Genomic DNA, 48,272 nt, shown 5'->3' on the forward strand with positions numbered 1-48,272 from the left:
TCGTATGCCGTCTTCATTCCACTGCAGCGGGAATACCGGGAACCCGAATTTATCGCCATCACGTTTGCTTAGCTTACCGTTACCCACAGGTTTTAGTATTAGTGGCAGGTGGGCAAACGCTGGGGCATCCCAGCCAAATGCGTGGTATAATAATACGTGGAGTGGGAGGGAGGGTAGCCATTCTTCACCACGTATCACGTGGCTGGTTTCCATAAGGTGGTCATCTACAATGTTAGCCAGGTGATAAGTGGGCATACCATCACTTTTATAAAGCACTTTATCATCAAGCAGGCTGGTATCAAACTCAATATCCCCACGAATCATATCGTTAAGGAATAATTTTTCGCCCACAGGTATTTTAAAGCGCACTACATATGGGTCGCCATTTGCAATACGTTTTTTGGTTTCTTCTTCCGGCAGGTTCAGGCTGTTGTCCAGGGTCTGGCGGGTTGTGTGGTTATATATAAAAGTTTTGCCTTCGGTTTCCTCTTTTTTACGTGCCTCATCAAGTGCTTCAGGCGTATCAAAGGCATAATAGGCATTTCCACTGTCAATAAGAGTTTGTGCGTATTGTTTATAAATACCTTTGCGTTCGCTCTGGCGGTAGGGGCCAAACTTTTCATTTTTATTAATGCCTTCATCAAACGGAATACCGCACCAGTTAAGGGCTTCTACAATATACTCTTCGGCTCCGGGTACAAAACGGTTTTGGTCGGTATCTTCTATACGCAGATAAAACGTACCGTTATGTTTTTTGGCAAATAAGTAATTAAATAATGCCGTACGCACACCACCAATGTGCAACGGGCCAGTTGGGCTGGGTGCAAAACGCACGCGTACCGGTTTAGACATGGTATTTTATCTTTTTGCCGCAAATATACAATTCCCTTTACGTAACCCGAAGTACTTTGAGTAGCTTATTAACAACATTAGGCTAAATAATTATAAATCAGTCTGCGTTATTAACATAATGCAGGCTCTTGGCACGATTTTTTCCGTTTGAGCTATGGTTATAATTTGTACTTTTATCAGTTATTAACAACTAATACCGTTTTATACACATTTTGGACGCTAAAAACCTTATATATAACAAGCTCGAAGCCTTCATCCGCAAGTATTATACTAACGAAGTTATTCGTGGAACAATTTTATTTATTGCATTGGGGCTGCTGTACTTTATATTCACATTGCTTATTGAATATTTTTTATGGCTTTCACCCACCGGGCGTACTGCCTTGTTCTGGATATTTATTGTAGTAGAGGCTTTCCTGTTATTTCGTTTTATACTATTCCCCATTTTTAAATTGTTCAAATTACAAAAGGGCATAGGCTACAAAGAAGCATCTGCTATAATAGGAAACCATTTTAGCGATGTTAATGATAAGCTTACCAATTTTCTGCAACTCACTAATGAGCCACAACAATCGGAACTGTTACTGGCTTCTATAGACCAAAAAGCCAACAGCCTGCAGCCGGTGCCTTTTTCAGGCGCAGTGAATTTCAGGAAAAATACTAAGTACCTGCCTTATGCAGCCGTACCGTTGTTACTTATTTTATTTTTTATGATAAGCGGCAATAGTGGCATTATTACCCAAAGTTTTGACAGGGTAGTGCATTATGACCGTCAGTACACACCACCAGCGCCGTTTGAATTTGTTATAGTAAACAATCCGCTTACGGCACAGCAGGGTAATGATTTTGTATTAAACGTTAAAACCTTTGGTAACATAGCACCTCAAAATGCCATGATTGTTATTGGAGACGAAACCTATTACCTGGAGAGTGATAAGCCCGGTACATTTACGTACCGGTTTGAAAAACCTGCAAAGGATGTTACCTTTTACCTTACGGCAAATAATGTTACATCTCACGATTATAAACTTAATGTAATAGCGGTACCTGCCATTGCTAATTTTGAGATGGTGCTTAACTTTCCGTCATACCTGGGTAAGAAACAGGAGGTAGTGAAAGGTACAGGTAATGCCATTGTACCTGAGGGAACTAAAGTAAGCTGGCGCGTAAATGCACTGGCAACAACATCGGTAGCTATAAATACTGATGGCACCACGGCAGAATTTAACAAAGCAGAAGATAATTTTACATATGCTAAAACTATACTTCAAAACACAGAATATCAAATAATTACATCTAATAACCATATTAAAGGCTACGAAAAGCTGCATTATCAGATAACAACTGTTAAAGACCAGTACCCAACCATTGCAGTACAATCTGCACCCGATAGCCTTGCCCTCAAGAAAGAAGTTATTTTAGGACAGGTAAGCGATGATTATGGCCTTACTAAATTGCAGGTGGTATATTATCCGCAGGCAAAGCCAGATGCTGCCAAAACAAAAGTACTGCCGATAAAACGCGATGTGGTAGACCGTTTTTACTATAGCTTTCCCGATGGTTTAAATGTACAGGAAGGTGTAAATTATGAGTACTATTTTGAGGTGTTTGATAATGACGCTGTACATGGTTTTAAAAGCAGTAAGTCTTCGGTATTTTCCCATAGGGAATTAACAGAGCAGGAGCAACAGGATAAAACCCTCCAAGAGCAAAACAGCAATATTAACAGCCTTGAAAAAAGTATTAAAAACCAAGATAAACAGCTTAGCGATTTAGATAAGCTGCAAAAAATGAATAAAGAAAAATCGGCACTTGATTTTAAAGACCAGAAAAAAATTCAGGATTTCATCAACCGCCAGCAACAGCAGGATGAAATGATGAAAGAATTTTCTAAAAAATTATCTGAAAACCTTGAGGAATTTAATCCTGAAAAAAAGGATGAGTTTAAAGAAGAACTGCAAAAAAGGCTTGAGAAAACGGAGAAGGAAGCAGCCGATAATAAAAAGCTGTTAGATGAATTAAAAGAACTTACCGATAAACTAAAAGATGAAGAGCTTTTTGAAAAGCTGGATCAGATTAAACAGAAATCTAAAAATCAGACAAAAAATTTAGAACAGTTGGTAGAACTTACCAAACGTTTTTATGTCGAGAAGAAGGCGGAACAGATTGCTGATAAATTAGAAAAACTCGGCGAAAAACAGGATAAACTTTCGGAAAGTAAAGATAACAATGCAAAAAAGCAGGAAGACATAAATAAAGAATTTGATAAACTTCAAAAGGAAATGCGCGACCTCGAAAAACAAAATGAGGAGTTAAAAAAACCTATGGATATACCCTCTGACCAAAAGAAGGAAGAAAGTATAGAACAGGATATGGAGAAAGCTTCGGATGAATTGAAGAAAGAGAACAACGATAGTAAACAAAAAGCCAAGCCCAAACAAAAAAGCGCTGCGGAAAAAATGAAGCAAATGGGTGGAAAAATGATGCAGATGATGAAGAGTGGTGATATGGAAATGCTTAATGAGGATATTAAAATGCTGCGCCAGATTCTGGATAATTTATTAGCGTATTCATTTTCGCAGGAAGATGTAATGAACCAGTTTAAATCGAGTGCAACACGATCAGCAGCCTTCAGTAAATACCTCAAAAAACAACAGGATCTTAAAGTACAGTTTAGTCATGTTGATGATAGTATATTTGCCCTGTCTTTACGCAATCCACGTATTTCTGAAGATATGACTAAAGAGGTTGGTAATGTGCATTACCATATTGATAAAGCTTTGGAAGACCTTGCGGAAAACCATGTGTCTCGTGGAGTAGCCAGCCAGCAGTATGCCGAAACAAGTGCCAATAAACTTGCCGATATGCTGAGTGATATGCTTAACAGTATGCAAATGCAGTTGCAGGGAAGTGGTATGGGACAGTCTTCGCCCGGTCAGGGTAGCAGTGGCGATATGCAGTTGGAGGATATCATCCAAAAGCAACAGGGCTTATCTGATAAAATGCAGGAAGGTATGGGCAAAGGCGGAAAGAAAGGAGAAGCTGAAGGACAGCAAAAGGGCAAGGGCAAGAAAGGCGAGGGCGAAGGAGAAGATGGTGAGGGTAGTGAAGGCAGTGAGGGCGACGCCGGTAAATTATTAGAAATATATAAAGAACAGCAGCAACTTCGAGAAGCGCTTCAAAAAGCATTAGAGAAAGAGGGTATGGGCGGCAAAGGCCAAAGCGCCGTTAAACAGATGAAGGATATAGAAAAGCAATTGCTTAACAAAGGGTTTGATAATAAAACTATGGAAAAAATGCAGAATTTAAAGCATGAGCTATTAAAGCTGGATAAAGCCATGAAACAACAGGGAGAAGAAAATAAAAGACAGAGCCAAACCAATAAAAAAGAGTTTAATACTACTACTGGCCAATTGCCCGAAGCTTTTAAAGAATATTTGAATAGTATTGAAATATTAAACAGGCAGTCACTACCTTTGCGCCCTGTTTACAATAAGAAAGTACAAACGTATTCTAAAAGCAATGATTAGTTTTAATTACGAGACCGATTTTCAACTTCATCAGGAAGATCTTTACGAAAACTGGATTGCCGATGTTATTGATAGCGAAGGCAAAACCCAAGGTGAAATCAATTACATTTTTTGTGATGATGAGTACCTTCTTCAAAAGAATATTGAGTTTTTAAACCACGATACTCTTACCGATATTATAAGTTTTGATTATACGATGGGTAACCTTATTAGTGGCGATATTTTTATATCGGTAGAGCGTGTTCAGGAAAACGCTAAAGAATATAATGTAAATTTTGAAGAAGAATTACGCAGGGTTATGGCACATGGCGTGCTACATTATTGTGGATATAAAGATAAAAATGAAAATGATTCACTTTTAATGAGGAATAAAGAGGATGAAAAAATGTTGTTGTTCCACGTGAAACAATAGAGCTTATAGTAGAGTAAATATGTTCCACGTGAAACATATTCAAATTGTGTTAAATTACCGTTCCACGTGGAACAATATAGATAGGAGATAGAAAATGTTTCAGGAAGTATATGATGTTATAGTAGTAGGGGCAGGGCACGCTGGTAGCGAAGCCGCTGCAGCCGCTGCAAATATGGGTAGTAAAACGCTGCTTGTTACCATGAGCTTGCAAAATATAGCCCAAATGTCTTGCAACCCTGCTATGGGTGGTATTGCAAAAGGCCAGATTGTACGCGAAATAGATGCCTTAGGAGGATACTCTGGTATAGTAACCGATAAAACCGCCATACAATTCAGGATGCTTAACAAGAGCAAAGGGCCTGCTATGTGGAGTCCACGCGCTCAAAGCGACCGTATGCGTTTTGCTGAGGAGTGGAGACTGATGCTTGAGCAAACCCCGAATCTTGATTTTTACCAGGAAATGGTAAAAGGTATAATTATAGAGAATGATGTTGTTAAAGGTATCCGTACATCGCTGGGGCTCGAAATAAAAGCAAAAACTGTAGTGTTAACCAATGGTACTTTTCTTAATGGTTTAATACATATTGGCGAAAAGCAATTTGGCGGTGGCAGGGCAGGGGAGAGTGCTGCTTATGGAATTACAGAAGATTTGGTACGTGCAGGTTTTACTTCGGGAAGAATGAAAACAGGTACCCCCCCGCGTGTTGATGGCCGCTCACTTGATTATAGTAAAATGATTGAACAGCCGGGCGATATTAACCCGGATAAGTTCTCATATTTAGATATTACAAAACCACTAACACAGCAACGCTCGTGTTATATGACCTACACCAGCGAAAAAGTACATAATTTGCTTCGCGAAGGGTTTGACCGTTCGCCTATGTTTAATGGGCGGATAAAAAGTTTAGGACCTCGTTATTGCCCTTCTATAGAAGATAAAATAAACCGTTTTGCAGATAAAGACCGCCACCAGTTGTTTGTAGAACCTGAAGGATGGAATACTGTTGAAGTTTATGTAAATGGCTTTAGCACTTCATTACCAGAAGATGTTCAGTTTAATGCATTGCGCAGTGTAGAAGGCTTTGAAAATGTAAAATTCTTCCGCCCGGGGTATGCTATAGAGTACGATTATTTTCCGCCCACGCAACTTAAACACACACTTGAAACCAAGCTTGTAGAAAGGCTGTATTTTGCCGGGCAGATTAACGGTACTACCGGTTATGAAGAAGCCGCATCTCAGGGCTTAATGGCAGGTATAAATGCTGCGCTTAAAGTACAGGAAAGAGATCCGTTTATATTAAAACGTAATGAGGCGTATATAGGCGTACTTATTGATGATCTTATTACAAAAGGCACTGAAGAACCTTACCGTATGTTTACATCCCGTGCAGAATATCGTACGCTGTTGCGTCAGGATAATGCCGATTTCAGGTTAACTCCCCTTGGATATGAAATAGGTTTGGCCAGTGAAGAACGTATGCGCAGGATGGAGAAAAAACGAGATAAAAGCGATGCTTTTGTACATTTCTTCAGGGAAACCAGCCTTACAGTCTCAGAAGCCAATCCGGTGCTTGAAGAAAAAAACTCGGCGCCTATAACACAGTCCGATAAAATGTTTAAAATATTTTCCCGTCCTCAAATTGAACTGGAAGATATTTTAAAGTTTGATAAGGTTACAGCGTATATTGATGAACATAACCTGGACAGGGAAGTTATTGAACAAGCCGAAATACAGGTCAAATATTCAGGATATATTGAGAAAGAGAAAAATAATGCCGATAAGTTAAACCGACTGGAAGATGTAAAAATTCCTGATAGTTTTGATTATGATAAAATAAAATCACTTTCTTACGAAGCAAGAGAGAAGATGAAAAAAATTCGTCCTGTTACAATTTCACAGGCATCACGCATTAGCGGTGTATCTCCGGCTGATGTATCAGTACTTTTAATTCATATGGGTAGATAATATGTTTCACGTGGAACAACAAAAAATAAAAAGCTTTTACATAAAAAGCTTTTTACTGGCATTTATAAGCATTATAACACTATCGTGCGGTGTGCCAAGGCATGCGGTAGAAATTCATGATTATGAGTTGTTAGAAAACGGTAAACAGATTACCGGAAAAGATAAAGGGCTTACTGCATTTATATTTGAAAATAACCCTACAAAAATACCTTTTGTACAATTTTTGTCTGAGAAATACCATGTGGGCAAATATAAGGATGTATCATATTGGGTAGAAACAGATGGTTACCGCTTTAAAGTGTTTTTATATGATACCGATGAGCTAAATAAATACTTTGATATGGGGCAATTTATGGTAACCACTAACGTTACAGAAAATAACATTGTTGGTTCAACAGAGAAATTTATTGGGTTATCTATGATCACAGAATACAATGAAGATTGCCTTAATGAAAATTCACTATTACAAAAAATTGCCATTAATTATCTTAAAAGCTTAAAAAACGAATTTAATAACCTGTGATGGATTTTAATACCCGTACGCCTTATTTAACCGTAAAGGACCATTCTGTTTCAAAAGAAACTTTTGACTTGATAATAGATAAAGAGTTGCAACTTTTAAAAACAAATCCACAACCTAGCATTGATAATTTAGGCAGATATTATGAAAGTGAAGATTATATCTCTCATACTGATGGTAAGCGTACCTTATTTGAAAAATTATACCATACAGTAAAACAAAAAGCCTTACAGGATAAAATTAAACTGGTTAGGCAGTTTGCCCCTAAAACGGGAAACCTTTTAGATATAGGAGCCGGAACGGGCGATTTTTTGGTTGTAGCCAAACATTCCGGTTTTACTATTACCGGCATTGAGCCCAGCGAAAAAGCACGTGCCATTGCAGTGAAGAAAGGAATTAATCTAGTCGATTCGCTTTCTAATGTACCGGATCATAGTCAGGATGCTGTTACAATGTGGCATGTATTAGAACACGTACCGGATGTGGAGGTGCAAATTAAGGAACTAAAACGTGTTTTAAAGCCTGATGGAGTACTGGTGATTGCGGTTCCTAATTACAAATCATACGATGCACAATATTATGGTCCATTTTGGGCTGCCTATGATGTGCCAAGGCATTTATGGCATTTTAGCAAAACGGCCATACAAAAACTTTTTTGGCAACAGCAAATAGAGTTAATTAAAGTGTTGCCCATGAAATTTGATAGTTTTTATGTAAGCCTGATTTCAGAAAAATATAAATCAGGAAAAATGAATTTTGTTAAAGGTTTTTGGATGGGATTACGCTCAAACACCAAAGCAAGCCGCACTGGTGAATATTCATCGCATATTTATGTGCTGAAAAACGCTAAAATGTAAATAAATCGCATTTAAGAGCGTTTTAAGCACAAAACAGTATAAACATATGTCCTTAAAAAAATAATCGGCCCTAAGCATTTATTTTAATTCATTTTTAATAGGTTTTGATTATTTAATATAAAGTAAACATAAGTATTAACTATAGTTAAATAAACCCGGGATTTTTACCCCGTGTTTGGTAAAATAGCAGGAATTGTTACTTTTACCAAAATTTTTAAAAACGATAAACAACAAATATGAAAAAAACGTTATTGATAGTTGGGTTTGCCCTGGCTCTATTTTCGTGCGATAAACAACAGTCTTCAGAAGCGGGTATGAAAACTGCCTATGTTGATATTGCAAAACTCTCTAAAGATTATGAAGCATTTAAAGACTTAGAATCTCAATCTAAAATAAAAGAAGGAGAAATGGGCAGGGAGCTTCAGGCAGATGTAAAGCAATATCAGGAAGACCGTGCTGCTGCAGAGCACCAGGCTGCTACAAAAGGCCCACAATGGGTACAGCTTAAAGCACAGGAGTTTCAAAAAAGGGAACAGGACATCACAGCTAAGCAACAACAGATGGCACAGAACTTACAGGAAGAATTTGGTGCTAAAAATGACAGTGCTGTAAATGTAATGAAAAAGTATATAGGTAATTACGGTAAAGAAAAAGGATATGATTATATCTATTCTACCTCTGATATATCATCAATTATATATGCTAAAGAAGGGTACGACCTTACAGATGAAATTCTGAAGGCCCTGAATGAAGAGTATAAAAAGAATCATCCTGATGTTGAAAAGCCTGCAAAGGACGAAACACCTGAAACAAAATAATACATGTTACAACATAAAAAAAAGCTCCTTAATAGGAGCTTTTTTTATTGAATATCAGTTTGTTGTATTATTCTTTGATTACTTTAACGGTTTGTTGTTTTGTTAAAGTAGTAATATGTACAAAGTAAATTCCGGATTTTAACTCGCTAAAATCCAATATAGTAGTACTGTTATTTACTTTTTTATGTATAACTTCCTGTCCTATAGCATTATAAACTATTGCATTTTCTATAATATCGGCACTTTTAATAGTAAGTGCATTAGTTACAGGGTTTGGATAGCATTGTACAGTGATGCTATTAAAATTTGCTAAACCACTGGTTGCCTGAGTTTCATAGGCCCCGAGGTCTATATTAGTATTGTTATATATCCTTTCATTTCCGGCAAGGTCTAAAGTAACAGCAGTAAGGTCTGGTTCCTGTCCTTCACCAAAATAAGCATTATTACCGGTATTAAACGCCGGGCTTTGGGGCTGTAAAGTATAATCATCATTAGATGCATCTGTAAAAAGAGGATCGGCATCCATGTTATTGCCGCCATCAATACCATATCCAATCCATCCTAAACTGCTACCTTGTACCAAACAATAATAAAAATAGCTTTCACTGGTATTATAGTTATAAACATTAGGGGCTACTAATGATAAATTTCCATAAATAATACTGTTTCTAAATATTGGGAAAGCATCATAATTTGCAATTCCCCCTGCATTTTCAAAAGCTATATTGCCTGAAAGGGTAAGGTTGGTAAATACAGGCGCACTTTCGGCATTATACATTCCGCCTCCGTAAGGCGCTGTATTTTGTGTAATAAGGCAATTAGTATAAGCTGGTGCAGATTCTTGATAGTTACCCAGCCCTCCTCCTTTAGCAGAAGCCGTATTGCCGCTTATAGTACCATTTGCAAAAAATGGCGAAGCATTAAAACACAGTAAACCACCACCCACACTGGCCATATTATCTGTAATACTAAAATTAGTATAAGTGCCTGTGGCATTTTTACTGTATATACCACCGCCGTTGTTGGTAGCTGTGTTAGATGATATAGTAGTATTATCTACAATAGGGGCAGATAAATCATCATTATATATCCCTCCGCCAGTATCAGCGTTATTTAGCGTTATTTGGCTTGCATTTATAATACTCTCGCTATGTGACCAGTTGCAGATACCGCCTCCAAAAGTAACGGCTATATTTTGTGTTACCAGTACATTGTTTATTACCGGAGAAGCATAATAATTATACATACCGCCACCGGCACCAGTTGTAGTAGCATTCTGGATAAGGGTACAGTCGGTAAATATAGGTGTTGCCTGATAGTTATATACGCCACCGCCTGCAATAGCACTATTACCTGATATGGTACTGTATTGAAATGAAGGCAGGCCATCTGTCCAGCTGCAAATGCCACCTCCCGATTCAGCATGATTTCCTGAAATCAAAATCAAGTCTATAATTGGCGCAGAAAAATTTCTGCAATACATTCCTCCTCCATAAATAGCTGTATTAGAATATATACTTACGTTAGTAATAATAGGGGAGGCATAATTATATAAAACAATGCCACCACCCACATAGCGCCCAACGTTTATTTCATTTATCGTAATGCTGCCGGCATTAGGGTCAGAGGCATTACCACCCGTAATATAAAAACCATCAATAATAGTTGCATTGGTAATAGGGGCTTCTTCTGTGCCCAGCCCAATAATAACATGGTAAGCATTCTCGGTATTATTTTCAAAAACAAGGCTGGCTCCGGTTCCTGTAACAACATCGTCATTATTAAAATCGCCACTAAGTATCGTTATATTTGCCGGATTATCCATATCCCTTTCAGACGGTGACGTTTCAACACCTGTAAAACTACCGTAAAGCATTACGCCTTCTTTTAATACAAAAGCATTATCCTTATCATTTTCCACAACTGTAGCCAGGTCATTAGCTTTTCTGTTGGGTAAATACGTGCCTGCAGCAACATAAATATTATCTCCGGCAACTGCGGTATTTATCATTAGTTGCAAATCATTAGCTGCATTTTCCCAACTGCTGCCATCTCCTGTCCCTGCTATTTCAGGCATTACATAATAGGTGGTTTGAGCTTTTAGGCCCTGTACAGATAAAAAGCAGCTAAACAAAACGGAAATTCCGTATAAAAATGTAGATTTTTTATTCATAAGTAATTATATATCAGTATTAATAATAAAGTATTGCAAATGTTATCAAAAAAACAGCTAATTTGTACAACAGTATATAAATTTATTTAAAATATAAAAAAAAGGTATTTAGCCATCAAATAAATGCTATAATACCATGCTATGAGGTTTTTCGTTGATTTTTTTAGTAAAATATATGTTTTTTGAACAGTTACTTTTTATGAATCAACCGGGTAAGTTTAATAGAAAGGTCAGTAAGTATAATTTTAGAATTTCCGTTACGCTCTATATGATATAAAGCATCGCTCAGCTCCTTAAAAATTTCGTTTATGTTATTGCCGTTTACAAATGGGGCAAAATTTTCAAGCTTAAATTTATCTACCGTAGGCTCCATATACACAAGGGTATTGGTTTTATAATTTAAAAGCAATGCCTGGCGAAACATATTTATACAAAATTCTAAAAACTGTTTTTGTGCTTCGCGTCCAATAGCAGCTATTTGCTCGCTCCAGGCAATCAGGTCGTTAATGGCAGCGGCATTACCTTTGGCTCTAAAAGCAGCGCGTACCCACATAACAAACCATTCTTCAAACGGAAATTCGTCTGTGGTTTTATGCAACAAATGCCGGGCGCGGTTATAATTACCCTGTGCCTGGTGTGCCAGCTTCATAGCGGCGGCGGCATCAAGTTTTTCACGTGAAACCAGCGCGTCGGCTATTACCTGTTCGGGCAGGCTGTTAAAGTGCAATACCTGGCAGCGGCTTAGTATAGTTTGCAGTATATCTTCCTCTTTTTCTGTGATAAGAAGGAATACCGTTTTTTGCGGCGGTTCTTCCAGCAATTTCAACAGTTTGTTGGCAGCGGCAGTATGCATACGGTCGGCCATCCAGATAATCATTACCTTATACCCGCCCTCATACGCTTTTAATGATAACGCCTTTACAATTTCGCCCGCTTCATCTACACCAATCTGGCCCTGCTTATTGGCGATATCTATTTTTTTATACCAGTCAAAAAGGCTGCCGTAGGGTGTTTGGGCAATAAATTCACGCCATTGTTTTAAAAAATTGTTGCTTACCGGGTGGCTTTTTACCTCGCTGTTGGTAGCCACAGGAAAAACAAAATGAAGGTCGGGGTGCGATAGGTTTTCAAATTTCAGATTACAGGCTGTATTACCGGAATTATTTTCTGCCCCGGTATTACTGCAAAGCAGGTATTGCGCATACGCTATGGCTAAGGGTAGCGTTCCGCTGCCTTCCGGGCCAACAAACAATTGTGCATGAGGTATGCGCCCGGCACTGGTACTGGTGGTAAGGTGGCTTTTAATATAATCCTGACCTAAAATTTCTGAAAAAAGCATGAAGCAAAGATAAAAGAAAGTTGCAGAGTAGCAGGGTAGCACGTTTAGAAAGTCAGAAGTCAGTTGTATTGATAATCCAATCGGCAACCATCAACTAACGACCATTAACCTTTTAACAAACCCTTCATCAGAATTTTACCACGTACTATTAACACCAAATATTATACACGTATTATCAAAAAAACTATATTTGCTTTCTCCATAGTTAAAAAACAATTTCAAACTTTATGAAAACCCTTTCAGACATCAATTTCAAAAACAAAAAAGCCGTGATACGTGTTGATTTTAACGTACCGCTTGACGAAAATTTTAACGTTACCGATTCTACCCGTATTGAGGCTGCAAAACCAACCATAGATAAAATTCTTGCTGATGGCGGCAGTGCCATACTAATGTCTCACCTGGGCAGGCCAAAAGGTAAAGAAGATAAATATTCTCTTAAGCATATTGTAGACAAGGCATCTGAAATTCTTGGGGTTAAAGTTACATTTGTTGACGACTGTATTGGGGAAGCTGCAGAAAAAGCGGCTGCCGATTTAAAACCGGGCGAAGTACTGCTTTTAGAAAACCTGCGTTTTTATAAAGAAGAAGAAGCCGGAGATGCTGATTTTGCAAAAAAGCTAGCCTCATTAGGTGATATTTATGTGAATGATGCCTTTGGTACGGCACACCGTGCACATGCTTCAACAACAATTATTGCAAATTATTTTCCTAAAGATAAAGTTTTTGGTGCGCTTCTTGCTAAAGAAATCGAAAGCCTTAATAAAGTGCTTAAAGACAGCAAGAGCCCAGTTACGGCTATTTTGGGCGGTAGCAAGGTATCAAGCAAAATTACAGTTATAGAAAACATACTGGGTAAAATTGATAACCTTATTATTGGCGGGGGTATGACCTACACCTTTGTTAAAGCACAGGGCGGTAAAGTGGGCGACTCTATTTGTGAGGATGATAAACAGGATTTAGCCCTTGAGATTTTAGCCAAGGCTAAAGAAAACAATGTAAATGTGTACCTGCCTGTTGATGTGGTGGCTGCCGATGATTTTAGTAATGATGCCAATACAAAAGTGGTTGATGTAAACGAAATTCCCGATGGTTGGCAAGGGCTTGATGCCGGGCCTAAAACCCTTGAGATTTTCAAAAAAGTAATACTTGATAGCAAAACCATATTGTGGAATGGCCCTGTTGGGGTGTTTGAAATGGAAAAATTTGCTAAAGGTACTATTGCCATTGGCGAGTTTATTGATGAGGCTACCCAGAAAGGCGCTTTCTCGCTTGTAGGCGGGGGAGATTCTGTATCGGCTGTAAAACAGTTTGGCTTTGAGTCTAAAATGAGCTATGTTTCAACAGGCGGCGGCGCCATGCTGGAAATGCTTGAAGGTAAAACACTGCCGGGTATTGCAGCCATTCAGGAATAAGAAATGATAAACAAACTGAAAAAAGATATAAATAAGAAGCTTATGTTATAAACGTTGGCTTAAGTAATACAGAAGGAGAAAAGATGAGTAAAAGAAGAATGTGGCCTGTTGTGGCAGCCCTGTTTGGCATAGCCGCTTTCGCACAGGAAAGCGCAACAGATAATGTAAACCTTACCCCTGAAGTTAAACTTTCGTACCTTGATTCTGTAAAGGCAACATTTGTCCGTAATGAGCAAATGTACACTATAGACAGCCTTTGGATGAAGGAACTGACCAATGAAGATCTTTTTGAAGACATGCAGGAAGACCTGGCCGATACCAGCCCTGATAACGAAGTAGATTACAATTTACCAACGAGCGTGCTAAAAGAAAGGCTTGCAGCCCTTAATGCACGCTCGCCTTTTAATATAGAATACAGCAAAGAGCTGGAAAACATCATAAAATCGTACCTTAAAAACAGGCCAAAGTCTTTTGAAAGGCTAATGGCTATATCACAGTACTATTTCCCGATGTTTGAAGAGTACCTGGCCAAATATAACGTTCCGCTGGAAATTAAATATCTGGCCGTTATAGAAAGCGCGCTTAACCCAAGGGCAAAATCACGTGTAGGGGCTACAGGGCTATGGCAGTTTATGTATCCTACAGGTAAGCAGTATAACCTGGATGTTGACAGCTATGTAGATGAACGTAGCGACCCTTTAAAGGCTACAGAGGCAGCCTGCCAGTACCTGAGCAGCCTATATAAAATTTTTGGTGAATGGGATCTTGTTTTAGCGTCTTACAACGCCGGGCCTGGCAACGTTACCAAAGCCATACGCCGTAGCGGCAGCTATAAAAATTATTGGAATATACGCAAAAAACTACCACGCGAAACCCAAAATTATGTACCGGCATTTTTAGCTACCATGTATATTTATGAGTACGGTTCAGCACACGGTATAAGCCCGCTAAAAGCACCGGCAACTTATTTTGAAACCGATACGGTTATGGTACAGCGTAAAATGTCATTTAAACAAATTGCCGACCTGATTGATGTACCGGTTAACGAACTTCAGTTTTTAAACCCTACTTATAAGCTTGATGTTATACCTTATACGGCTGATAAGCCACATTTTGTAAGGCTTCCTAAAGACAAAACAGGCCTTTTTGTTACTAACGAAAAAGCCATTTATGCCTACATAGACCACGAAGAAAACCTTAAGGAAAAACCGTATTTTCTAAACACGGTAAAAGAAGAAGTGGTAGCAGGTAATTACAAAAAGAAAACCAGTACTAAAACCTATGTAGTGCGCAGGGGCGATAACCTTGGCGAAATTGCTAATAAATATGATGTAAGCCTTACAAACCTGAAAAGATGGAACGGGCTTAGAGGTAATATGATAAGGGTAGGGCAGCGCCTTAAAATACAAACACATGAACTGGTTAAAATACAAAAACCTGTAAAAGAAGAAGCGGTAGCTGAAGCAACTGCTAAAGAAAAAACTCAGGCTAAAGCCGAAGATGAGGTTACCAGCCAGGAACAGGATGTAGCCCAGAAAGAGGAAGAAGCACAAAGAGAAGAAATAAAAACTGCACTGGAGCTTGTTGCCGAACAAAAAAGGAAACGTGAAACTTTTGAACAGGTACATATGTACATAGTACAAAAAGGTGATTCTTTGTTCAGCATTGCCCGTAAACATCCGGGTGTTACCGTAGAAAACCTTAAAAACTGGAATGAAATTAAAGGTGAAAGTATTAAACCGGGAATGAAGCTTAAGGTTGCTGTTGATTAATTATATGCTGCTATGAGAAATATAGCCGCCATACTAACCATTTTATTGTTACTTTTTACTGCCTGCCAGGGCACAAAAGATGATGTTGCAGAATCTACAGGCAACATTAACGAAATTTCTATTATAGTTAGCGATGCGTTGTGGAATGGTAAGGTGGGCGATAGCCTGCGTAAAAAATTTGCGGCCCCGGTAGACGGGCTTTCACAGGAAGAGCCTATTTTTACCCTTAACCAGTATAATGACCAGACATTTGCCGGAAATTTAAAGAAACGCCGCAATATTATCGTTGTCGAAAAAACCGGCAACCCTGAGTTTTTATTTCAGCAAAACAGTTACTGTTCTCCGCAAAACATCTTTTTTTTAAAAGGAAAAACCGCTGACAGCCTTTTGGTACTTATACAAATGCATAGCGACGAAATTATAAAACGCATTAAAAAAACCGAAATTTCAGAGTACCAGAGCCGCAACCGTATTAATGGCCTGCTGGATAAAAAACATTACGAAAAACAATACGGTATTACTATAGATGTTCCTAAAACATATACAAGGGCGATCCAGAAAAATAGCTTTACATGGCTTAAAAGGGATATGCCCGGGGGAAATACCAATATTATGCTCTATACCGTATCTTATAACCAGGTAGAGCGCGATAAAGACATCCTGAACAATATAATTGCCATGCGCGACAGTATTGGCGCATTGTATATACACGGGCAGGATGAAAATACATTTATGGTTACTGAAGATTCTTATGCCCCTTATTTGTTTATGACCAGCTTTAAAGATAAGCGTGCTTTTGAAACCAGAGGCAACTGGGATATGGAAAACGGAACTATGGGTGGCCCTTTTATAAATTATGCTGTAAAAGATGATAAAAACCACCGCTATGTGGTTATTGAAGGCTTTATATACAGCCCCTCTTCACCAAGGAGGGATTTGATTATGGAAATTGAGGCCATTATTAAATCAGTTATATTTATATGAACAAGATATTATTTAAAACAAAGGCGTTTAACGAACTTTCTCTGGTTGAATTATACCAAATACTGCAATTACGCAGTGAGGTGTTTGTGGTGGAGCAGGATTGCGTATACCAGGATCTTGATGGCAAAGATGAAAAGGCATTACATGTAATGGGATATCACAGAGAAACAGTGGTAGCCTATGCCAGGTTATTTGCCCCCGGAATATATTTTAATGATGCAGCTATTGGCCGGGTAGTGGTACATCAAAATTACCGTGCGTTAAAACTGGGCCGTAAGCTTATGGAAACCGCTATGGACGGTATTGTAAAACACTATAAAACTAATGCCATAACCGTATCGGCACAATTATACCTTAAAAGATTTTATGAAGATCACGGTTTTACACAGGAGGGCGAAACCTACCTTGAAGATGGCATTCCGCATATAAGGATGCATGCGGAATTATAAAATCCGTTTATCAGGTTTTTGTAATAACAAGCTCTACACGGCGGTCATATTCAGATCCTTTTCCCAATGGCTTTGTATTGCCATATCCTTTATGTGTCATTCGGCCAGCGCTTATTTTTTTTGATAGCAGGTATTTGTACACTGCCATAGCCCTGTTTTTAGAGAGTTCCCTTTTCCGGGTATCTTTATCAATTGCTTCTTTCTGGTAACTGGGCGTACAGCATATATGGCCCTGTATCTCAAACTGGAGGTTCTTATATTTTTGCAGCAGGCGTGCAATTTTATCAAGTTCTTTACGGGCGCCATAAGTTAGTTTGCTGCTGCCGCGTTCAAACAAAATATTACGCAGAAAAATATGGTCGCCCACCACGTGGTCTTTTTTAATTTCTTCAAAATAACCTGGGTCTGGCGGCGGGGGTGGGGTAGGCTTAAAATTTACCAGCACATCAACACGGCGGTTTTTACTGCGGGCTTCGTCTACATCATTAATATCTTCGTCCAGTAAAATACGGCCTTTGCCTTCTATAGTAACTATAATTTTATTTTTTATGCCACGCCCCAGTAGTGTATCGCGTATGGTATTGGCGCGGTTAGCAGAAAGTTTGTAGTTATATTCGTCTTTACCGCGGTCATCAGTATAGCCATAAATCTGTATACTTTCAATACGGGTAGTATCAATAGCTTTTATAAAAGCCACAACGTTATTCCCTTGCTTTTCATCAAGGTTATATTTGTCAAATTCAAAATAAACTGAATATACTGTTTCTTCCTGGGCCTTTGTTACAAAGGGTAAAAGCATAAGAAACAGGCAAATAAACGTTTTCATAGTACAAATATAACTTTTTTAATACGGATCATCAATCCGGTTCAGGTTCATGTCCTGCGGCGGATGTATAATAACCGGGAATTTTTCAACCTTTACCGAGCTGCTGTCAAGCCCAAAAGCTTTGCCTTCAGATAGGCTTACTTTTTTCAGCAAAAAGTAAATATCAAGTATAATGCGTTCATACCACGGCAGCTCATTATCATATGACATAAATTTCTCTATAATAACAAATTTAAAGTCTCCTATTACATTATTGCGGTTAAGCGACTCATAACGGCTGGTAATGTCTACTTCGCCAGCCTTTACCATATTACGCACCACCTCTTTAAACATCAGGTTTATGCGGGGCTGCACCCTAAAGCCCAGGTAAAAATCTACCCTTATAACGTCATCCTTCATAATTTCGCGCACACGGTAGTCCATACGGTAGGGTTCATCTACCACATTTACATGTATCAGCCAGTAAATATCAGCCCGTTTGGGCCTCTTCTGCAATATGGAATATATAATTTTACTCTCTATCTCATCGCCAAGGTTAGCATTGGTAAGGTATACCAGGTGTGTGGCATATTTGGGTATAGAAAGGTCATTACTCAATTCTGACAATACATTTTTATAACGCTCAATTTTAGCAAACTCGGTATACTCGCTGCGTATTTTTTTTGCGGTATACCAAACACCCATAGTACAGGCCAAAAGCCCGGCAATAATTAGGGAAATATAGCCGCCTTCATTAAACTTAATAATATTTGCCGCCAAAAATGAAAACTCTATGGTAAAGTAAACACAAATTATAACCAGTATAAGTATTGGGTTATAGCGTTTCATAACCATGTAATAGCCCAGTAATATGGTAGTCATAATCATACATAACACAATGGCAAGCCCATAAGCGGCCTCCATCCTGTCAGATTCTTCAAAGTGCCACACCACAAAAACACAGCCTAAAAAAAGCAGCCAGTTTATAGAGGGAATGTAAATCTGCCCTCTTAGTTCAGTTGGGAATTTAACCGAAACTTTGGGCCAGAAGTTAAGCCGCATGGCTTCGCTTATTAATGTAAACGAACCACTTATTAAAGCCTGAGATGCAATAATGGCTGCCGTTGTGGCAATGGCAATACCAAAAGGCAGAAACCAGTCGGGCATCAGGAGGTAAAAAGGGTTACCCGGCACACCGCGGTTACCCAGTTCATGCAGTGTTTTACCGGTATGCTCTAAAAGGTATACACCCTGCCCAAAATAATTTAGCACCAGCATGCACTTTACAAATATCCAGCTTATCCTTATGTTACTGCGCCCGCAATGGCCCATATCGCTGTACAAAGCTTCGGCCCCGGTAGTACATAAAAACACAAAGCCAAGCACAAAAAAGCCATCTTTGTGCACGCTTAGTAAATGGATGGCATAATAAGGGTTTAAGGCTTTTAGCACCGAAATGTTGTGCAGCATGGGGAGTATACCAAAAAGCCCCAGCATGCTGAACCATATAAGCATCATAGGGCCAAAAAAGCGCCCGACAAAGCGTGTACCGAATTTTTGAATTAAAAACAGCACCAGCAATATGCCTATTACTATGGGTACCGTGTTAAGGTCCGGATTATAAATTTTTAACCCCTCAATAGCAGAAGATACAGAGATAGGAGGTGTAATAATTCCATCAGCCAGCAGGGCGCTGCCGCCTATAATAGCCGGTATTATAAGACCTTTTTTCTTTAAGCGCTTAACAAGTGTATAAAGCGAAAATATACCGCCTTCACCTTTATTATCTGCTTGTAAGGTAAGTATTACATATTTTAATGTGGTTTGCAGGGTAAGTGTCCAGAAAATACAGGAAAGGGCCCCAAGTATTACTTCTTCTTGTATAGGCATTTCGCCCATTATGGCTTTCATTACATATAAGGGAGAAGTACCTATATCTCCATAAATAATACCTAATGTAACAAGAAGTCCGCCAAGTGTTACCTTGCTGAGGTTGTTGTGACTTGAATTCACGGTAATTTTAAAATTAAAGCTACAAAGTTAATGCAAAATGTAGCTAATAACCATGCATACAGGGCATTATTTAAAAGGCATAAAAAAGAAAGACTTAATATATTAGTTTAACAAGAATAACACTTCAATATAGCTATATATCAGAGAAGTTTTTTCCGGCACCATTCACTCCAAGAACCTATGTAAAGTGCAGGTATAGGTAGCCCTGCATAAGCTATAGCAAGAAGTGTATGGCAGGCTGTAACGCCAGATCCGCAATGCACTATAATGTCTGTTGCTGTATATTTCTCAAAAAGCGGCCCGTATTTTTCCTTAAGTGTCAAAGGGCTTAAAAACAATCCGTCTTCATCAAGATTATCTTTAAATGGAAAATTAACCGCCCCGGTTATACAGCCCGCTACAGGATCTATAGGTTCTGTTATACCATTATAGCGCGCTGCATCGCGTACATCAATAATGAGTTTATCTTTAGTTACCGTAGCGTTTTCCACTTCCTCAAAAGTAACTGTTTTTAACTGCCAGCCTGTAACAGGGTAGGGGTGGGTTGCTATAATTGCAGTTATTGAGGAAGATACTTTTATACCTGCTTTTAGTGCTGCCTGTAACCCGACGTTTAGTACCTGCACCTTAGCGTGCCCCATTGCGGTAAGCACCCACCAGAAGCGTGCTGCCGCATTGGCTGCGCCTTTGTCATCATATACCACAATATGAGTATTGGGCGTTATACCCATGTTGCCAAGTAATTTTGAAAAAACAATTATATCGGGCAACGGGTGCCTGCCACCCAACGCAGCATTTTGGTTTTGTGCGGAAAGGTGTCTGTTTAAATCAATATATACAGCGCCTGTAAGGTGTTGTTTTTTATAACGTTCTAAGGCCTCATCTCCAGATCCGGCATCAACCAGCACTACCTGTTGCGGGTTGAGGTTTTTAAGGTGCGATGCACTTATTAGGGCTTGCAGGTTGTTTTGAGGCATATAAAAAAACCCTGCCAGGAGCAGGGTAAAATTTTAGTCACTATTTAAGTAATATCTTATTATATTCTGCTGTATTGGTAAGTACGGCTGCAGCCTTTTTAATTTCGGCATCGCTGGTAGTATAATAATGGTACAAACCTTCTTTATACTGGTAGCGTTTTATAAGCTCGTCTGTAAGTAGGTCTTTAATTTCTTCTTTATGTGCATTAAGTTCTTTTTCCTCGCTTTTTTGCAGTGCGGTTAGAAGTTGATTATATTCTTTTTGTATACTCTCGTCTACTTTTTCTTTTTGGGCTATTATAAATAAATCTTTAAGCGCATGTTCAGTTTCGGTGTCAAACTCAAAATTTTCTTTTTTCAGGTATTGCCTAAAAGCCTCAAAGTCACTATCGTTAATATCAGGTATGGCGGTACCTTGGCTGGGGTGTTTATAATAATATTCTGTAGCATAGTTAAAAATACCGTCTTTGCGCAATAGTGCATCGGCAATGGCACTTTGTTTAGATTCTTCCAGTACTATATCCGGCAATATGCCCCCGCCATCATAAACGGTGCGCCCGTTACGGGTTTTAAAGGCATTATAATCTTTTTCATCTATGCGTATAGCTTTTCCGTCAGCATCTTTATGCGTATAATCCAGCGCCTGTATACCACGCCCGGACGGTGTATAGTAGCGAGATATAGTAACTTTTACCTGCGTGCCGTAAGTAAGGTCTAAAGGGCGTTGTACAAGGCCTTTGCCAAAGCTCCTGCTGCCTACTACAAGCGCACGGTCTAAATCCTGTAATGCACCGGAAACAATTTCTGATGCCGAAGCGCTTTTTCCGTCAACCAATATCGCCAGCGGAATTTCCGTATCTACAGGCTCGTGCTGGGTTTGGTATGTGTTATTGTAATTTTCGTTTTTAGAACGTGTGGTAACAATAGTTTCGCCTTTAGGTAAAAACAGGTTACAGATGTTAACTGCTTCATGCAGCAGTCCGCCTGGGTTACCCCTTAAATCAAGTATGATATTTTTTGCCCCTTTACTTTTTAGCTCAAGGAGGGCATCTTTAGTCTGGCTCGAAGCCTTGCGGTTAAACTGTGTGAGCACTATATACCCCGTTTCCTTACCAATAAGGGCATAGTAAGGCACCGCGTTTAACTCAACTTCATTTAAAACAATTTCTGTAGTATAGGTTTTTCCCTGGCGGATATATTTAATGGGTATTTTGGTGTTTTTAGAACCCTTAAGCAACTCCCCCGCATCTTCCTTAAAATCGGTAAGTACCACATCGCCAATTTGTATAATTTCGTCTCCGGCCTTAAGCCCGGCCTTATCGGCTGGGTAATCTTTATATGGCTCACGCACTATAAGCCTGCCCTCTTTACGGGTTATCAGCGCGCCTATACCGGTATATTCTCCTGTATTGTTTATTTTAAATTTAGCTACATCGGCTTCATTAAAATATACGGTATAGGGATCCAGGTCCTGTAGCATGCTTTTTATGGCTTTATCCATAAGTTCGCCGGGATTGGTTTCATCAACATAGTTGGTGTTTACCGTTTTATAAAGCGTGGTAAATATTTCTATTTGTTTTGCAATTTCAAAAAAATCGTCGCGGTATGTAAATGCCGATGTAGTAAACAATACAACAACTGCCAGTATCGGCAGGGCATACTTCTTTTTTAATCTTTTAACCATGGTCTTTTCTTTTTCGGGTCTTTCTCCTGTACATTATGTACACTACTACGAAAATAACAATTATCGGCCAAATATTCAGTACTATAAGAAAGAAACTGGAAAGCCAGCCAAAGCCGGATGCAAGGGAGTTCCAGGCCTTACCTGTATACGATTCGCCCGGGGGTTCATTATCTTCGGTAATTTTATAAAAATCTATGTTTACAGTACTCATGTTTACGCGGCTGGCCAGGTACCTTAACCTGCCTTCGGCTGCTTCTATTTCTTCGCGTATGGCTGATATTTCTTTTTCTATCTGCAACATGTCTTCCACTTTATTGGCCCGGCGCAGCATATCAAAATAACGTTCTTCCAGCACTTTTTTGGCTTTCATCCGGGCTTCAACATCTATATACTCTTCGGTAACATCGTCGGCCGTTATGCTTCTTTTGTCAAAATAGGGAATGCCCTTACTAATATCAGCTATAAATTTTTCAAAGTTGGCAGAGGGTAAACGTACGGTGATACTTCGGGTAAGGGAATTATATTCCTTATTCTGCAAATCGTTTTGCATCAATCCGTTATATCGTGTTATAGCACTGTTTATTATTGCAGCGGTACTGTCAAGGCTGCCGGTTTCAAAGCGGAGGAATGCAGTTTTAATTATTTTCTGATCCCTTGCTGGGGCCGCTTCTGTGGGCAGAGCCATTTTATCTTTAAAGGTTTCGGCCGAAGCTTCATAAGCGGAATCATTCCCTTCAGATTCGGCTTCTTTTTTACATGCCGGTATCATAACGGCAATAAGCAGTGCGGTTATTAATTTTTTCATGGTGGTTTGGTTGTTTATGGTATAAACGTAAAACCGCCCTGTTTTAGTATCAGCAGGTTATGGGTTAACCAAACCTTCCTGAAGCAAAAACTTATCAATTAGCTGCACGGTTTTTTCGTAAACCTCGTCATAGGTAAGCCGGTCTTTGGTTTGGTAAAGCAGCATAAAGGCATAAGGCTTGGTTAGTGCACCGGTCAGCTGGTATTTATTAAGGCGGTACGCCTCACGCATAAGCCGTTTATAATAGTTGCGGTCAACCGCTTTTTTAAAGTAGCGTTTGGAAACCGATACACCAACCTGTGTAGACGAAATTATATCAGCATCATCCAGCGGGATATAAACAAGGCGCAAAGGGTACTTAGAAACCGATTTACCTCCGGTAAACAGTTTTTCTATTACTACCCGGCTTTTTAGTTTTTCGCTTTTAGGATATGTGAAACGTTTTTCCATCAGCACAAAGGTACAATGAGAATGGGTAATACACATTTTAATACTGAATTCTTCTGGTATTATTTCTTTAAATTTTATGAATCGTCAGTACACAGTACTATTATGATACTTTGCTTTTTTATTAGCCTTAAAATTTTTATACTTGTAGATATGTTAAAGCGATACTAATAGTTTATGGTTTCTGAAAGGATAGGTTTGTATATCGAAAAAAAGCACATAAGCTATTATGCTTTTGAAAACAGTATTGGCGCAAGCCGCGGAAGTATTTCTAAAGCGGTAAAAGATTGTAAAAGTATTGGCTCTAACGTACTTGAGAAAATAATTTCGGTGTACCCGGATTTAAACCCCGTGTGGCTGCTTACCGGCGAAGGCGATATGCTGCTTGACAGGGATAACGAAGATGGTGTAAACAGGTATTATTTAAAAACCGACAGCACGGTTGACATACAGCAGGTACCGTTATATAATGCCGAAGCTGTTGCGGGTATTATCCCGCTTTTTAACGATGCAAAACAAACCCAGCCGATAGACCATATTGCCATACCCAATTTACCAAAATGCGATGGCGCTATATATGTAACAGGCAATAGTATGTATCCGTTGCTTAACAGCGGGGATATTGTACTGTATAAAATTGTAGATGATATACCTAACAGTATTTTTTGGGGAGAAATGTATTTGCTTGCCCTTACAGTAGGGGGAGAAGAGTATATTACTGTAAAATTTATACACCGGGCTGATAAAGAGGGATGGGTAAAATTGGTGAGCCAGAATCCGGACCACCAGGATAAAGAAATTGAACTGAGCGCTATACGGGCACTTGCCCTGGTTAAAGCCAGTATCAGGATTAACGCAATGCTATAATTTTCTACTACAATCAGGTAATTAATTTACCTTCTGCACCAGATGCTTTACTAAAACGCATGCCGTTATTGTTTAGAAAAGTGGAATTTTTCTACAGGAATATACCCAGTTTTCCCCATTTCCCCAATAAAATAAATACGGAATATATTTTTGCATGGCTTGAAAAAATTATTTTAAGTTATTGATTTTTAGAGTTTTATTTTAGGGTGTAATTATTTTTATGGAGTAAGGCAGCAATACAGGCACTGATATTGTTTTACTTAAGCATATACGATCTATAAAAAACTATATACTCATGAAAAAATTATTTTTAAGCGCATTGATGTTAACCGGAATGGTAGCCTTTGCACAACAACCAGTAACAACACAGGAACCGGTAAAAACAACACAGGATACGGCAGCAACTGCAACGCAAACCAGGGTTGAAAAAACCAGGACGGAAACACCGGCTGCTACTACAACTACTAAAAGAGAAGCCACTACCACTAAAAGAGAAGAAAAAGCTAAGGCTGATAAAGCAGCGGCTAAAAAATCTGAATAACCTAAGTAATAACCACGTCTACTTTTTAGCACACTTATAACTACCGCAACAGGTTTTTCATCTATTTTGCCTGTTGCCTTGTAAAAACCCTTTGGATATGCTCCAAAGGGTTTTTTATTTAATGGTAATAATTAGGGTAAACCTATTATTCTTTTACAAAAAGGTTATTTTCTTTATTAACATCGGCCATTTGCTGTGCGGGGTCTATCATTATAATGCTGATGTCGCTTTTGGGCTTGTTAATGGTAAAGGTATAGGTAGGGTGTGCCCAGTCCCAGTCTTTTACTACAGTACGCTTAACAGCAAAAGGGTTCGGTTTTTCATAATGCATCATTTGCAATGGTACATAAAAACTTTCCTGAGAGCCATCGCTATAACCAACAATAATATCTAGAGGCATGGGCATAAGGCCTATACGCTTTAGCATAACGGTAGTTGTATCATTTTCTTCGGTTACAGCATCAATGGCATAATCAATAGTATTGGTAGTTTGGCACCAGTCGGTAAGGTACCAGTCCAGCTCTGCCCCGCTTACTTTTTCGGCTGTTCTCTTAATATCATTGGGCGTAGGGTGGGTAAATTTAAAATCATAATAAAACCGTTTAAGGGTTGCTGCCAGGGCATCTTCACCAATAACATACCCCAGCTGCGCCAAAAATATTTCACCTTTGCTATATGCAGAAATACTATACAAAGCATTCATATTATAACGGTCAGAATGTGTGGTAAGTGGCTGTTCTTTACCGGATTTAGCCATATAATAGTAATTATTATACGCACTTTGAAACGGGCTTTCGGGTTCTTCGCCTTCTTTTACTTTGGGGGGCAATACGGTTTCCATGGCCATGTCGCTTATATAACTGGTAAAGCCTTCGTCCATCCACTCGTGCTTACTTTCGTTGGAAGCCAGCACATGCTGAAACCAAGAGTGGGCAAACTCATGCGCCACAACACCCACAAGGCTGCCGTAGCTGCGGTTGCCTGTAATAAGGGTGCACATGGCATACTCCATACCGCCATCGCCCCCCTGCACCACGCTGTACTGCTTATATGGATAGGCGCCTACATGCTGGTTATAAAACTCCAGAAGCTCGGCTACTTTAGGTTGCATTTTTTTCCAGCCTTCTACATACTCTGTGTTTTTTTTGTAGAAAAAGTGTAAGATAACACCGTTTGGTCCGGTAATTTTATCGTGAATATAATCAGGGTCTGCACCCCAGGCAAAGTCATGCACATTTGGCGCTATAAAATGCCAGGTAAGCGTTTTTACTTTTCTATTATATTTAGGTTCGGCTACACCTTCGTCCTGATAGCCTTTGCCAATTTCATTGCCATTTTGCAGGTACCCGCTGCCGCCAATGGTGTAGTTTTTATCTATAGTGATATTAACGTCAAAATCGCCCCAAACACCAAAAAACTCACGGCCTATATAGGGGTCGGCATGCCAGCCTTCAAAATCATATTCAGCTATTTTGGGGTACCATTGGGTCATACTCAATGCTACGCCTTCTTCACTGTTGCGCCCACTGCGTCGCACCTGTAATGGTACCTGACCATCAAAATTAAGGGTAAACGTTACCGATTTTCCCGGTAGTATGGGCTGGTTAAGGTCAACTTCTAAAATAGTGCCCTCGGCAACGGCTTTGGCAGCCGTGCCATCCTGCTTAAAATCTATAATGTTGAGGTAGCCAATTTCATCGGACTTTAAGGTAGCTATACGGCTTTCTTTAATAGTTTCGTTACCTGATTTAAACGATTTCACCATTCGGCTATCCGGGTCGGCAATAGCCTGCAGGCGCGCATCCATTTCGCTGCCCGGCTGAAAGGCATTTGGGTATAAATGGTAGTATACCCTGCGCAGCGTATCGGGTGAATTGTTGGTATATACCAGTTGTTGTGTTCCGGTATATTTGTACGTTTTCACGTCCATATTCACATCCATTTTATAATCAACATGCTGCTGCCAGTACCCGGCGTTGGGGTTATGGTTTTGTTGCGCAAAAAGGCCGGTAGTGGCCATTAAGGCGAGTAGTGTAGCTATCTTCATTTGGTAAAAATAAAAAAAGTTTTTAAAGTGGCAGGGTTACAAAGTTTCAAAGCTATGAAATATGAAAAGGGAGTAGGTGAAAAGGAACGATACAAAAGCAATTTTAAACTAAAAACCCCGTGCGTTGAGCACAGGGTTTCAGCTATTTTATTTAAATATGAATTACATTTTACCCCTCGACATTTTATCGGCAAGGATAATAGCATTGTAAGCATTTACAATACGGCCTGTCTGTGAAAGGTTGCTGAAAGAAGTTTCAATAGCATCTTCGCCACCACCGGCATTAACCGTAATATTTATTGGCAAACCACTTTGCATAATTACTTTTTTAACCTGAGAAGCGGTTAGCTTAGGGTAAAAAGCACGTATAAGTACTGCTACACCCGCAGCATTTGGCGATGCCATAGACGTACCCTGTAAAAAGCGGTAAGAATCGTTAGGGGTAGTAGCATAAATTTCTACACCCGGGCTAAAGATATCTACCTCTTCTTTACCGTAGTTGCTAAAACGCGCTACCATATCCGGGCCGTATTCCGGCGTAAGGGCACCAATGCATAAAAAGTTATCAGAAATTTCAGTGTCAGAGTTTGCCGTATCATTAGGATAACGCGCTACTACGCCACCGCCTTTATTAAGGTTCATACCATCGTTACCGGCGGCACATACTATAAGTACATCTTTTTCAGCGGCATATTTTATAGCATCATATACCCAGTCGCTGTGGGTTGAGTAGTATTTACCAAAACTGCCGTTTATTACTTTTGCGCCATTATCTACCGCATAGCGTATAGCAAGGGCAACATCTTTATCGTACTCATCACCATCCGGTACGGCACGAACCGACATAATTTCGGCATAATCACTGGCAACACCGTCTCCGCCTATGCCATTACCCCTTATTTGTGCTATAATACCCGCAACGTGGGTACCATGCAGGGCACCTTCTTTTTCAGGACCCCAAACCTGGTTGTTACCATAGCTTTTAGTGCTCCAGTCATCTGCGTTATCGCCTAAAATTTCACGTCCGTCAAACTTCAGGTTAAGGTGATAATCCAGGGTGCTGTTTATATGTTCTTTAGCGCCGTCAATACGCTCCATAAAATCGGCATGGCTCATATTACTTAATATCCTTATAAGGTTTTGTTTTACCCCTTCAAGATCAGCCTCGTCCACTTTTAATTTTTGCAGGTCTTCTGCGGTATATTCTGTTTTGCCTAATTTTTCCTGAAAGGTTTTGTCAATATTGCTCAAAAAGTCAATTTTTTGCTTTTCGGCCATCATTTCATTATATTCTTTTTCATATTCGGCACGGGCTTCTTTATACATCTCGCTGCCATCATCACCTTTTTTCATGATGCGTACAAACTCCAGGTTTTCATGTTCAATGTCACCTAAAAAGTTCCAGCCGTGCACATCATCTATGTAGCCGTTTTTATCGTCATCAATACCGTTTCCTGCAATTTCTTTGGTATTGGTCCAAATCCTGCCTGCAAGGTCGGGATGCTCAATATCCACACCGCTATCTACTATACCAACCACAACTTTATTGCTTTTACGGTCTTTCAGTAGTTCATAAGCTCGGTCTACGCTCATGCCCGGCACCGTATCAGTAAGCAGGTCCAAATCGCTCCAGCGTTCTTTTTGTGTTTCGGTTAAATCAGCTTTTTTGGCTGTTATAGGGGTTGCAATGGTTATAGGGTCGGCAGTAATTCTGGGGGCGCCACATCCGGCTAAAAATAATGCCAGTGCGGCGGATAGGTAAAGAGACCTGAATTTCATTGTTTCTGAATTATTTAATTAAAAAATTTGTCTAAAGTATTGCCTAATTGTTACGCAAAGTTAACAATTAACATTACATTAATATATCTTCGGCTTTAAAAACCTCATTAAGGCGCACACCCTTTTCGGTATGCTTAACGGTTATAACTTCCTGATTGGCATCGTGTTCTAAAATTAAATAATACCCGTTGTCAGCGGCTTCATTTAAAAATGATGCTTTCTCGTCAAGCGTTAATAAAGGCCGTGTGTCATAGCCCATTACATACGGCAGGGGCAGGTGTCCGGCGGTAGGCAGCAGGTCTGCCACGTAAACAAATGTCTTGCCGTTATGTACAAGCTTAGGCAGCATTTGTTTTTCGGTATGCCCATCGACAAAAAATATCCCAAAGCCAAGTTCGCTTTTTTCAAGAAAAGCCCCTTCAGGGCGGGAAATAAATTTTAGCTGTCCGCTTTCCTGCATGGGGATGATATTTTCCTGCAAAAAAGATGCTTTTTCCCGCGCATTAGGCTTAGTAGCCCACTCCCAATGGTTATCGTTAGTCCAGAAATGTGCATTTTTAAACGCGGGCTCATAACCCGTGCGGTCTTTATTCCACTGTATGGCGCCCCCAACGTGATCAAAATGAAGATGTGTTAAAAACACATCGGTAACATCATCGCGGTGAAAACCGTATGCAGCTAACGACTTATCCAAAGAATGTTCGCCCCAAAGGGAGTAATAGCCAAAAAATTTATCGCTTTGTTTGTTACCCATGCCGGTATCAATTAATATCAGCCGGTTACCATCTTCAATAAGCAGGCAACGCGCCGCCATATCAATTAAATTATTTTGGTCGGCCGGGTTAGTTTTGTTCCATATGGTTTTGGGTACTACGCCAAACATAGCGCCACCGTCCAACTTAAAATTTCCGCTTTCAATAGGGTATAATTTCATGAAATATAATTTGTAAATATAAATGGGGTGCTTTTAAAGTACCCAAACACAAAATTAAACATAATAAACTGACAATTTGTGTTTAAATAACATAAGTAGGCATTGTGGTATAGATATTGACTATAGTATATATACATAAAAAAGATAGCTTTTATTGCAATGATATAAATTGTAGGCTATCTTTGCATTAAATTTAGACTAATTACAGATATTAAAGCGATGATAAAAGTATCAGATTCAGCAAGAAAGAGAGCCACCATGCTCATGGAGGATGATGGTTTTGATGCTGCTACCGACTACATACGGGTAGGGGTAAAAAGTGGCGGATGTTCTGGCCTGTCATACGAATTGAAATTTGATAAGGAACTGGCCGAGAATGACAAGGTTTTTGAAGATAATGGAGTGAAAATAGCCGTAGATAAAAAAAGTTTCCTGTACTTGGCCGGTACCGTGCTGGAATATTCAGGCGGGTTAAACGGCAAAGGCTTTGTGTTTAATAATCCAAATGCACAAAGAACCTGCGGCTGCGGGGAGAGTTTTTCATTATAAATTATTATCAGGTTCAAGGCTTAACGTTTATAGTTGCCTGGGGCCTTTTGCATTTTAAGTAAGCTGGTTTATGTCAGGTTTATAATAAAAACTTTAAACCTGAAACTTTAAACCTGAAACAAAAAGGTATGAGCAAATACACAGAAGAAGAATTAAAAGTTGAACTCGAAAATAAAGAGTACGCGTACGGCTTTTATACCGATATAGAAAGTGACACGTTTCCTATAGGGTTAAGCGAGGAAGTTATACGCATGCTTTCGGCTAAGAAAGAAGAGCCCGAATGGATGACGGAATGGCGCCTTGAGGCGTACCGTGCCTGGGAACAAATGGCAGAGCCTACATGGGCTAATGTACATTATCAAAAACCAGATTTTCAGGCAATTTCATACTATTCAGCACCTAAAAAGAAACCGAAATACGAAAGTCTTGATGAGGTTGACCCGGAGTTACTGGATACGTTTAAAAGACTCGGAATTTCTATAGACGAGCAAAAGAAACTTGCCGGTGTGGCTGTAGATATTGTTATGGACTCGGTTTCGGTAGCCACAACGTTTAAAAAAACACTGGCTGAAAAGGGTATTATTTTCTGCTCTATTAGTGAAGCTATAAAAGAACATCCGGAACTGGTTAAAAAATATTTAGGCACCGTAGTGCCACAGCGTGACAATTTTTATGCCGCGCTTAACTCAGCCGTATTTAGCGATGGGTCTTTTTGCTACATCCCTAAAGGGGTGCGCTGCCCAATGGAGCTGAGCACGTATTTCCGTATTAACCAAGCCGGCACAGGGCAATTTGAACGTACGCTTGTAGTGGCTGATGAAGATAGCTATGTAAGCTACCTTGAAGGCTGTACCGCCCCAAGCCGTGATGAAAACCAGCTGCATGCAGCTGTAGTAGAACTTATTGCCCTTGATGGTGCCGAAATTAAATACAGCACTGTACAAAACTGGTTTCCCGGTAATAAAGAGGGTAAAGGCGGGGTATACAACTTTGTAACCAAACGCGGCCTTTGTGAGAATAATGCTAAAATAAGCTGGACACAGGTGGAAACCGGCTCTGCCGTTACCTGGAAATATCCAAGCTGTGTGTTAAAAGGAGATAATTCGGTAGGAGAGTTTTATTCTATTGCCGTAACCAATAACTACCAACAGGCTGATACAGGTACTAAAATGATTCACTTAGGCAAAAATACCAGGAGTACTATAATCTCTAAAGGTATATCGGCTGGTAAATCACAAAACAGTTACCGCGGACTGGTACAGATAGGCAGCCGTGCAGAAAATGCCCGTAATTTTAGCCAGTGCGATTCACTGCTAATGGGTAACAACTGTGGGGCGCATACTTTTCCATATATCGAATCTAAAAACACAACCGCTAAAATAGAGCACGAGGCTACCACCAGCAAAATTGGTGAAGACCAGGTGTTTTACTGCAACCAGCGTGGTATACCTACCGAGAAAGCCATTGCACTTATTGTAAACGGCTTTAGTAAAGAGGTATTAAACAAGCTGCCGATGGAGTTTGCCGTTGAAGCGCAAAAACTGTTGGAGATTAGCCTTGAAGGAAGTGTTGGGTAAATTTGTAAATGAGGTAATTTGATAATTTGTAAATGTATAGATGGAGTCCAAGCAAAATGTAATTGTAGTACAAACGTTTGAATTTGCTTTGGGTATTGTAAAATATTGTGAAGCGTTGCAGGACAATAGAAAGTTTGTAATTGCTAATCAGTTATTAAAATCAGGAACATCTATCGGTGCAAATATCAGGGAGGCTCAAAATGCAGAAAGCAAAGCTGATTTTATTCATAAGTTTAAGATTGCAGCTAAAGAAATTGAAGAAACATTTTATTGGCTTGAATTGTGTAAGTTTTCTGAAAATTATCCAAATCCGGATGATTTAATTGTAAAGCTTGAAAAAATATCGAGAATAGCTAACAAGATTATAATAACATCGAAACAAAAATAACTAGTGAAATTTTCAAATTTCCAAATTAATAAATTTCCAAATTAATGTTATCAATAAAAAACCTGCACGCAAGCGTAGAAGATAAAGAAATCCTGAAAGGTATAAACCTTGAAGTTAAAGCAGGAGAGGTACATGCTATAATGGGGCCTAACGGTTCCGGTAAAAGTACACTTTCGGCGGTAATTGCCGGTAATGAGAATTATGAGGTAACCGATGGTGAAATCTATCTTGATGGTGAAGATATTGGCGAATTTGCACCGGAAGAACGTGCCCATAAAGGGGTATTTCTTTCGTTTCAGTACCCGGTAGAAATTCCGGGCGTATCGGTAACCAACTTTATGAAAACCGCTATTAACGAAAGCCGTAAGGCAAACGGTAAAGAAGAGATGCCGGCCAACGAAATGCTGAAGCTGATCCGCGAGAAAAGCGAGCTTTTGGAAATAGACCGCAAGTTTCTTTCACGCTCATTAAACGAAGGTTTTTCAGGTGGGGAGAAAAAACGTAACGAAATTTTCCAAATGGCTATGTTAGAGCCTAAACTTGCCATTTTGGATGAAACCGATTCCGGGCTTGACATTGATGCGCTGCGAATTGTAGCCAACGGGGTTAATAAATTACGCAGCAAAAACAACGCTGTGGTGGTTATTACCCACTATCAGCGCCTGCTTGATTATATAGTGCCTGATTTTGTGCACGTGTTGTATAAAGGAAAAATTGTAAAATCGGGCGGTAAAGAACTGGCTTACGAACTTGAAGAAAAAGGCTACGACTGGGTGAAAGCGGAAAATTAAATTTGTTTAAGGTTTCAAGTTTCAGGTTGTTCTTAAAGTTCATTACACAAAAATGGCTACGATACAACGTTTTGAAGATTTAGAGATATGGAAAGAAGCGCGCAGGCTTGCCACTGAAATTCATAATCTAAGCATTGATACCTTACTAAATAATGACTTTGGGCTTAAAAACCAGATTAAAAGATCTTCCGTATCAATAATGGACAATATTGCAGAAGGATTTGAGAGGGATGGCAATTTAGAATTCAGGCAATTCCTTTCAATAGCAAAAGGTTCAGCAGGGGAAACCCGTTCACAATTATACAGGCTTTTAGACTGCGGATATATTTCTGCTGAAAATTTTGAAGTCCTGAAAAACGATTACGAGAAATTAAGCGGTAAGATTAATAACTTTATCGTTTATCTAAATAAAAAAGATTTTAAAGGTAAAAAGTATCAGTAAAAATAACTGATAGGTAAAGGGTTTAAGTAAACAATTTTAAACCTGAAACCTGAAACCTGAAACTATTATGGACCTGAAAGAAAAACTATTATCGTCTTTTATGGCGTTTGAGGAGCGTGTAGATGTGAATGCAGAATTGCACGATATTCGCACTAATGCCATTAAGAATTTTGAAAATAAAGGCTTCCCTACTAAAAAAGAGGAAGCATGGAAATATACATCGCTTAACGCAGTGCTTAAAAATGACTTTAGCGTATTCCCTAAAGAGGAAAATGCGCTTAACTATGCGGATGTAAAAAAATACTTTTTACATCATGTAGATACCTATAAGCTGGTATTTATAGACGGTATTTTCAGCTCGTTTTTAAGCAGCACTACGCACGAGGGTATAGACGTTTGCCTTATGAGTAGCGCCTTGGCTAAACCCAAGTATAAAGAGGTTATAGACACCTACTTTAACAAAATAGCCAACACGGAAGAATCGCTTACCTCATTAAATACCGCATTTGCAGTAGAAGGCGCTTTTATTAACATACCCAAAGGTAAAATAGCCGATAAGCCTATAGAAATTATGTGCCTTAGCACAGGTAATGAGGCGGCTTTAATGCTACAGCCCCGTAATCTTGTAATTGTAGGTGAGAACGCCCAGGTACAGATTATTGAGCGCCACCAGAGCCTTAACAGCAACCCGGTACTTACCAATAGTGTAACTGAAATTTTTGCACATGAATATGCCAATGTAGATTACTACAAAGTACAGAATGATGTGCAAACGGCAAACCTTATTGACAACACCTACATTGCCCAGAAAGGCAATAGTAATGCCTCAGTGCATACATTTTCGTTTGGAGGTAATGTTACCCGCAACAACCTGAACTTTTACCATCAGGGCGAGCATGTGGAAAGTACACTAAAAGGCATAACCATAATTGGGGATAAACAGCATGTGGATCATTATACTTTAGTACAACATGCCGAGCCGAACTGCGAGAGCCACCAAAATTATAAGGGTATTTTTGACGGTAACTCCACAGGTGTGTTTAACGGTAAGATATATGTAGAAAAAGAGGCGCAAAAAACCGACGCCTTTCAGCAGAATAACAATATATTGATTAGTGAAAAAGCTACCATAAATGCCAAGCCACAGCTTGAAATTTTTGCTGACGATGTAAAATGCTCGCACGGGTGTACCATAGGGCAGCTGGATGAAGATGCCTTATTTTACCTGCGCAGCCGGGGCATACCACAAAAAGAGGCTAAAGCATTGCTTATGTATGCTTTTAGCAACGAAGTTATAGAAAGCATACGCATACCGGAACTTAAACAACGCATTACCAAACTTATTGCCGATAAACTGGGTGTAAGTATGGGTTTTGATTTATAGACATACAGAAGCACCTTAGGGTGCTTTTTTTATAGTGCACTGTAAAAGCACATTAAATAATTATGCCTTAATTTTGTAAATAGTTAAGGTAAAAAAAGGAATAGCATAATGTTAGATATAAAAGCCATCAGGGCTGATTTCCCCATACTGCACCAAGAGGTAAACGGCAAACCTTTAGTGTATTTTGATAATGCCGCTACATCGCAAAAACCACAGGTAGTTATAGATGCCATAAGCGAATATTACCAAACCATAAACGCTAATATACACCGTGGTGTACACACACTGAGCCAGCGTGCTACCGATGCCTATGAGCTTTCGCGGCAAAAGATACAAAAGCACATTAATGCCCAACACGAATATGAGGTGCTGTTTACCAGTGGCACCACACACGGTATTAATCTGGTGGCTTCAGGGTTTACCCAATTTGTAAAAGATGGCGATGAAATCATCATCTCCGCTATAGAGCACCACAGCAACATTGTGCCATGGCAATTGCTTTGTGAACGTACCGGAGCTACATTAAAAGTTATCCCTGTAAATGAAGCAGGGGAGCTTTTAATAGAAGAATATGATAAACTGCTTTCGGAAAAAACCAAAATAGTAGCCGTAAATCATATCAGTAATACATTGGGAACCATAAATCCCATAAATTATATTATAGATAAAGCCCACGCTATAGGGGCCGCAGTGTTAATAGATGGCGCACAGGCTGCTCCACACACTACCATTGACGTACAGGCACTGGATTGCGATTTTTATACCTTTAGCGGGCATAAAGCCTGCGGCCCTACCGGCACAGGCATTTTATATGGAAAAGAGGCCTGGCTCAATAAATTACCGCCTTATCAGGGTGGGGGAGAAATGGTCAAAGAAGTTACTTTTGCCAAAACTACCTATGCTGCACTACCGCACAAATTTGAAGCCGGCACACCCAACATTGCCGGGGGCATTGTGTTAGGTACCGCTATAGATTACCTTAACAGTGTTGGCCTTGAAAACATACAGCAATACGAGCATGAACTTTTAGAATACGGCACCAAACGACTTTCAGAAATTGAAGGGCTTATTTTTGTGGGTACTGCAAAACAAAAAACGTCGGTAATATCATTTAACCTCAATGGCATACATCCCTATGATGTAGGCGCTATTGTAGATAAAATGGGCATAGCCGTGCGTACAGGCCACCATTGTACACAACCCATAATGGACCGTTTTTGTATACCGGGTACCGTTCGTGCTTCTTTTGCGTTTTACAACACCAAAGAGGAAATAGATGCGTTGGCAACAGCCATTAAAAAAGCACAAATGATGCTTAGCTGATACGAGCCGAAATTTTGCTATCTTTATACTATAAATTAATTCCCGTACTCCATCTTCAATTAAAAGTGGACGGGGTAACCAGATAATACAATATATGAAAAGACTACTGCCAATAATGCTACTGTTAGTGCTACTGCTGCAGGCGTGTTCAACATCTAAAAAGCTTTCGCCTCAAATGCAAAAGCTAAGCAGCCAGATAGCCTTTGAATATGTTGCGCTTACACGGGGGGCATATAATAAAATTATTGTTTCTCAGGACAGTATAGTAACGTTAAAACAACGGGATCTCTCTGGCGCCATTGTAAAAAAAACCGATGAAAAAGACTGGAACCGTGTATTAATGGCTTTAGAAAAAGTAAATCTGGACAGCATTTCGTTATACAAAGCGCCTACCAATAAAAGGATGGCAGATGCGGCGCTTATGGCAAACCTTAAAGTTTTTGTAAACGGTAAAACACACGAAAGTACTACGTTTGACCATGGTTATCCACCGGAGCAGATAAAAGAGCTCACCGAACGGATTATTGCCATGTCTCAACTACATAAAGAAAAGGAGTAAATGATAATGGATATTAAAGAGATACAAGAAGAAATAATTGATGAGTTTTCAATGTTTGAAGACTGGGAAGAGCGTTACCAGTATGTAATAGATCTGGGTAAATCGCTACCGCTTATCAGTGAACAGTACAAAACTGACGATTATATAATAAAAGGTTGCCAGAGCAAAGTCTGGCTACATGCAGAACAACAAAACGGTAATGTAATTTTTACTGCTGATAGCGATGCTATACTTACCAAGGGTCTTATTGCCATAATGATACGGGTATTTTCCGGGCAAAATCCACAGGATATATTACAGGCAGATACCGATTTTATTGACGAAATTGGGCTAAAAGAACACCTTTCGCCCACACGTGCCAACGGGCTGGTATCTATGATTAAACAGATAAAAATGTATGCGCTTGCCTTTAGCGCTAAAAACTAACTAATATGGAACAGGAAATGGATACCCATCAGCTTGGGGAAGAAATTGTAAAGGTGCTTAAAAGTATTTATGACCCGGAAATACCGGTAGATATTTACGAATTGGGGCTGGTATATGACGTTATGGTAAATACAGACCATGAAGTAAAGATATTAATGACACTTACCTCTCCTAACTGCCCGGTAGCCGAAAGCCTGCCGCAGGAAGTAGAAGAAAAAATAACAAAGATAGAGGGCGTAAAATCTACCGAGGTAGAAATAACATTTGATCCGCCCTGGACACGCGATTTGATGAGCGAAGAAGCCAAACTGGAACTGGGGATGCTTTGATTTAGTTTATAAAGTTGTAAAGTTAAAAGTCCCCGTTACAGATATTCTAAATACTGACTAAATGTTTTTTACCGGGGGTGCATTACAACACAAATTCAAAATTGTAATAATGAAACCTGAAACCACTATTTCAGAAGAAGAAATAATAAATCGCGTTGTCAACAGTAAGCTTGAGGTTTTTGACCTTGAAGATTATTATCCGGAAGGCGAACGTGTAGCGCTTGATATTTCCGGATGGCTGCTTGAAGGTTTGGTATTACGCGAAAAAGACTTTCGCGAAACATTAAAAAGTCATGACTGGCAGCAATATAGCGGCTGCTATGTGGCGGTATATTGCAGTACCGAGGCCATAGTGCCCGCGTGGGCCTATATGCTGGTTACTACATATTTGCAGCCCGTAGCTAAAAAAATAGTGCAGGGCGGCAGCATTACACAGATTAATGTACTGCTTTACCAGGAAATTCTGTACGGGCTGGATTATTCGGCTTATCAGGGTAAGCCTGTAATTATAAAAGGCTGTTCCCGCAAGCCTGTACCCCAGGAAGCCTATATTATGGCTACTCAAAAACTTATGCCTGTTGCCAGGAGTATTATGTTTGGCGAGGCTTGCTCATCGGTACCCCTGTACAAGAAAAAATAGCGTTAAACACACTTTTTTAGCGTATAAAAATCGGGGTTTGGTTATATTTGCCCAAATCGGTTTTATTATGAAAAATTTTTTACCAATACTGTTTTTTCTATCGGCAGTGGCTACAATACAGGCCCAGGATAATGCAAACCCTGCTAAAGCAGATAATGATACTATCGGCCCGTGGACAAAGAAAGGAAATGCTTCCTTAATGTTTAACCAGTCTACCTTTAGCAACTGGATTGCCGGGGGAGAAAATAATATATCGGGCACTGCAGGCTTTAATTATGATTTTAATTATAAAAAAGGCCCATGGAGCTGGGATAATAAGATAATAGCTTCATACGGTATTGTAAAAACCCGTAACAGTGCTTTTGCCAAAAAAACAGATGACCGCTTAATGTTTAATTCTGTTTTGGGTAAGCAGGCTACAGAGCGTTGGTATTATTCGGCTTTTGTAAATTTTAAAACACAATTTGATAAAGGCTATAACTATTCAACCAATGAGGATGGTGCCGAAGTGCGTGATGAATATACCGAATTCATGTCTCCCGGATATTTGTTAGCAGGTGTGGGTATGCTCTATAAAAAAGACGATAATTTTAAAATAAACCTTTCACCCCTTACCGGTAAGTTTACTTTTGTGGATGCCTCTCGTACGCTGCCCGATGAAGCTTATTTTGGTGTTAAGGAAGGCGATTGGGTACGTTCGGAGTTTGGTTTTAATGCTTCGGCTTACTATAAGCTTGATGTGTTGGCCAATGTAACTTTTGAAAATATACTTAACCTGTATTCTAATTATCTGGAAGATCCGCAAAATGTAGATATAGATTACCAGCTGAATATTGTGATGAAAATTAACAGGTACCTTACTACCAACCTGTCATTCCAAACCATTTATGATGATAATGCCTATAAAGGCTTTCAGGTGCGCCAGGTATTTGGTGTAGCAGCTAACTATGGTTTTTAGATAATAAATAATTACAGATAACATATTACATAAATCCTCTACAATTTTGTTGTAGGGGATTTAATTTTGATAGTATTTACACCTCGCTCAGGGCTATTCCTTCAGCAACCGGAGGTGGTATCTGTTGTTGCATGCTTCTCTTTTTTATAAGCGTATTTACACGCCTCATAAGCAGTATGCTTAACAGTGTAATAACCGATACAATATAGCCTAATATATTATAATGCTCCAAGGGGCTGAATTTTTCAGGCTGCACTACTATCATGCCACCAATTACGGCTGCAAAACCACCGGATATTTGTTGCAGGCTGCTGTTAATGCTCATAAAAGCGCCACGGTCTTTCATTTCCGGCACACCGGTAACCAGGGCGGTACTGGGTACCATGCGTCCCATAATACCTGTCATCATTAATATATTAAATACAATTACCAGCCAAAGCGGGGTAGTGCCAAGCTGTGTGTAAACAAGCACTACTACAACCATCCACAGGCAGGCCAGGGTAAACAGGCGGAATTTATCTACCATATCGCTTAGTTTGCCAAATGCCGGCATAAACACCAGTGTAAAAATACCTGCACACATAAACACTACAGGCAGTTGGGCATTAGTTATGCCCAGGTTGTTTACGGCAAAGGCAGTACCAAAAGGCATCATCATAAATCCACCTATTGAGAGCAATGCCGTTGCTGCAAAGCCAATACGGTAATCCGGTTTTTTTATGTTGCGCCAAAGGTGTACAAAGGCAGAGTTTTGCTGTGGCAGGGCAAGGTGGGCATCTACCGGCTTAAGCCATAACAATATAATAAGTGCAATAACAGCCGCCATACCACCTATCCATAAAAAAGGGGCATGCCATCCCCAGTGGTTTGCAAAATAAAGCCCCAGCGGAATACCCAGCACCTGGCTGGCGCCAAAGCCCATTTGCAGAAACCCCATAACACGGCCACGCTGCTGCAATGCAAACAAATCGGCCACAATAGCCATAGATACAGACCCTATTACCCCGCCAAAAAGCCCGGTAATAATACGTGCAGCCACAAGGGTTTCATAAGAGTTTACAAGGCCGCATAAAATTGTGCCTATGATAAAGCCGGTATAAAAGAAAACCAGCAGTTTTTTGCGGTCAAACTTATCGGCAAAACCGGCGGTAAGCAGGCCTGATATACCGGCGCTAAAAGCATAGGCCGATACGGCTATACCAAACTGATCCGGGTGCAGGTCCATAGATTTCATCAGGATATCACCCAGTGGAGACATCACCATAAAGTCTAGAATAACCGTAAACTGGGTAATGGCCAGTATAAAAATAACAAGCTTTTGGTAGCCCGTTAACGGAATAGGTTCATTATGCTCCATACTAATATCCGGTTAATCTTTTTTACCAAAAATTTTTTGGGCTTCGGCTGTATTGCCGTTGCTGTTATCAGGCATGCTTTTAAATAATTCAGGGGTAATAGGCGCTGCACCGCCCCCTATAAGCGCTATTGTTTGATTTTCAAGCAAAAGCCTTTTTCTGATGTTTAATAAGGTAGTAAATAACATAACTATTCATTTTTTGATTGATGCTGAATTGATTATCAGTTTATGGAGTAAGTGCCTTTATAACCGTTTCAAAAGCCCGTTCTTTAATTTCTTCGCTAAAAACAAAGGGGCTGCCACCCATATTCTCTCCCTGGGCGTGAAATCGCAAAAGAGTATACAGGGGGCCATAAGCTATACTCCAGAAAACTTCTAAGGGTAATTGTGTGAGTTGCCCGTTTTTTATGGCATTTTTGCAGAAATCTCCCATCATTTGCTTAAAGTCACCAACACTGTTTTGCAAAACGTACTCACCGTGTGGGGAGTGGCGTATCACCTCCCAACATTCCATCTGTTGTAAATTATTAAGTGTAAATGCAATACGGTTTTCCCATTGCAGGCGCAGGCCTTCGGCAAAAGGCATTTCAGGGCTAAAGTTTTTTGTGGCCGCTTCAAAAAAAGCATTAACTATTTCAACACCAATTTTTTTGATGAGGTCATCTTTATCATTATAATAAATGTAAAGTGTAGCAACAGAAACTCCGCTGGCTTTGGCAAGTTTATTCATGCTAAAGCCTTCAAATCCCTGTTGTACTAAAAGTTGTATTGCCTTTTGTTTTACTAAAGCTTCTTTATCGGTATCCCGTAAACGCATATCATTTATATTCTGTTACAAATATAAATGAATATTCATTCACTATTAAAAAAATTAATAGAAATTTCGCGGTATATCTTTCACATTAATGTCAGGATTATTCTTCGTCCTGAGAAAGATTATCCTTATAATCAGGATACAGGAAATTATTATACGGAAAACGACTAATGTGAATTTCGCGTACTGCTTCGTATACTTTTTCCCGAAATTCTTCCATGTTTTCTTTATTCACTGCCGAAATAAACAACGCATTCTTTTCACCTACGTTGCTCATCCAGGTGTGTTTCCATTCCTCAAGGGTATAATGGCGGGAAGTTTTTTCGGTTACCAGGTCATCTTCATCAATCACCTGGGGTTTAAAAGCATCAATTTTATTAAAAACCATAAGTGTAGGTTTGTCATTGCTGCCAATATCTTGTAGTATCTGGTTAACCGATGCTATATGGTCTTCAAAATCAGGGTGAGAAATATCTACAACATGTAAAAGTAAATCTGCCTCGCGCACTTCATCAAGGGTACTTTTAAACGATTCTACCAGTTGCGTAGGCAGCTTACGTATAAACCCAACCGTATCAGATAATAAAAAAGGCAGGTTTTTAATAACCACTTTGCGTACGGTAGTATCAAGCGTAGCAAAAAGCTTATTTTCTACAAATACCTCACTTTTGCTAATAACGTTCATCAGAGTGCTTTTGCCTACATTGGTATACCCAACCAGCGCTACACGCACCAATGCGCCACGGTTGCTGCGCTGCACACCCATCTGGCGGTCAATAGTTTTAATTTTGTCTTTAAGCAGTGCAATACGGTCGCGAACTATACGGCGGTCTGTTTCAATTTCTGTTTCACCGGGTCCGCGCATCCCTATACCACCACGCTGGCGTTCAAGGTGTGTCCACATACCGCTAAGGCGGGGAAGCAGGTATTGGCATTGCGCAAGTTCAACCTGTGTACGGGCATAAGATGTTTCTGCTCTTTGGGCAAAAATATCTAAAATAAGATTAGTGCGGTCTAGCACTTTGCAATCTAAAATCTTGTTTAAATTCTTCTGTTGGGCCGGGCTAAGCTCATCATCAAAAATTATAGTTTTTACATCATATTCTTTTATATAATGATGAATTTCGTCTATTTTTCCAGTACCTAAAAAGGTCTTTGGATTAGGTTTTTCCATTCTCTGTGAAAACCTTTTAACTACTTCACCTCCAGCTGTGTATGTTAAAAATTCAAGTTCATCAAGGTATTCATTCAGCTTTTCTTCAGTCTGATCCTGCGTTATAACACCAGCAATTACTGTTTTCTCAAATGTGTGGATTTCCTTTTCCAGCATGTTTCTATATTTTATTTGCAAAATTATGAATTTATCCCCTCATAAACATTGAGTTAAGAATATATTAATAGAAAAAAGCGGTTTTGATTCAAGTTGTGTTAAATTTTAGTTTATTGTTAAGGGTTTGTTATATTTTTATAAATTTGAAAATTAAATTTTACCTAAATATAAAATCTATGAAGAAAATTACTCTTTTGTTATTTTTCATGGCCTTTACTTTCCAGATGTCGGCACAGCTTGCCGAGGAGAATTTTGAAGGTACGTGGACCCCATATCCTGCGCTTGCAGGGTTCGGCGAAGGTAGCTACGGCCCTCCCGGATGGTATATCAGGAATGTGGCCCCTAACGGGCCCGGAAAATTCTGGACACAACAGGCCAGTACCTCAGATTACCCTGCATACGGAGGCTCAGGCCATGCAGCCTTCCTTGACCGTGATAATGCACCGGGTACAGGTGTTAACCTGACTGAAGACTGGTTGATTACACCGCAATTTAACGTGCCTGAAAATCCTGAACTGCACTTTTTCTCAAGGCTTACCCTTAACAACAACCAGGGGTCTGTTTATGATGTACGTATTGGTACCGACCCTACAGACCCATCAACATTTATATCACTGATTGACAGCGATGGGTGGACAGAGCTTGAAATAAACCCGGTACAGCTGGATTATGTTGAAAAAGTAATTGATATACCTGCAAGCTTTGAAGGTACTGATGTGTACATTGCCTTTATCATGAAAGGTGACCAGATGGACCGTTGGCTTATAGACAACGTAAAAGTGGTTTCAGAATGCCTTGCCCCTACCGAGAGCAGCCTTACGGCCACCAACCTTGGGGCTACCACAGCCGACCTTAGCTGGGATAACCCCAGTGGGGCTACCAGCTGGGAAGTAGAGGTTGTAGCCGATGACGATGTACCTGTTGGGACAGGGGTTGTATATACCGGCACCCTGCCTATAACGGTTGAAAACCTTACTGCCAGTACCTGCTACAAATTTTATGTACGTGCAGTATGTGGCGATGGTGGTACCAGTGACTGGATAGGCCCTGAAAATTTTTGTACAGGCGTTTGTGAGGCTGAAGACCAGTGTACCTACTCTTTTGTAGTGTGGGATTCTTTTGGTGACGGCTGGAATGGCAATACCATGACGGTATCCCAAAACGGCATTACTATGGGCACCCTTACATTGCCATCTGGAGCCGGCCCTAACACTATTTCTATCGCCTTGTGTGATGACCAGCCTTTACAGCTGTTCTGGAACTCTGGCGGTAACTTTGCTTCAGAAGTAGGTGTTTCTATCATAAACAACTATGGACAGACAATCTTTACCAAAAACCCGGGTACGGGCTCTCAAAACACCTCGCTTTACAGTGCTACCATTGATTGTGATACCCCGTTGTGCCTTCCTACAAGCGGCTTAACCGCTACCGGCATAACCACCTACACAGCCAACCTGGGCTGGACAGGCCCTGCCACCGGTAACTGGGAATATTATGTGGTACCAACAGGTGCACCCGCACCAACGGCTATTACTGCAGGTGTAGTTACTACTACCAACCCGGTAACTGCAACTACAGTAACCACCACAGGGGAAGATCTTGACCCAGATACCACCTACCAATTTTATGTACGTTTAATTTGTACTGATGGTACAAGTACATGGGCAGGCCCTTTTAGCTTTACCACCCTGCCTACCTGCCCTAAACCTATAAATATAACTACTACTGCCATTGGAATGGAAACAGTTACCATAGGCTGGACGGAAACCGGTACAGCTACCCAGTGGGAAGTATATGTGGTAACTAATGGCTCTCCGGCGCCAACAGCTACTACCGAGGGCGTGGTTACTACCGATAACCCTTTGGAATATAACACAGGCCTTACTGCAGGCACTATTTACCAGGTATATGTAAAAGCAATATGTACCGAAGATACTGACGAAAGCCAGTGGTCTGCCCCGGTAACTTTTAATACTACCATATGTAACCCTGAAGAGCAGTGTAACTGGACCTTTACAGTTTGGGATTCATGGGGTGACGGCTGGAATGGCAATACCATGACGGTATCTCAAAACGGTATTTCTGTAGGTACGCTTACATTGCCTTCTGGTACTGGTCCGGTTAATATTACTATACCACTTTGTAATGACACCCCGGTGGAATTATTCTGGAACTCCGGCGGTTCTTTTGCAGGTGAAGTAGGCGTATCGGTTAAAAATAGTTTTGACCAAACCCTGTTTACCAAAAACCCGGGTACCGGATCTCAAAATACACTATTATATACTACAACAGTAGATTGTGATACCCCTGCGTGTTTAGACCCTACAGCACTGGCTGCTGCTAACATAGGCACCACTACGGCCGATCTTAGCTGGACTGGTCCTTTAGGAGCTACCGATTGGGAAGTATATATTGTAGAAACAGGTGGCGATGCACCAACAGATACTACCGAAGGTGATGCTGCCCCTGCAATACCCTATAATGCAGATGAACTTACCCCAGATACTACCTATCAGTTTTGGGTAAGGGCCAACTGTGCCTCAGGAAATATTAGCGGTTGGGCGGGCCCGGTAAGTTTTACTACCCTGCCTACCTGTCCTAAACCTGTAAATATTACAGTAACAGCTATTGGTGCTACACAAGCCACTATAGGCTGGACAGAATCAGGTACGGCTACACAGTGGGAGGTAATTGTTGTTCCAACAGGCTCTCCTGCACCTACGGCTTCTTCTACAGGAGTTGTAACGTCTGAGAACCCTATGATATATGATGTAGACCTTGTTTCCGGCACCATTTATCAGGTATATGTAAGGGCTTTATGCGGTGGTGATGACGGTAACAGTACCTGGACCGGCCCGGTAACCTTTAATACTACCTTGTGTGAACTTGAAGATCAGTGTAACTGGGTCTTTACAGTTTGGGATTCATGGGGTGACGGCTGGAACGGCAACACCATGACGGTATCGCAAAATGGTATTACTGTAGGTACGCTTACATTGCCATCTGGTGCCGGCCCGGTTAATATTACTATTCCGGTATGTAATGATACTCCGATTCAGTTATTCTGGAATTCCGGAGGTTCTTTTGCAAATGAGGTAGGTGTTTCTGTTATGAATAATTTTGGACAGGTTTTATTTACTAAAAACCCGGGTACCGGATCTCAAAATACAGTGTTATATACAACTACTGTAGATTGTGATACGCCTGCATGTTTACCACCATCTGGCCTGACAGTTATTGACACCAATACTACCGATGCCACAGTAGGCTGGGCCGGTGAAGATACAGGAGAATGGGAAGTATATTATACAACAAGCGGTAACGCTGCACCTGGTGCAGACGAAACTGAAGTTATATTTACTACAACTAACCCTGTTGTTATTGAGAATTTAGAGCCAAGTACACTATATGATTTTTATGTGCGTGTTGTATGTGAAGATGAAGACCATAGCACATGGGCAGGTCCGTTTACTTTTGAAACAGATCCTCTTTGCCCTGAACCTTTAAATGTTGAGATACACTGTCTTAACGAGGATAGTGCAACATTTACATGGGTTCCGGATGGTTCTGAAACTTCGTGGGAAGTGGCTGTAATACCTGCTTCAGACCCTGTACCTACTACAGGCGAGGTAGTAACAGACACACATTATTATGTAGAAGACCTTACTACAGGCACGGCATATACTTTTTATGTAAGGGCTATCTGTTCTGATATTGAAGGATTCAGTTCCTGGGCAGAGATGGACTTTACACCGCCATCGGTATCTCCCGCAGCTGCACAGGCACTTTGTGCAGGTAACCTTGCTGTACCACAAGAAAGTAACTGGGGTAATACAGTGCCTGGTTACGGGCAGGTTGGCTGTTTATTCAGTACACCTAACCCAACCTGGTATTATGTAACTCTGGACGGTGATGGAGAAGTAGTACTTAACCTTACACAGGTAAACTTAGCAGGAAATCCTATAGATGTGGATTTTGCAGCATTTGGCCCATTTGAGTCGCTTCAGGAAGCATGTTATAGTGTTGGCCTGCCACCAAATACCGATTATATTGTTGATTGTAGCTATTCAGCTGCTGCAACTGAAACGATAAATGTTACAGGTGAGGCAGGAGATGTTTTTGCTATATTGGTTACAAACTTTAACGGTTCTCAGGGTTCGGCAACCATTACCCAAACCTCTGGCCCTGATATTAGTTGTGAACCTACAGTAAATGTTGGACCGGATCTTACTTTCTGCCAGACAGATTCATACAATATAACAGCTACAGTAAGCAACCCTGGCGAAGAGCAGGAATATACTTATCAGTGGTTTATGGATGCAGATCCAATAACTCCTGTAATTGTTGAAACTACCGACGATTCTCAAACTATAACAGTTGATGAGCCGGGAGCACACGTATACAGCGTTATTGTTACCATGCCTATTCCGGTAAGTGATGATCCTATTACAGACCAGGCTACTATTACTTTAAGTCCGGCCTTTACTGTGCCAACTCCAGATCCTATAACGCTTTGTGGACCTAACGGAGCAGCAGACTTAGATCTTTCTGCAGTTGATTTTCTGGGTACATTAGACCCTGATAATTATGAGCTGACCGGAGTATATGATTCTTTCTCAGGAGCTACCGGAGGCACAAACCCAATTGATATATCTGCGCCTTTTGAGGTTAGTACCCAAACACTATATGTAGTGGTTAATGATATAAATGTACCCGGATGTAAGCAGATAGTACAATTAGCCGTTACGGTTAATACAGCTCCGGATGCTACTATTTCATACAATACGCCATTTTGTATCACAGGTACCCCAGAATCAGTAACCTTAACAGGAGATACCGGAGGTACTTATTCATCTACTGATGGTTTGGCATTAGACCCATCAACAGGAGAAATTACGCCAGACCAGAGTATTGCAGGTACATATACTGTTACGTATACAATACCGGCAAGTGAGTGCGATGAGTTTACTACTACAACAGAAGTGGTTATCCAGCCAGTTCCGCAAGTAACATTCTCATACGACGGTTCACCATATTGTGCCAATGCAGGCACTGCTTCTGCAACATTTACAGGTACTACAGGCGGTACATTTACCGCTGATGCAGATGTAACTATTGATGTTAACACAGGAGATATTGATGTGGCTAACAGTGTGCCAGGCACATATACAGTGACTTATACTGTAGGTAATGGAGCTTGTACAGGTACTTATACCGCTGATATAACTATTATTGAAGCGCCCGTGCCAGATGTAGTTTCAGATGTTACCGAGTGTGACAGCTATAGCCTGCCTGCCCTTACGGTTGGTAATTACTATACCGGCAGCGCGGCTACGGGCGATGCCCTTAGCGCTGGTGATATCATCACTTCGACCCAGATGATTTACATATATGCCCAATCGGCAGAAAACGCTGATTG

At 40.1% G+C, this 48,272-nt stretch carries 41 protein-coding genes; 25 read left to right on the forward strand and 16 right to left on the reverse strand.

What is annotated here, in order from left to right; genetic code table 11:
* A partial coding sequence (gltX, locus tag ABS766_RS15585; RefSeq protein ID WP_408086122.1) for a glutamate--tRNA ligase occupies positions 1–852 on the reverse strand: 852 nt, incomplete at its 3' end.
* Positions 853–1,064: 212 nt separating this feature from the next.
* Between gltX and ABS766_RS15590 the strand changes: the two genes are divergently transcribed.
* The 6 genes from ABS766_RS15590 to ABS766_RS15615 all read left to right on the forward strand — a co-directional run bounded on the left by ABS766_RS15590 (position 1,065) and on the right by ABS766_RS15615 (position 8,955).
* Positions 1,065–4,382 (forward strand): DUF4175 family protein, encoded by a 3,318-nt coding sequence (locus ABS766_RS15590; protein WP_408086123.1) that lies wholly within the window; start codon positions 1,065–1,067, stop codon positions 4,380–4,382.
* Complete coding sequence (ybeY, locus tag ABS766_RS15595) at positions 4,375–4,794, forward strand: rRNA maturation RNase YbeY (protein ID WP_408086124.1); 420 nt, start codon at positions 4,375–4,377, stop codon at positions 4,792–4,794. Before ABS766_RS15590 ends, ybeY begins: the two co-directional genes overlap by 8 nt.
* A gap of 94 nt (positions 4,795–4,888) precedes the next feature.
* Entirely contained in the window at positions 4,889–6,760 is a 1,872-nt protein-coding gene (gene mnmG, locus ABS766_RS15600) for a tRNA uridine-5-carboxymethylaminomethyl(34) synthesis enzyme MnmG (RefSeq protein ID WP_408086125.1), read from the forward strand.
* Between the two features lie 10 nt (positions 6,761–6,770).
* The gene (locus ABS766_RS15605; protein WP_408086126.1) at positions 6,771–7,283 is read left to right on the forward strand and encodes a hypothetical protein; all 513 of its coding nucleotides are present in this window, start codon (positions 6,771–6,773) and stop codon (positions 7,281–7,283) included.
* Positions 7,283–8,137: a class I SAM-dependent methyltransferase gene (locus ABS766_RS15610; protein WP_408086127.1), complete on the forward strand. Its 855-nt coding sequence runs from the start codon at positions 7,283–7,285 to the stop codon at positions 8,135–8,137. The genes ABS766_RS15605 and ABS766_RS15610 overlap by 1 nt, the downstream gene beginning before the upstream one ends.
* Positions 8,138–8,373: 236 nt before the next feature.
* Positions 8,374–8,955 carry an OmpH family outer membrane protein gene (locus tag ABS766_RS15615; RefSeq protein ID WP_408086128.1) on the forward strand — a complete coding sequence of 194 codons (582 nt, stop codon included), beginning with the start codon at positions 8,374–8,376 and terminating at the stop codon, positions 8,953–8,955.
* 67 nt (positions 8,956–9,022) lie between these two features.
* Here ABS766_RS15615 and ABS766_RS15620 read toward each other — a convergent pair whose 3' ends face one another.
* Together ABS766_RS15620 and ABS766_RS15625 are read right to left on the reverse strand one after the other, a co-directional pair.
* Complete coding sequence (locus tag ABS766_RS15620) at positions 9,023–11,032, reverse strand: T9SS type A sorting domain-containing protein (RefSeq protein WP_408086129.1); 2,010 nt, start codon at positions 11,030–11,032, stop codon at positions 9,023–9,025.
* 286 nt (positions 11,033–11,318) lie between these two features.
* Positions 11,319–12,467: a DNA polymerase III subunit gene (locus tag ABS766_RS15625; protein ID WP_408086130.1), complete on the reverse strand. Its 1,149-nt coding sequence runs from the start codon at positions 12,465–12,467 to the stop codon at positions 11,319–11,321.
* A 227-nt stretch (positions 12,468–12,694) separates the two neighbouring features.
* Between ABS766_RS15625 and ABS766_RS15630 the strand changes: the two genes are divergently transcribed.
* The 4 genes from ABS766_RS15630 (at position 12,695) to ABS766_RS15645 (ending at position 17,087) form a co-directional block, all read left to right on the forward strand.
* Positions 12,695–13,882: a phosphoglycerate kinase gene (locus ABS766_RS15630; RefSeq protein WP_408086131.1), complete on the forward strand. Its 1,188-nt coding sequence runs from the start codon at positions 12,695–12,697 to the stop codon at positions 13,880–13,882.
* A gap of 83 nt (positions 13,883–13,965) precedes the next feature.
* Complete coding sequence (locus ABS766_RS15635) at positions 13,966–15,654, forward strand: LysM peptidoglycan-binding domain-containing protein (protein ID WP_408086132.1); 1,689 nt, start codon at positions 13,966–13,968, stop codon at positions 15,652–15,654.
* A gap of 12 nt (positions 15,655–15,666) precedes the next feature.
* Entirely contained in the window at positions 15,667–16,638 is a 972-nt protein-coding gene (locus ABS766_RS15640) for a DUF4837 family protein (RefSeq protein WP_408086133.1), read from the forward strand.
* Entirely contained in the window at positions 16,635–17,087 is a 453-nt protein-coding gene (locus ABS766_RS15645) for a GNAT family N-acetyltransferase (protein WP_408086134.1), read from the forward strand. Before ABS766_RS15640 ends, ABS766_RS15645 begins: the two co-directional genes overlap by 4 nt.
* A 10-nt stretch (positions 17,088–17,097) precedes the next feature.
* Here ABS766_RS15645 and ABS766_RS15650 read toward each other — a convergent pair whose 3' ends face one another.
* The 6 genes from ABS766_RS15650 to rnpA all read right to left on the reverse strand — a co-directional run bounded on the left by ABS766_RS15650 (position 17,098) and on the right by rnpA (position 23,824).
* A complete protein-coding gene (locus ABS766_RS15650) occupies positions 17,098–17,913 on the reverse strand; it encodes an OmpA family protein (RefSeq protein ID WP_408086135.1) in 816 nt (271 codons plus the stop codon).
* Positions 17,914–17,931: 18 nt separating this feature from the next.
* Positions 17,932–19,911, reverse strand: coding sequence for a KUP/HAK/KT family potassium transporter (locus ABS766_RS15655; protein WP_408086161.1), 1,980 nt, complete (start codon positions 19,909–19,911; stop codon positions 17,932–17,934).
* A gap of 134 nt (positions 19,912–20,045) precedes the next feature.
* Complete coding sequence (locus ABS766_RS15660; RefSeq protein ID WP_408086136.1) at positions 20,046–20,882, reverse strand: sulfurtransferase; 837 nt, start codon at positions 20,880–20,882, stop codon at positions 20,046–20,048.
* Positions 20,883–20,922: 40 nt separating this feature from the next.
* Positions 20,923–22,566, reverse strand: coding sequence for a S41 family peptidase (locus ABS766_RS15665; protein WP_408086137.1), 1,644 nt, complete (start codon positions 22,564–22,566; stop codon positions 20,923–20,925).
* Positions 22,559–23,371 (reverse strand): DUF4349 domain-containing protein, encoded by an 813-nt coding sequence (locus ABS766_RS15670; protein WP_408086138.1) that lies wholly within the window; start codon positions 23,369–23,371, stop codon positions 22,559–22,561. The genes ABS766_RS15665 and ABS766_RS15670 overlap by 8 nt, the downstream gene beginning before the upstream one ends.
* Positions 23,372–23,428: 57 nt before the next feature.
* The gene (gene rnpA, locus ABS766_RS15675) at positions 23,429–23,824 is read right to left on the reverse strand and encodes a ribonuclease P protein component (protein ID WP_408086162.1); all 396 of its coding nucleotides are present in this window, start codon (positions 23,822–23,824) and stop codon (positions 23,429–23,431) included.
* 171 nt (positions 23,825–23,995) lie between these two features.
* On the opposite strand from rnpA, the gene ABS766_RS15680 reads away from it, so the two are divergent.
* Together ABS766_RS15680 and ABS766_RS15685 are read left to right on the forward strand one after the other, a co-directional pair.
* Positions 23,996–24,685: a S24 family peptidase gene (locus tag ABS766_RS15680; protein ID WP_408086139.1), complete on the forward strand. Its 690-nt coding sequence runs from the start codon at positions 23,996–23,998 to the stop codon at positions 24,683–24,685.
* Positions 24,686–24,980: 295 nt separating this feature from the next.
* Complete coding sequence (locus ABS766_RS15685) at positions 24,981–25,226, forward strand: hypothetical protein (RefSeq protein ID WP_408086140.1); 246 nt, start codon at positions 24,981–24,983, stop codon at positions 25,224–25,226.
* Between the two features lie 145 nt (positions 25,227–25,371).
* Here the strand turns inward: ABS766_RS15685 and ABS766_RS15690 are convergent, their stop codons facing one another.
* The 3 genes from ABS766_RS15690 to ABS766_RS15700 form a co-directional block, all read right to left on the reverse strand.
* The gene (locus ABS766_RS15690; RefSeq protein WP_408086141.1) at positions 25,372–27,273 is read right to left on the reverse strand and encodes a M1 family metallopeptidase; all 1,902 of its coding nucleotides are present in this window, start codon (positions 27,271–27,273) and stop codon (positions 25,372–25,374) included.
* 162 nt (positions 27,274–27,435) lie between these two features.
* Positions 27,436–29,052, reverse strand: coding sequence for a S8 family peptidase (locus ABS766_RS15695; protein ID WP_408086142.1), 1,617 nt, complete (start codon positions 29,050–29,052; stop codon positions 27,436–27,438).
* 73 nt (positions 29,053–29,125) lie between these two features.
* Positions 29,126–29,986: an MBL fold metallo-hydrolase gene (locus ABS766_RS15700; RefSeq protein WP_408086143.1), complete on the reverse strand. Its 861-nt coding sequence runs from the start codon at positions 29,984–29,986 to the stop codon at positions 29,126–29,128.
* A 219-nt stretch (positions 29,987–30,205) separates the two neighbouring features.
* Between ABS766_RS15700 and ABS766_RS15705 the strand changes: the two genes are divergently transcribed.
* The 12 genes from ABS766_RS15705 (at position 30,206) to ABS766_RS15760 (ending at position 39,352) form a co-directional block, all read left to right on the forward strand.
* Positions 30,206–30,535, forward strand: coding sequence for a HesB/IscA family protein (locus tag ABS766_RS15705; RefSeq protein ID WP_408086144.1), 330 nt, complete (start codon positions 30,206–30,208; stop codon positions 30,533–30,535).
* A 128-nt stretch (positions 30,536–30,663) separates the two neighbouring features.
* Entirely contained in the window at positions 30,664–32,112 is a 1,449-nt protein-coding gene (gene sufB, locus ABS766_RS15710; protein WP_408086145.1) for a Fe-S cluster assembly protein SufB, read from the forward strand.
* Between the two features lie 40 nt (positions 32,113–32,152).
* Positions 32,153–32,500, forward strand: a complete 348-nt coding sequence (locus tag ABS766_RS15715) for a four helix bundle protein (protein WP_408086146.1) — start codon at positions 32,153–32,155, stop codon at positions 32,498–32,500.
* A gap of 44 nt (positions 32,501–32,544) precedes the next feature.
* Positions 32,545–33,291, forward strand: a complete 747-nt coding sequence (sufC, locus tag ABS766_RS15720; RefSeq protein WP_408086147.1) for a Fe-S cluster assembly ATPase SufC — start codon at positions 32,545–32,547, stop codon at positions 33,289–33,291.
* Positions 33,292–33,343: 52 nt separating this feature from the next.
* Positions 33,344–33,733, forward strand: a complete 390-nt coding sequence (locus tag ABS766_RS15725) for a four helix bundle protein (RefSeq protein ID WP_408086148.1) — start codon at positions 33,344–33,346, stop codon at positions 33,731–33,733.
* Between the two features lie 67 nt (positions 33,734–33,800).
* On the forward strand, positions 33,801–35,117 hold the full coding sequence (gene sufD / locus ABS766_RS15730; protein ID WP_408086149.1) for a Fe-S cluster assembly protein SufD: 1,317 nt from the start codon (positions 33,801–33,803) through the stop codon (positions 35,115–35,117).
* Between the two features lie 108 nt (positions 35,118–35,225).
* Positions 35,226–36,440, forward strand: coding sequence for a SufS family cysteine desulfurase (locus tag ABS766_RS15735; protein WP_408086150.1), 1,215 nt, complete (start codon positions 35,226–35,228; stop codon positions 36,438–36,440).
* A 94-nt stretch (positions 36,441–36,534) separates the two neighbouring features.
* Positions 36,535–36,999 (forward strand): hypothetical protein, encoded by a 465-nt coding sequence (locus ABS766_RS15740; protein ID WP_408086151.1) that lies wholly within the window; start codon positions 36,535–36,537, stop codon positions 36,997–36,999.
* A 6-nt stretch (positions 37,000–37,005) separates the two neighbouring features.
* Positions 37,006–37,425: a SufE family protein gene (locus ABS766_RS15745; RefSeq protein ID WP_408086152.1), complete on the forward strand. Its 420-nt coding sequence runs from the start codon at positions 37,006–37,008 to the stop codon at positions 37,423–37,425.
* A 5-nt stretch (positions 37,426–37,430) separates the two neighbouring features.
* Positions 37,431–37,754 carry an SUF system Fe-S cluster assembly protein gene (locus ABS766_RS15750; protein WP_408086153.1) on the forward strand — a complete coding sequence of 108 codons (324 nt, stop codon included), beginning with the start codon at positions 37,431–37,433 and terminating at the stop codon, positions 37,752–37,754.
* 109 nt (positions 37,755–37,863) lie between these two features.
* Positions 37,864–38,394, forward strand: a complete 531-nt coding sequence (locus ABS766_RS15755; RefSeq protein ID WP_408086154.1) for a DUF2480 family protein — start codon at positions 37,864–37,866, stop codon at positions 38,392–38,394.
* Positions 38,395–38,461: 67 nt separating this feature from the next.
* A complete protein-coding gene (locus ABS766_RS15760; RefSeq protein ID WP_408086155.1) occupies positions 38,462–39,352 on the forward strand; it encodes a DUF3078 domain-containing protein in 891 nt (296 codons plus the stop codon).
* A gap of 76 nt (positions 39,353–39,428) precedes the next feature.
* Here ABS766_RS15760 and ABS766_RS15765 read toward each other — a convergent pair whose 3' ends face one another.
* The 4 genes from ABS766_RS15765 to hflX all read right to left on the reverse strand — a co-directional run bounded on the left by ABS766_RS15765 (position 39,429) and on the right by hflX (position 42,853).
* A complete protein-coding gene (locus ABS766_RS15765) occupies positions 39,429–40,709 on the reverse strand; it encodes an MFS transporter (protein ID WP_408086156.1) in 1,281 nt (426 codons plus the stop codon).
* A 12-nt stretch (positions 40,710–40,721) separates the two neighbouring features.
* A complete protein-coding gene (locus ABS766_RS15770) occupies positions 40,722–40,895 on the reverse strand; it encodes a hypothetical protein (RefSeq protein WP_408086157.1) in 174 nt (57 codons plus the stop codon).
* Positions 40,896–40,935: 40 nt separating this feature from the next.
* Positions 40,936–41,526 carry a TetR/AcrR family transcriptional regulator gene (locus tag ABS766_RS15775; protein WP_408086158.1) on the reverse strand — a complete coding sequence of 197 codons (591 nt, stop codon included), beginning with the start codon at positions 41,524–41,526 and terminating at the stop codon, positions 40,936–40,938.
* 97 nt (positions 41,527–41,623) lie between these two features.
* The gene (hflX, locus tag ABS766_RS15780; protein ID WP_408086159.1) at positions 41,624–42,853 is read right to left on the reverse strand and encodes a GTPase HflX; all 1,230 of its coding nucleotides are present in this window, start codon (positions 42,851–42,853) and stop codon (positions 41,624–41,626) included.
* A gap of 176 nt (positions 42,854–43,029) precedes the next feature.
* Between hflX and ABS766_RS15785 the strand changes: the two genes are divergently transcribed.
* Positions 43,030–48,272 (forward strand): fibronectin type III domain-containing protein (locus ABS766_RS15785; RefSeq protein WP_408086160.1); only part of this gene is annotated, 5,243 nt, incomplete at its 3' end.

The sequence above is a fragment of the Flavobacterium rhizosphaerae genome, assembly GCF_046000445.1.
Lineage (GTDB): Bacteria > Bacteroidota > Bacteroidia > Flavobacteriales > Flavobacteriaceae > Flavobacterium > Flavobacterium rhizosphaerae.

Coding starts and splice junctions, on each gene's coding strand:
- ybeY (WP_408086124.1), top strand. CDS start 4,375: ATGATTAGTTTTAATTACGAGACCGATTTTCAACTTCATCAGGAAGAT.
- mnmG (WP_408086125.1), top strand. CDS start 4,889: ATGTTTCAGGAAGTATATGATGTTATAGTAGTAGGGGCAGGGCACGCT.
- ABS766_RS15610 (WP_408086127.1), top strand. CDS start 7,283: ATGGATTTTAATACCCGTACGCCTTATTTAACCGTAAAGGACCATTCT.
- ABS766_RS15615 (WP_408086128.1), top strand. CDS start 8,374: ATGAAAAAAACGTTATTGATAGTTGGGTTTGCCCTGGCTCTATTTTCG.
- ABS766_RS15620 (WP_408086129.1), bottom strand. CDS start 11,032: ATGCCTGAAATAGCAGGGACAGGAGATGGCAGCAGTTGGGAAAATGCA.
- ABS766_RS15625 (WP_408086130.1), bottom strand. CDS start 12,467: ATGCTTTTTTCAGAAATTTTAGGTCAGGATTATATTAAAAGCCACCTT.
- ABS766_RS15630 (WP_408086131.1), top strand. CDS start 12,695: ATGAAAACCCTTTCAGACATCAATTTCAAAAACAAAAAAGCCGTGATA.
- ABS766_RS15635 (WP_408086132.1), top strand. CDS start 13,966: ATGAGTAAAAGAAGAATGTGGCCTGTTGTGGCAGCCCTGTTTGGCATA.
- ABS766_RS15640 (WP_408086133.1), top strand. CDS start 15,667: ATGAGAAATATAGCCGCCATACTAACCATTTTATTGTTACTTTTTACT.
- ABS766_RS15645 (WP_408086134.1), top strand. CDS start 16,635: ATGAACAAGATATTATTTAAAACAAAGGCGTTTAACGAACTTTCTCTG.
- ABS766_RS15650 (WP_408086135.1), bottom strand. CDS start 17,913: ATGAAAACGTTTATTTGCCTGTTTCTTATGCTTTTACCCTTTGTAACA.
- ABS766_RS15660 (WP_408086136.1), bottom strand. CDS start 20,882: ATGCCTCAAAACAACCTGCAAGCCCTAATAAGTGCATCGCACCTTAAA.
- ABS766_RS15665 (WP_408086137.1), bottom strand. CDS start 22,566: ATGGTTAAAAGATTAAAAAAGAAGTATGCCCTGCCGATACTGGCAGTT.
- ABS766_RS15670 (WP_408086138.1), bottom strand. CDS start 23,371: ATGAAAAAATTAATAACCGCACTGCTTATTGCCGTTATGATACCGGCA.
- ABS766_RS15680 (WP_408086139.1), top strand. CDS start 23,996: ATGGTTTCTGAAAGGATAGGTTTGTATATCGAAAAAAAGCACATAAGC.
- ABS766_RS15685 (WP_408086140.1), top strand. CDS start 24,981: ATGAAAAAATTATTTTTAAGCGCATTGATGTTAACCGGAATGGTAGCC.
- ABS766_RS15690 (WP_408086141.1), bottom strand. CDS start 27,273: ATGAAGATAGCTACACTACTCGCCTTAATGGCCACTACCGGCCTTTTT.
- ABS766_RS15695 (WP_408086142.1), bottom strand. CDS start 29,052: ATGAAATTCAGGTCTCTTTACCTATCCGCCGCACTGGCATTATTTTTA.
- ABS766_RS15700 (WP_408086143.1), bottom strand. CDS start 29,986: ATGAAATTATACCCTATTGAAAGCGGAAATTTTAAGTTGGACGGTGGC.
- ABS766_RS15705 (WP_408086144.1), top strand. CDS start 30,206: ATGATAAAAGTATCAGATTCAGCAAGAAAGAGAGCCACCATGCTCATG.
- sufB (WP_408086145.1), top strand. CDS start 30,664: ATGAGCAAATACACAGAAGAAGAATTAAAAGTTGAACTCGAAAATAAA.
- ABS766_RS15715 (WP_408086146.1), top strand. CDS start 32,153: ATGGAGTCCAAGCAAAATGTAATTGTAGTACAAACGTTTGAATTTGCT.
- sufC (WP_408086147.1), top strand. CDS start 32,545: ATGTTATCAATAAAAAACCTGCACGCAAGCGTAGAAGATAAAGAAATC.
- ABS766_RS15725 (WP_408086148.1), top strand. CDS start 33,344: ATGGCTACGATACAACGTTTTGAAGATTTAGAGATATGGAAAGAAGCG.
- sufD (WP_408086149.1), top strand. CDS start 33,801: ATGGACCTGAAAGAAAAACTATTATCGTCTTTTATGGCGTTTGAGGAG.
- ABS766_RS15735 (WP_408086150.1), top strand. CDS start 35,226: ATGTTAGATATAAAAGCCATCAGGGCTGATTTCCCCATACTGCACCAA.
- ABS766_RS15740 (WP_408086151.1), top strand. CDS start 36,535: ATGAAAAGACTACTGCCAATAATGCTACTGTTAGTGCTACTGCTGCAG.
- ABS766_RS15745 (WP_408086152.1), top strand. CDS start 37,006: ATGGATATTAAAGAGATACAAGAAGAAATAATTGATGAGTTTTCAATG.
- ABS766_RS15750 (WP_408086153.1), top strand. CDS start 37,431: ATGGAACAGGAAATGGATACCCATCAGCTTGGGGAAGAAATTGTAAAG.
- ABS766_RS15755 (WP_408086154.1), top strand. CDS start 37,864: ATGAAACCTGAAACCACTATTTCAGAAGAAGAAATAATAAATCGCGTT.
- ABS766_RS15760 (WP_408086155.1), top strand. CDS start 38,462: ATGAAAAATTTTTTACCAATACTGTTTTTTCTATCGGCAGTGGCTACA.
- ABS766_RS15765 (WP_408086156.1), bottom strand. CDS start 40,709: ATGGAGCATAATGAACCTATTCCGTTAACGGGCTACCAAAAGCTTGTT.
- ABS766_RS15770 (WP_408086157.1), bottom strand. CDS start 40,895: ATGTTATTTACTACCTTATTAAACATCAGAAAAAGGCTTTTGCTTGAA.
- ABS766_RS15775 (WP_408086158.1), bottom strand. CDS start 41,526: ATGCGTTTACGGGATACCGATAAAGAAGCTTTAGTAAAACAAAAGGCA.
- hflX (WP_408086159.1), bottom strand. CDS start 42,853: ATGCTGGAAAAGGAAATCCACACATTTGAGAAAACAGTAATTGCTGGT.